Origin of the sequence: Terrabacter aerolatus (assembly GCF_007991735.1) — a bacterium.
Lineage (GTDB): Bacteria > Actinomycetota > Actinomycetes > Actinomycetales > Dermatophilaceae > Terrabacter > Terrabacter aerolatus.
In genome coordinates this window covers 1-54,928 of the sequence record NZ_BJYX01000001.1, presented here as the reverse complement: position 1 = coordinate 54,928, position 54,928 = coordinate 1, and the positions used below count along the sequence as shown (strand labels likewise).

Annotated in this window: 53 protein-coding genes, 2 tRNA genes and 1 other RNA gene; 30 read left to right on the top strand and 26 right to left on the bottom strand. The window is 72.3% G+C overall.

Features of this window, described 5'->3' with window-relative positions:
* Nucleotides 1-24: 24 nt before the first annotated feature.
* The 3 genes from TAE01_RS00285 to TAE01_RS00275 all read right to left on the bottom strand — a co-directional run bounded on the left by TAE01_RS00285 (nucleotide 25) and on the right by TAE01_RS00275 (nucleotide 2,899).
* Nucleotides 25-1,083, bottom strand: a complete 1,059-nt coding sequence (locus TAE01_RS00285; protein WP_147062255.1) for an ABC transporter substrate-binding protein — start codon at nucleotides 1,081-1,083, stop codon at nucleotides 25-27.
* 110 nt (nucleotides 1,084-1,193) lie between these two features.
* A complete protein-coding gene (locus tag TAE01_RS00280) occupies nucleotides 1,194-2,093 on the bottom strand; it encodes an ABC transporter permease (protein WP_147062253.1) in 900 nt (299 codons plus the stop codon).
* Nucleotides 2,090-2,899, bottom strand: coding sequence for an ABC transporter ATP-binding protein (locus tag TAE01_RS00275; protein WP_147062251.1), 810 nt, complete (start codon nucleotides 2,897-2,899; stop codon nucleotides 2,090-2,092). The genes TAE01_RS00280 and TAE01_RS00275 overlap by 4 nt, the downstream gene beginning before the upstream one ends.
* Before the next feature lie 210 nt (nucleotides 2,900-3,109).
* On the opposite strand from TAE01_RS00275, the gene TAE01_RS00270 reads away from it, so the two are divergent.
* On the top strand, nucleotides 3,110-4,717 hold the full coding sequence (locus tag TAE01_RS00270) for an ATP-binding protein (RefSeq protein WP_147062249.1): 1,608 nt from the start codon (nucleotides 3,110-3,112) through the stop codon (nucleotides 4,715-4,717).
* A complete protein-coding gene (locus TAE01_RS00265) occupies nucleotides 4,714-5,391 on the top strand; it encodes a response regulator (protein ID WP_147062247.1) in 678 nt (225 codons plus the stop codon). The genes TAE01_RS00270 and TAE01_RS00265 overlap by 4 nt, the downstream gene beginning before the upstream one ends.
* Before the next feature lie 22 nt (nucleotides 5,392-5,413).
* On the opposite strand, the gene TAE01_RS00260 is transcribed toward TAE01_RS00265, so the two are convergent.
* From TAE01_RS00260 to TAE01_RS00250, 3 genes are read right to left on the bottom strand one after another with little or no spacing between them, the layout of a single operon-like run.
* Nucleotides 5,414-6,451, bottom strand: a complete 1,038-nt coding sequence (locus tag TAE01_RS00260) for a metallophosphoesterase (RefSeq protein WP_147062245.1) — start codon at nucleotides 6,449-6,451, stop codon at nucleotides 5,414-5,416.
* 54 nt (nucleotides 6,452-6,505) lie between these two features.
* Nucleotides 6,506-7,519: an ornithine carbamoyltransferase gene (gene argF / locus TAE01_RS00255; protein WP_147062242.1), complete on the bottom strand. Its 1,014-nt coding sequence runs from the start codon at nucleotides 7,517-7,519 to the stop codon at nucleotides 6,506-6,508.
* 44 nt (nucleotides 7,520-7,563) lie between these two features.
* Entirely contained in the window at nucleotides 7,564-8,541 is a 978-nt protein-coding gene (locus TAE01_RS00250) for an MBL fold metallo-hydrolase (protein ID WP_147062240.1), read from the bottom strand.
* Nucleotides 8,542-8,621: 80 nt separating this feature from the next.
* Between TAE01_RS00250 and TAE01_RS00245 the strand changes: the two genes are divergently transcribed.
* The 3 genes from TAE01_RS00245 to ffs all read left to right on the top strand — a co-directional run bounded on the left by TAE01_RS00245 (nucleotide 8,622) and on the right by ffs (nucleotide 10,280).
* Nucleotides 8,622-8,709: transfer RNA gene (locus TAE01_RS00245), tRNA-Ser, on the top strand.
* A 121-nt stretch (nucleotides 8,710-8,830) separates the two neighbouring features.
* A complete protein-coding gene (locus tag TAE01_RS00240) occupies nucleotides 8,831-10,159 on the top strand; it encodes an MFS transporter (protein WP_147062238.1) in 1,329 nt (442 codons plus the stop codon).
* A gap of 24 nt (nucleotides 10,160-10,183) precedes the next feature.
* Nucleotides 10,184-10,280, top strand: an RNA gene (gene ffs, locus TAE01_RS00235) — signal recognition particle sRNA small type.
* 29 nt (nucleotides 10,281-10,309) lie between these two features.
* On the opposite strand, the gene TAE01_RS21030 is transcribed toward ffs, so the two are convergent.
* Nucleotides 10,310-11,383: a LacI family DNA-binding transcriptional regulator gene (locus TAE01_RS21030; protein ID WP_147062236.1), complete on the bottom strand. Its 1,074-nt coding sequence runs from the start codon at nucleotides 11,381-11,383 to the stop codon at nucleotides 10,310-10,312.
* Between the two features lie 149 nt (nucleotides 11,384-11,532).
* Here TAE01_RS21030 and TAE01_RS00225 point away from each other — a divergent pair, with 149 nt between their 5' ends.
* Nucleotides 11,533-12,738: an MFS transporter gene (locus TAE01_RS00225; RefSeq protein WP_147062234.1), complete on the top strand. Its 1,206-nt coding sequence runs from the start codon at nucleotides 11,533-11,535 to the stop codon at nucleotides 12,736-12,738.
* A gap of 72 nt (nucleotides 12,739-12,810) precedes the next feature.
* Here TAE01_RS00225 and TAE01_RS00220 read toward each other — a convergent pair whose 3' ends face one another.
* From TAE01_RS00220 to egtB, 6 genes are all read right to left on the bottom strand, one after another.
* Nucleotides 12,811-14,073 (bottom strand): GNAT family N-acetyltransferase, encoded by a 1,263-nt coding sequence (locus TAE01_RS00220; RefSeq protein ID WP_147062232.1) that lies wholly within the window; start codon nucleotides 14,071-14,073, stop codon nucleotides 12,811-12,813.
* A gap of 47 nt (nucleotides 14,074-14,120) precedes the next feature.
* Nucleotides 14,121-15,650, bottom strand: coding sequence for a hypothetical protein (locus tag TAE01_RS00215; RefSeq protein WP_246111045.1), 1,530 nt, complete (start codon nucleotides 15,648-15,650; stop codon nucleotides 14,121-14,123).
* Nucleotides 15,651-15,663: 13 nt separating this feature from the next.
* On the bottom strand, nucleotides 15,664-16,320 hold the full coding sequence (locus tag TAE01_RS00210) for an ABC transporter ATP-binding protein (RefSeq protein WP_147062230.1): 657 nt from the start codon (nucleotides 16,318-16,320) through the stop codon (nucleotides 15,664-15,666).
* A gap of 174 nt (nucleotides 16,321-16,494) precedes the next feature.
* Nucleotides 16,495-16,956: a DUF3817 domain-containing protein gene (locus TAE01_RS00205; RefSeq protein ID WP_147062228.1), complete on the bottom strand. Its 462-nt coding sequence runs from the start codon at nucleotides 16,954-16,956 to the stop codon at nucleotides 16,495-16,497.
* 78 nt (nucleotides 16,957-17,034) lie between these two features.
* The gene (egtD, locus tag TAE01_RS00200) at nucleotides 17,035-18,015 is read right to left on the bottom strand and encodes an L-histidine N(alpha)-methyltransferase (protein WP_147062226.1); all 981 of its coding nucleotides are present in this window, start codon (nucleotides 18,013-18,015) and stop codon (nucleotides 17,035-17,037) included.
* A complete protein-coding gene (gene egtB, locus TAE01_RS00195) occupies nucleotides 18,012-19,301 on the bottom strand; it encodes an ergothioneine biosynthesis protein EgtB (RefSeq protein WP_147062224.1) in 1,290 nt (429 codons plus the stop codon). Before egtB ends, egtD begins: the two co-directional genes overlap by 4 nt.
* A gap of 198 nt (nucleotides 19,302-19,499) precedes the next feature.
* Here egtB and TAE01_RS00190 point away from each other — a divergent pair, with 198 nt between their 5' ends.
* From TAE01_RS00190 to TAE01_RS00155, 8 genes are all read left to right on the top strand, one after another.
* A complete protein-coding gene (locus tag TAE01_RS00190) occupies nucleotides 19,500-22,199 on the top strand; it encodes a DNA polymerase III subunit gamma and tau (RefSeq protein ID WP_147062222.1) in 2,700 nt (899 codons plus the stop codon).
* An 80-nt stretch (nucleotides 22,200-22,279) separates the two neighbouring features.
* Complete coding sequence (locus tag TAE01_RS00185; protein WP_147062220.1) at nucleotides 22,280-23,038, top strand: class I SAM-dependent methyltransferase; 759 nt, start codon at nucleotides 22,280-22,282, stop codon at nucleotides 23,036-23,038.
* A 187-nt stretch (nucleotides 23,039-23,225) separates the two neighbouring features.
* Nucleotides 23,226-23,900: a lysophospholipid acyltransferase family protein gene (locus TAE01_RS00180; protein ID WP_147062218.1), complete on the top strand. Its 675-nt coding sequence runs from the start codon at nucleotides 23,226-23,228 to the stop codon at nucleotides 23,898-23,900.
* Nucleotides 23,901-23,965: 65 nt separating this feature from the next.
* Nucleotides 23,966-25,072: a Nickel transporter NicT gene (nicT, locus tag TAE01_RS00175; RefSeq protein ID WP_246111044.1), complete on the top strand. Its 1,107-nt coding sequence runs from the start codon at nucleotides 23,966-23,968 to the stop codon at nucleotides 25,070-25,072.
* Between the two features lie 69 nt (nucleotides 25,073-25,141).
* The gene (gene recR / locus TAE01_RS00170; RefSeq protein ID WP_147062216.1) at nucleotides 25,142-25,741 is read left to right on the top strand and encodes a recombination mediator RecR; all 600 of its coding nucleotides are present in this window, start codon (nucleotides 25,142-25,144) and stop codon (nucleotides 25,739-25,741) included.
* A 113-nt stretch (nucleotides 25,742-25,854) separates the two neighbouring features.
* On the top strand, nucleotides 25,855-26,442 hold the full coding sequence (locus tag TAE01_RS00165) for a DUF5063 domain-containing protein (protein ID WP_246111043.1): 588 nt from the start codon (nucleotides 25,855-25,857) through the stop codon (nucleotides 26,440-26,442).
* A gap of 139 nt (nucleotides 26,443-26,581) precedes the next feature.
* Nucleotides 26,582-27,853, top strand: a complete 1,272-nt coding sequence (locus TAE01_RS00160; RefSeq protein ID WP_147062215.1) for an aspartate kinase — start codon at nucleotides 26,582-26,584, stop codon at nucleotides 27,851-27,853.
* 39 nt (nucleotides 27,854-27,892) lie between these two features.
* Complete coding sequence (locus TAE01_RS00155) at nucleotides 27,893-29,005, top strand: WD40/YVTN/BNR-like repeat-containing protein (RefSeq protein ID WP_147062213.1); 1,113 nt, start codon at nucleotides 27,893-27,895, stop codon at nucleotides 29,003-29,005.
* A gap of 49 nt (nucleotides 29,006-29,054) precedes the next feature.
* Here the strand turns inward: TAE01_RS00155 and TAE01_RS00150 are convergent, their stop codons facing one another.
* On the bottom strand, nucleotides 29,055-30,389 hold the full coding sequence (locus TAE01_RS00150) for an FAD-dependent oxidoreductase (protein WP_147062211.1): 1,335 nt from the start codon (nucleotides 30,387-30,389) through the stop codon (nucleotides 29,055-29,057).
* Nucleotides 30,390-30,574: 185 nt separating this feature from the next.
* Between TAE01_RS00150 and TAE01_RS00145 the strand changes: the two genes are divergently transcribed.
* Nucleotides 30,575-30,790: a hypothetical protein gene (locus TAE01_RS00145; protein WP_147062209.1), complete on the top strand. Its 216-nt coding sequence runs from the start codon at nucleotides 30,575-30,577 to the stop codon at nucleotides 30,788-30,790.
* Between the two features lie 97 nt (nucleotides 30,791-30,887).
* Complete coding sequence (locus TAE01_RS00140; protein WP_186814977.1) at nucleotides 30,888-31,922, top strand: DNA topoisomerase IB; 1,035 nt, start codon at nucleotides 30,888-30,890, stop codon at nucleotides 31,920-31,922.
* 96 nt (nucleotides 31,923-32,018) lie between these two features.
* On the opposite strand, the gene TAE01_RS00135 is transcribed toward TAE01_RS00140, so the two are convergent.
* Nucleotides 32,019-32,507 carry a pyridoxamine 5'-phosphate oxidase family protein gene (locus TAE01_RS00135; RefSeq protein WP_147062207.1) on the bottom strand — a complete coding sequence of 163 codons (489 nt, stop codon included), beginning with the start codon at nucleotides 32,505-32,507 and terminating at the stop codon, nucleotides 32,019-32,021.
* 57 nt (nucleotides 32,508-32,564) lie between these two features.
* Nucleotides 32,565-34,031, bottom strand: a complete 1,467-nt coding sequence (locus tag TAE01_RS00130; RefSeq protein ID WP_222594036.1) for an MDR family MFS transporter — start codon at nucleotides 34,029-34,031, stop codon at nucleotides 32,565-32,567.
* Nucleotides 34,032-34,261: 230 nt separating this feature from the next.
* Between TAE01_RS00130 and TAE01_RS00125 the strand changes: the two genes are divergently transcribed.
* On the top strand, nucleotides 34,262-35,458 hold the full coding sequence (locus TAE01_RS00125) for a carboxylate-amine ligase (RefSeq protein ID WP_147062205.1): 1,197 nt from the start codon (nucleotides 34,262-34,264) through the stop codon (nucleotides 35,456-35,458).
* 31 nt (nucleotides 35,459-35,489) lie between these two features.
* On the opposite strand, the gene TAE01_RS00120 is transcribed toward TAE01_RS00125, so the two are convergent.
* Nucleotides 35,490-36,248, bottom strand: coding sequence for a hypothetical protein (locus tag TAE01_RS00120; protein WP_186814976.1), 759 nt, complete (start codon nucleotides 36,246-36,248; stop codon nucleotides 35,490-35,492).
* A gap of 183 nt (nucleotides 36,249-36,431) precedes the next feature.
* Between TAE01_RS00120 and TAE01_RS00115 the strand changes: the two genes are divergently transcribed.
* Entirely contained in the window at nucleotides 36,432-37,061 is a 630-nt protein-coding gene (locus TAE01_RS00115) for a hypothetical protein (RefSeq protein ID WP_147062203.1), read from the top strand.
* Between the two features lie 52 nt (nucleotides 37,062-37,113).
* On the opposite strand, the gene TAE01_RS00110 is transcribed toward TAE01_RS00115, so the two are convergent.
* Together TAE01_RS00110 and TAE01_RS00105 are read right to left on the bottom strand one after the other, a co-directional pair.
* Nucleotides 37,114-37,190: transfer RNA gene (locus TAE01_RS00110), tRNA-Pro, on the bottom strand.
* A 112-nt stretch (nucleotides 37,191-37,302) separates the two neighbouring features.
* Nucleotides 37,303-38,241, bottom strand: a complete 939-nt coding sequence (locus tag TAE01_RS00105; RefSeq protein ID WP_147062201.1) for a metallophosphoesterase — start codon at nucleotides 38,239-38,241, stop codon at nucleotides 37,303-37,305.
* 90 nt (nucleotides 38,242-38,331) lie between these two features.
* Between TAE01_RS00105 and TAE01_RS00100 the strand changes: the two genes are divergently transcribed.
* Complete coding sequence (locus tag TAE01_RS00100; RefSeq protein ID WP_147062199.1) at nucleotides 38,332-38,787, top strand: GatB/YqeY domain-containing protein; 456 nt, start codon at nucleotides 38,332-38,334, stop codon at nucleotides 38,785-38,787.
* A 129-nt stretch (nucleotides 38,788-38,916) separates the two neighbouring features.
* On the opposite strand, the gene TAE01_RS00095 is transcribed toward TAE01_RS00100, so the two are convergent.
* Nucleotides 38,917-41,337, bottom strand: a complete 2,421-nt coding sequence (locus TAE01_RS00095; RefSeq protein ID WP_147062197.1) for a transglycosylase domain-containing protein — start codon at nucleotides 41,335-41,337, stop codon at nucleotides 38,917-38,919.
* A gap of 296 nt (nucleotides 41,338-41,633) precedes the next feature.
* Here TAE01_RS00095 and TAE01_RS00090 point away from each other — a divergent pair, with 296 nt between their 5' ends.
* Nucleotides 41,634-41,936 carry a WhiB family transcriptional regulator gene (locus TAE01_RS00090; protein ID WP_147062195.1) on the top strand — a complete coding sequence of 101 codons (303 nt, stop codon included), beginning with the start codon at nucleotides 41,634-41,636 and terminating at the stop codon, nucleotides 41,934-41,936.
* A 90-nt stretch (nucleotides 41,937-42,026) separates the two neighbouring features.
* Here TAE01_RS00090 and bagB read toward each other — a convergent pair whose 3' ends face one another.
* From bagB to TAE01_RS00070, 3 genes are all read right to left on the bottom strand, one after another.
* Nucleotides 42,027-43,202 carry an ArsA family ATPase gene (gene bagB / locus TAE01_RS00085; RefSeq protein WP_147062193.1) on the bottom strand — a complete coding sequence of 392 codons (1,176 nt, stop codon included), beginning with the start codon at nucleotides 43,200-43,202 and terminating at the stop codon, nucleotides 42,027-42,029.
* Complete coding sequence (gene bagA, locus TAE01_RS00080; protein WP_246111042.1) at nucleotides 43,199-44,227, bottom strand: ATPase BagA; 1,029 nt, start codon at nucleotides 44,225-44,227, stop codon at nucleotides 43,199-43,201. Before bagA ends, bagB begins: the two co-directional genes overlap by 4 nt.
* Nucleotides 44,228-44,985: 758 nt before the next feature.
* Nucleotides 44,986-45,756, bottom strand: a complete 771-nt coding sequence (locus TAE01_RS00070) for an alpha/beta hydrolase family protein (RefSeq protein ID WP_186814975.1) — start codon at nucleotides 45,754-45,756, stop codon at nucleotides 44,986-44,988.
* 73 nt (nucleotides 45,757-45,829) lie between these two features.
* On the opposite strand from TAE01_RS00070, the gene sp36 reads away from it, so the two are divergent.
* Genes sp36 through TAE01_RS00045 form a run of 5 tightly spaced genes read left to right on the top strand, consistent with a single transcriptional unit; the run spans nucleotide 45,830 to nucleotide 48,858 of the window.
* Nucleotides 45,830-45,985 carry a Sp36 family protein gene (gene sp36, locus TAE01_RS00065; RefSeq protein WP_142179199.1) on the top strand — a complete coding sequence of 52 codons (156 nt, stop codon included), beginning with the start codon at nucleotides 45,830-45,832 and terminating at the stop codon, nucleotides 45,983-45,985.
* 23 nt (nucleotides 45,986-46,008) lie between these two features.
* The gene (locus TAE01_RS00060; protein ID WP_147062185.1) at nucleotides 46,009-46,473 is read left to right on the top strand and encodes a RidA family protein; all 465 of its coding nucleotides are present in this window, start codon (nucleotides 46,009-46,011) and stop codon (nucleotides 46,471-46,473) included.
* 19 nt (nucleotides 46,474-46,492) lie between these two features.
* Nucleotides 46,493-47,332 carry an NUDIX hydrolase gene (locus TAE01_RS00055; protein ID WP_147062184.1) on the top strand — a complete coding sequence of 280 codons (840 nt, stop codon included), beginning with the start codon at nucleotides 46,493-46,495 and terminating at the stop codon, nucleotides 47,330-47,332.
* The gene (locus TAE01_RS00050) at nucleotides 47,304-48,191 is read left to right on the top strand and encodes an MBL fold metallo-hydrolase (RefSeq protein WP_371860818.1); all 888 of its coding nucleotides are present in this window, start codon (nucleotides 47,304-47,306) and stop codon (nucleotides 48,189-48,191) included. Before TAE01_RS00055 ends, TAE01_RS00050 begins: the two co-directional genes overlap by 29 nt.
* A gap of 7 nt (nucleotides 48,192-48,198) precedes the next feature.
* Nucleotides 48,199-48,858: a nucleoside/nucleotide kinase family protein gene (locus TAE01_RS00045; protein ID WP_147062181.1), complete on the top strand. Its 660-nt coding sequence runs from the start codon at nucleotides 48,199-48,201 to the stop codon at nucleotides 48,856-48,858.
* 65 nt (nucleotides 48,859-48,923) lie between these two features.
* Here the strand turns inward: TAE01_RS00045 and TAE01_RS00040 are convergent, their stop codons facing one another.
* The 3 genes from TAE01_RS00040 to gntA all read right to left on the bottom strand — a co-directional run bounded on the left by TAE01_RS00040 (nucleotide 48,924) and on the right by gntA (nucleotide 51,212).
* Nucleotides 48,924-49,601, bottom strand: coding sequence for a Crp/Fnr family transcriptional regulator (locus TAE01_RS00040; RefSeq protein WP_142179195.1), 678 nt, complete (start codon nucleotides 49,599-49,601; stop codon nucleotides 48,924-48,926).
* A 65-nt stretch (nucleotides 49,602-49,666) separates the two neighbouring features.
* The gene (locus TAE01_RS00035) at nucleotides 49,667-50,353 is read right to left on the bottom strand and encodes a DUF1989 domain-containing protein (protein WP_147062179.1); all 687 of its coding nucleotides are present in this window, start codon (nucleotides 50,351-50,353) and stop codon (nucleotides 49,667-49,669) included.
* Nucleotides 50,316-51,212, bottom strand: a complete 897-nt coding sequence (gene gntA / locus TAE01_RS00030) for a guanitoxin biosynthesis heme-dependent pre-guanitoxin N-hydroxylase GntA (protein WP_222594022.1) — start codon at nucleotides 51,210-51,212, stop codon at nucleotides 50,316-50,318. The genes TAE01_RS00035 and gntA overlap by 38 nt, the downstream gene beginning before the upstream one ends.
* A 199-nt stretch (nucleotides 51,213-51,411) precedes the next feature.
* Here gntA and nth point away from each other — a divergent pair, with 199 nt between their 5' ends.
* The 5 genes from nth to TAE01_RS00005 all read left to right on the top strand — a co-directional run bounded on the left by nth (nucleotide 51,412) and on the right by TAE01_RS00005 (nucleotide 54,867).
* On the top strand, nucleotides 51,412-52,071 hold the full coding sequence (nth, locus tag TAE01_RS00025) for an endonuclease III (RefSeq protein WP_246111082.1): 660 nt from the start codon (nucleotides 51,412-51,414) through the stop codon (nucleotides 52,069-52,071).
* Entirely contained in the window at nucleotides 52,068-52,811 is a 744-nt protein-coding gene (locus TAE01_RS00020; protein WP_147062177.1) for an NUDIX hydrolase, read from the top strand. The genes nth and TAE01_RS00020 overlap by 4 nt, the downstream gene beginning before the upstream one ends.
* Complete coding sequence (locus TAE01_RS00015) at nucleotides 52,808-54,010, top strand: MarP family serine protease (protein ID WP_147062175.1); 1,203 nt, start codon at nucleotides 52,808-52,810, stop codon at nucleotides 54,008-54,010. The genes TAE01_RS00020 and TAE01_RS00015 overlap by 4 nt, the downstream gene beginning before the upstream one ends.
* A gap of 78 nt (nucleotides 54,011-54,088) precedes the next feature.
* Complete coding sequence (locus tag TAE01_RS00010) at nucleotides 54,089-54,673, top strand: GNAT family N-acetyltransferase (protein ID WP_147062172.1); 585 nt, start codon at nucleotides 54,089-54,091, stop codon at nucleotides 54,671-54,673.
* Nucleotides 54,670-54,867 carry a GNAT family N-acetyltransferase gene (locus tag TAE01_RS00005; protein WP_147062171.1) on the top strand — a complete coding sequence of 66 codons (198 nt, stop codon included), beginning with the start codon at nucleotides 54,670-54,672 and terminating at the stop codon, nucleotides 54,865-54,867. Before TAE01_RS00010 ends, TAE01_RS00005 begins: the two co-directional genes overlap by 4 nt.
* The last annotated feature ends 61 nt before the right edge of the window (nucleotides 54,868-54,928 follow it).

The window sequence follows — 54,928 nt, the reverse complement described above, 5'->3', positions numbered from 1 at the left end:
GCCGGTCGCCCTCCGGGCGAGGGGTCAGCTGACCGGGGTCGCGGCCTGGACGAACTCGTTGGTGTACGTCTTGGCCAGGTCGATGCTCTTGCCCTGGACCTTGGGGTTGAACTCGCCGAGCACGGCGAGGCACGTCTTGGGCCCGTCCTCGGGCATGAGGCCCGTGGGGTTGAAGATGCCCTTCTCGCTGTCGAGCGCCTTGACGTAGGCGGCCTTGCCGACGCCCTTGTAGTAGGCGGCCGGCATCTTGTCGGCGATGGCGGCGCCGTCGTGCTGCTGGATCCAGGAGAGCGTCGAGACGTAGGCGTTGACGAGCTTCTGGACCGTCGCCTTGTTGTTGTTGACCCAGTCGGTCTGCATGTAGAGCGACGTCGCCGGGTAGGTGCCGCCGAGCGCCGCCTTGGAACCGTCAGCCGTGCGCATGTCCATCAGGATGAAGGCCGTGCCGTCCGAGACGGCCTGCGACACAGTGGGTTCCGTGGTCATGCCGCAGTCGATGGCCTTCTGCTTCATGGCGGCGATGAACGTCTGGCCCGCGCCGACTCCACGCCGCGTCTCCTGTGCGGGGTCGACGCCGTTCTTCTTGCTGAGGTACTGCGTCAGGAAGTCGGTCGAGGAGCCGGTGTCGGTGATGCCGAGCGAACGGCCCTTGAAGTCGGCGGGGCTCTTGACGACGCCCTTGAGGTCGCTGCGGCACAGCTCGACCTCGCCGGGGATCTGGAGCATCGAGACGACCGCCTCGGACGACTTGCCCTGCGCCTGGAGCGCGATGTTGTGGTCGTAGAAGCCGCCGACGCCCTGCACCTGACCGGCGAGCATGTTCTGCGTGGCGTCGCCGCCGGCGGGCTCGTCGACGAGGTTGACGTTGACGCCGATCTTGTCGTAGTAGCCGAGCTGCTTGGCGAGCATGAAGGGCAGGTAGATCTGCTTGCTCATGCCGCCGACCATGATCGTCACGTTCGGGGCGCTCGCGTCGACGGTGCCGGCGCTCGTCGGGGCCCCGGACGCGTTGTTGGCGCAGGCCGCCATGGTGGTCGCGGCGAGGAAGGCGGCGCCGGCGGCACCGATGCGCTTGGTGTTCATGGAACTCTCCTTTGAGTCTGGGTGGTGCACGGGGGTCGTGGTGCTGAGGTCGTGCTGGAGTGGTGCGGATTCGTGCGGGGTGCGTGCGGGGTGCGGGCAGGTGCCTGCGGCTACTCGACGGCGGCACCTCCGTGGGTCTGCGGGGGCCGCCAGCGCAGCAGGCGCCGCTCGAGGAGGGTGATGAGCGCCTCGGCCGTCAGGGCGATGACGGCGACGAGGACCATTCCGGCCAGCACGCCGTTCATGTCGAAGTTGTTCTGCGACGAGCGGATGAGCAGGCCGAGGCCCTGGTTGGCGCCGAGGATCTCGCCGACGAGGGCGCCGATGAGCGCGAATCCGAAGCTGATGTGCAGGCTGGCGAGGATCCACGTGAACGCCGACGGCAGCACGACGTCGCGGGTCACCTGCCAGCGCGACGCCCCGAGCAGCCGCGCGTTGGCGATGAGGTTGCGGTCGACCTCACGGGCGCCCTGGAAGGCGTTGAAGAAGACGCCGAAGAAGACGAGGACGACCGCGAGGATGACCTTGGACTGGATGCCGAAGCCGAACGCGACCGTGAAGATCGAGCCGAGGATGATGCGGGGGATCGAGTTGGCCGCCTTGAGGAACGGGGCGAAGAGCTCGGACAGCAGCCGGACGCGGCCGAGGGCGATGCCGCAGACGACGCCGAGGATCGAGCCGATGATGAAGCCGAGCACGGCCTCCTCGAGCGTCACGAGGATCTGGGCGCCGAGCGAGCCCTGGCTCGTGCCGACGGTGAACCAGTCGACGAGGTCGGCCCACACGCCCTTGGGCTCGCCCCAGAAGAAGGGGTCGACGACCTTGGCATCGACCGACAGCTGCCACGCCACGAGCAGCACGACGACGATGCCGAGGCGGGCGCCGGCGAGCACGGTGCGGCGACGGTTCGCCCTGGTGCGCGCCGAGGGGCCCGTGGTCGTGGCCGCGGGTGGGAACTCGGTGGCGAGGGCGGTGACGGATCCCTCGCTCGTCGTGGGAGTGTCGATCATGACGCCACCTCCGCCACGCGCGTGGTGCGGTCGTAGGCCTCGGCGACCTCGGCGCGCAGGGCCTCCCAGATCTGCTCGTAGAGCCGGGTGAAGCGCGGGTCGAAGCGGATCTCCTGGACGACGCGCGGTCGGGGCAGGTCGATCTCGAACTCGGCCTTGACCGTGCCGGGACCGGCGGTGATGACGACGACCTTGTCGGCGAGGGCGATGGCCTCCTCGAGGTCGTGCGTGACGAAGACGACGGCTGGCTTGGTCTGGTCCCACAGGTGGAGCAGCTCGGTCGACATGATGGCCCGGGTCTGCACGTCGAGCGCGCTGAACGGCTCGTCCATGAGCAGGACGCGGGGCTGGTTGATGAGCGACTGCGCCAGGGCGACGCGCTTGCGCATGCCGCCCGAGAGCTGGTGGGGGTAGCGGTCCTCGAAGCCGCTGAGCCCGACGCGGCGCAGCCAGTCCCGGGCCAGCGCCGCGGCCTCGGAACGGCTCGCGCCGCGGTAGACCGGTCCGGCCGCGACGTTGTCGAGGACGGAGCGCCAGGGAAAGACGGCGTCCTGCTGGAAGACGAAACCGGTGCTCGTGTCGATCCCGCGGACGGGCTCGCCGTGGACGAAGGCCTCTCCGCGAGAAGGGCGCTCGAGCCCGGAGATCAGGGTGAGCGTCGTGGACTTGCCGCAGCCGGTGGGTCCGACGACGGCGCAGAACTGGCCGTCCTCGACCGTCAGCGACAGGTCCTCGATGGCGGTGTAGGTGCCGCCGTCCGCCGTGGCGAACTTCTTGGTGACGTTGCGTAGCTCGATGGCAGGCATGTGGCCCCGCCCTTTCTCCTCGTTGAGTGGCGTCACCGTAGGAGCGGGGCGGGCCGCGCCGGAATGCTTGTGATCGTTGGTTCCGATAGCCGCGTTACCGGTGGTTTTGTGCAATCTGCTCAGCCATGCTGGGAGCGACGCCGACGACGGCGTCACCGGGCCGCCACCCGCCGTCGGGCGGGTGCTGACCATGGAGAGCGGAGGGGCCGTATGCCGTCACTGGGCAGGACGCTCGCCGCGCGGATCCTCCTCGCCGTGCTCGGGATCGTCGTGGTGACCCTCGCCGTGGGCTTCGCCCTCTTCGCCCGGCTGACGTCGCAGACTGCCGACACGCGCGCCATCGAGCAGGCCAGCGGGATCGCGGTGACTCTCGGACGCGTGCCCCAGGTCGCCGAGGAGATCGTCCGGGGCGACCCGTCCCACGTCCTGCCGGCCCTGGGGTCGCAGGTGCGCACCGCGACCGGCGCCTCCTACGTCGTCATCATCGACCGCACGGGGGTGCGCTACTCGCACCCCAATCCCGCTCTCATCGGGCAGCGCATCGAGGAGCCCGTCGTGGCCCTCGACGGCCTCGTGCACACCGGCATCGACGAGGGCAGCCTCGGACGGTCCGCGAACGCGCGGGCCCCGATCGTCGACGCATCGGGCCGCAGCGTCGGCGAGGTGTCGGTCGGCATCCTCGAGTCCGAGGTCGGGGTCCGGCTCAACGCCGAGGTGCTCGACATCGCGCTCTACGCCGGCATCGCCCTCGCCCTCGGCGTCGCCGCCTCGCTGCTGCTCGCGCGGGCCATCAAGCGGGTGACCTTCGGCGTCGAGCCGGCCGAGATCGTCGCCCTCATGCAGGAGCGCGAGGCGATGCTGCACGGCATACGCGAGGGGGTGCTGGCGGTCGACGCCAAGGGCGCCATCAACGTGCTCAACGACGAGGCGAGGCGACTGCTCGGGATTGCGACGACGGGCCTGGGCGGGCGCGTCGAGGACGTCCTCCCGGCCGGGCGCCTGCGACGCATCGTCACGGGCGAGCTCGAGGGCACCGACCTCGTCGCCGTGACGGACGAGCACCTGCTCGTGCTGAACCGGATGCCGGTGCTCGTGGCAGGCCGCAACGCCGGCTGGGTCGTCACGATCCGCGACCGCACCGAGCTCGAGGCGCTCGTGCGCCAGCTCGACTCGATGGAGAGCCTGTCGACCGCGCTGCGGGCCCAGGAGCACGAGTTCTCCAACCGGCTGCACGTGCTGTCGGTCCTGCTCGAGCTCGGGGAGGTCGACGAGGCGACCCGCTACAGCCGGGAGCTGCAGGCCGAGACGGCGCTGGCCAGCGAGGAGATCCGCGCGCACGTCGGGTCGCCCGTCATCGCCGCGCTCCTGCTCGCCAAGATGACGGTGGCCGCCGAGCGCGACGTCGTCGTCCGGCTCGACCCCGCGAGCCGGTTGGCCGCCGGGAGCGACGACGACCTGCCCGTCGTCACGGTGCTGGGCAACCTCATCGACAACGCCGTCGACGCCGTCGCCGACGACCCGGACTCGGCCGGGCGGCACCCCCGGGGTGAGGTGGTCGTGCGGGTCGAGCGCACTGCCGATGCCCTCGAGCTGACGGTCACCGACAGCGGTCCCGGCATCCCGGACGACCGCCTCGACGACGTCTTCCTCGACGGCTACTCGACCAAGGAGCCCCGCGGCGCGATGCGGCGAGGCGTGGGCCTCGCCCTCGTCCACCGGCTCGTGACACGCGCCGGTGGCACGATCGGGGCGAGCTCACCCGGTGGTGCGCGGTTCGAGGTCCGACTGCCGGTCCGGGTCCACGAAGGAGTGTCATGATCCGCGTCCTCGTCGTCGACGACGACTACCACGTCGCGCACGCGCACGCCCTGAGCGTCGCGCGGGTGCCCGGCTTCGAGGTGGTGGGCGAGGCCCACACGGGAGCCGAGGCCCGCTCGCTCGTCACGTCGGTGGCGCCCGACCTGCTCCTGCTCGACATGTACCTGCCCGACTTCAGCGGCCTCGACCTCGTGCGCCAGGTCGCCGCGTCGGGTGAGCGGGTGCCGGACTTCCTGCTCGTCACGGCCGCGCGCGACATCGAGTCGGTACGCACGGCCATGCAGCTCGGGGCGTTCTACTACCTCGTCAAGCCGTTCAGCTTCGCCGCCCTGCGCGAGCAGCTCGAGGGCTACCGCGCCTGGGCCGAGCGCATCGACCGGGCGCCCGAGGCCGACCAGCACGTCGTCGACGCCCTCTACAGCCTGCGCGGGGCGCCCCCGCGCCGCGCGGCCACGACCCGGACCCTGCAACCGACGATGGCCCGCGTGCTCGAGATCGTCGTCGCCGCGCCCGCGCCCATCGGGGCCGCGGAGGTCGCCGAGATCCTCGGAGCCAGCCGCCCGACCGCCCAGCGCTACCTCGCCGGCCTCGTCGAGAAGCAGCTGCTCGAGCTCGACCTCACGTACGGCACGACGGGACGCCCCGAGCACCGCTACCTCCCCCGCCGCGCCTGACCCCGCGCTCGCGCCGGGCCGGTCAGGAGGTGTAGGGGATGCGCTCCCACGAGAGCACGTGCTCGGCACCCGGCCGGTTCACGGTGACCTCGAGGAAGTCCTTGTTGTTGCTCGAGCCGTCGACGGTGACGCGCGTCAGGTTGTCGGCCGACCCCTGCACGCCGTAGAAGTCGAGCCACCTCGACCCCGCCGCGAGCGGCTTGTCGGAGTTGTAGACGTGGCTGTCACCGTTGAAGAGGTAGACCTCGCCGTCGAACGCCTGGGACTGGGCCACGAGCTCGCGCACGAGCGGCTGGAAGGACGAGTCGTCGGCCCACGTCACGGCATACGTCGGGTCGAACATGTCGGCCTGGAGGAAGAGCGCGACGGCCCGGTCGTGACGCTGACGTGCGTCGGCGAAGGCCGAGCGCACCTGTGCCACGGCGTTGTCCATGCGTGCCCGCTCCTCGGCCACCTGCTCGGCGGTCGGCGTGCTGTGCCCGAGCTCGGGCCAGGGGAGCAGCCCGTCGTTGCTGCCGACGACGTGGAGCGTCGCGATGTCGATGCCCTGCCGGCGGAAGGAGACGTTCTCCGGGAAGCCGGCGGACTGCTGCGACGCGACGGTCATGTCGGCGCCGAGGGTGTGGCCCGGACGGGTGAAGAACGTCGACCGGATGGCCGAGAGGCGCTCGAGCGGGTTGTACGTGCCGTTGTTGGTGCGGTGGCAGTCGGTCCACTCGTTGTCGCCCGGCGTGTAGACGAGCGGCATCGTGAACCGGTCGAACTGGGTGCGGATCATCGAGAAGTACTCGTTGGTGCACCTGGACGAGCCGTTCTTGATGTCGCCCACGTGGATCGTGAACGACAGGTTCGGCGTTGCGTTGATCTGGTCGATCCACCTCGGGAAGGCCGCGACCTGGGCGTCGCCGTAGGGCACGTCGCCGATGACGGCGAACTGGTAGTGGCCGTCCTTGGACTGACCGGGGGCGTCGGTGGCCGAGGCGGAGGCGGCCGCTGCGGCGGGGAGGACGACGAGCGCGGCGGCGACGGCCGCGAGGGCAGGGGTGCGAGAGAGGTGCATGACTGCCGTTCTCTCGCACCCGAGGCGAACGGGACCACCTCCGCCGCGTGAACGTCAGGTGTCGAGACGCACCAGGGTGGCCACCATGAGGGCCTTGATCGTGTGCATGCGGTTCTCGGCCTGGTCGAAGACGACGGACGCCTCGGACTCGAAGACGTCGTCGGTGACCTCGAGCTCCTTGAGGCCGAACTGCTCGTGCACGTCCTTGCCGACCTGGGTCTCGAGGTCGTGGAAGGCGGGCAGGCAGTGCATGAACTTGACCCGCGGATTGCCCGTGAGGGCCAGGAGGTCCGCGTTGACCTGGTAGGGCGTGAGCAGCTCGATCCGATCGGCCCAGACCTCCTTGGGCTCGCCCATCGACACCCACACGTCGGTGTGGACGAAGTCGACACCGCGCACTCCCTCGGCCACGTCCTCGGTCAGCGTGACGCGTGCCCCGGTCTCGGCGGCATACCGTCGGGCGACGGCGACGACGTCGTCGGACGGCCACAGCGACTGCGGGGCCACGATGCGCACGTCCATGCCGAGCAGCGCACCCGTGACGAGCAGCGAGTTGCCCATGTTGAAGCGGGCGTCGCCGACGTAGGCGAAGGCGATCTGGTCGTCGGGCTTGCCCGCGTGCTCGCGCATCGTCAGCGCGTCGCAGAGGGACTGCGTCGGGTGCCAGTCGTCGGTGAGGCCGTTCCAGACGGGGACGCCGGCGAAGGCGCCGAGCGTCTCGACGACGTCGTGCCCGGACCCGCGGTACTCGATGCCGTCGTAGAAGCGGCCGAGCACGCGAGCGGTGTCCTTGGCCGACTCCTTGTGGCCCAGCTGCGACCCGCTCGGGTCGAGGTAGGTCGTGCTCGCGCCCTGGTCAGCCGCGGCCACCTCGAACGCGCAGCGGGTGCGGGTCGAGGTCTTCTCGAAGATCAGGGCGATGTTCCTGCCCGTCAGACGTCGCTCCTCGCGGCCCTCGCGCTTGGCGGCCTTGAGCTCGGCGGCGAGGTCTAGAAGCGCCCGGAACTCGTCGGGCGTCAGGTCGATCTCCTTGAGGAGGTTGCGGCGGTGCAGTGCGGCGAGCGACATGGTCGTGATGGTTTCAGGGGTCGACCGCGCGAGGCAATCCGGTCTCAGGTCCCCCGGCTGCGCCGGCGCAGGCCGAGCCGCCAGCGCACCTGTTCGAGCAGGGCGCGGGCCTGGAGCGGGACGAGCACCCGGGGGCCCTCGCCGATGCACACGACGACGTCGTCGAACCGGTGGATGCCGGGTCGGTGTGCCACCGTGCGGAACGCGTCGCGGACGGCACGCAGCTGCGCGACGGTCAGGAAGGGCGAGGGCTCGTCGGGCTGGTAGCGCGAGCAGAGCGGATGGTCGTGACCGGGCCGCAGCGTCATCTCGACGTGGCAGCCGAGCACGTGCCGGACGTCGCGCTCCTCGGCGAACGCGACGAGACGGTCGAGCGTGTCGAGCATGGCGGCCGAGTCCTCGACGTAGAGGCGGCCGGGATAGACCGTGTCGCCGGTGTGGAGCAGGCCGGTCAGGGGGTCGTGGACCGCGATCGAGGTCGCCTGGTGGCCGGGGATGCCGAAGACCTCGACGGTGCGACCGCCCAGGTCGAGCCGGACGACCTCCGCGGGCCAGTCGGTGATGCCGAAGAACGAGCGCACGGCATCGAGGTCGTGGCCCACCACCGTCGTGTGCGGGCGTCCGGCGAACGCCGCGTCGCCGGCCACGTGGTCGCCGTGGCCGTGCGTGTGCGCGACGACGAGGTGGTAGCCGTCGGGTCCCTCGGGTTCCTCGGTGCCGGCGGGGTCGTATGCCGTCCGCGACCTCCTCGTCGACGCCCGGTCGGCGACGAGTCCGTCGACGGTCTCGCGCAGCAGGGTGCCGTCGACGGCTCCGGTGTCGAGGAGCAGGCCGCGGCGCTCGCCGAGGAGCAGGAGGATGAACGGTGCCTCGTAGGTCAGGTCCTTGCTCTGCCGGAGCAGGACGGTGCCCGGGGCCAGGTGGTGCACCTGCAGCGGAGGGTCGGCGAGGTGCCGCGGTGATCGGGAGCCGTGGATCCACCGCACGTCGGTGTCGAGGGGGAGCACGTCGGGAGCGGCCATGCGGCTGATTCTGCCTCGGCGCGAGGGCGCCGGGGACGCCGATTTCTTGTGCGGGGTCCGCCTCCGGTAGCCTGCCCGACGGAGGATTCGCATAGTGGCCTAGTGCGCACGATTGGAAATCGTGTTGGGATAAAACCCTCGGGGGTTCAAATCCCCCATCCTCCGCCACCACGACGAGCCCCCCATCGCGCCCCGCGCGGTGGGGGGCTCGTCGTATCCGCCCGAGCAGCCGTGGCGTCACCCCGAAGAGCGTGCGACGGCTGTCGGTGCGGCACGGCAGACTGCCCCGGTGAGCTCGACCAGCCCTGCCCCCGCCCGTCCGCGGCTGTCCTCGTTCTGGCACGACCTGCCGCGCGAGGGCAAGCTGCTCATCTCGACCGTCGTCTTCCAGTCGATCGGCACCGGCCTCGTGCTGCCGTTCATGGTCGTCTACCTCCACGAGGTGCGCGGGGTCTCGCTCGAGACGGTGGGGCTGCTGCTCGCCCTGCAGGCCGGCGTCGGCATCGTCCTCGTCACGCCCGCGGGCGCGCTCATCGACCGCATCGGGCCGCGCCGGGTCTATGCGAGCAGCCTCGTCGCGCTCATGGTCGCCGACGTCCTGCTGGCGCTCGCGACGACGACCGGCCAGGCCGCCGCGGCGCTCGTGCTCATGGGCTACGGCTTCGGCATCGTGTGGCCGGCCTCGAGCGCGCTCATCGGCAACCTCATCCCGAGCGAGCAGCGCCAGCGCTACTTCGGGATCAACTTCACTCTGCTCAACCTCGGCATCGGCATCGGCGGCATCGTCGGCGGCCGCTTCGTCGACGTCTCACGACCGGGCACCTTCGTGACGATCTACCTGCTCGACGCGCTGAGCTACGTCCCGGGGCTGTTCATCCTGCTCGTCGCGTTGCGCCGGGCCCGCGACCGCGTGTCCCGGCCCGTCGACGCCGGCGCCGCCTCGGTGTCCTACGTCGCACTCCTGCGGGACCCGCGGCTGCGGGCCCTGCTGCTCCTCGCTGCCGTGGCGGCTCTTGTCAGCTACCCGCAGCTCAACGCGGGGATGCCGGCCTACGCCCGGGCGGAGGGGCGGATCTCGACCGAGGGTCTCGGCTACGCGTTCGCGGCCAACACCGTCGTCATCGTGCTGCTGCAGCTCGTCGTCCTCCAGCGCATCGAGGGGCGGCGCCGCACCCGTGTCACCGTCGTCATGGCCATGACCTGGATGGTGGCCTGGGCGCTGCTCGGGGCCACGTCGCTCGTGCCCGGCACCGTCACGGCGACGCTCCTGCTCGCCGCGTGCGCCGGAGTCTTCGGCCTCGGCGAGACGATGCTCCAGCCGACGAGCGCCGCCATGGTCAACGACCTGGCGCCCGACCACCTGCGGGGCCGCTACAACGCGCTCAGCTCGCTCATGTTCTCGGTGGCCTTCGTCGTCGGTCCCGTCGTCTCGAGCGTCCTCATCGGCCGGCACCTCGGTTTGCTCTACGTCGGTTTCCTCGTCGGTGGGTGCGTGGTCCTGGCCGTCATCGCGCTCGACGTGGAGCGGCGACTGCCGCCCCACGTCAACGGCGTGCGCGAGCCCGCGCCGGAGGGCGCGACGGTGCCCGCCGCCCCGGGTGGGGCGATTTCCGGCTGACGTCGGCTGCGGCATACACTGGCCGTCGGCACCCCGCGTGGTGGTACCTCTCCGAACTCCCCCAGGGCAGGAATGCAGCAAGGGTAGGAGAGCTCTTCCAGGTACGCGGGGTGTCCCTTTTCCCCGGGTGGGCGTGCTCGTCGCCGTGGGTCAGCGTGGGGGAGCGGTGGTCGTGCCGACGCGCAGCTCGACCGGCTGGGTGACGTTGCGGGGCCGCGTCCCGTCGAGCCGCTTGCGCACGAGCGTGCCGAGGATCCGGCCCTTCTCGCGGCCGTGCTGGTCCATCGTCGTCAGCCGGTGGGGGAGCCAGGGCAGGTCGACGCCGTCGAAGCCGGTGACGCTGAGGTCCTCCGGCACGCGCAGGCCGAGCTCCTCGGCGGCGAGGATGACCCCCGCCGCGATGACGTCGGACTGGGCGACGACGGCGGTGGGTCGCTCGCGCTCCGGGACGTCGAGCAGCGCCCGGCCCGCGATGGTGCCGCCCTCGAACGACGACCCGTCGCCCGTCTGCACGGCCGGGGCGTCCGGACCGAAGACGTCGCGGAAGCCGAGCAGACGACCGACGCTCGGCACGTGGGTCTCCGACGGGTCGACCTCGTCGCCCGGCACCGGCCCCGCGACGCTGGTCGGGAGCATGGGCATGGCGACGTGAGCCACCCTGCGGTGCCCCAGGTCCTGGACGTGCCGGGCGATCGCGGCGCCGGCGGCGCGCTCGTCGACGCGTACCTGGGTGATGCGCCGGTCGCCGGGGACCCCCGTGCTGAACATCGGGATGCCGCGGGCGGCCAGGTGCGCGACGGCGGGGTTCTCGCCCGGTCCGCAGAGGGAGAAGACGACGGCGTCGAGGGCGAGCGGCGCGAGCTGGTGCACGACGGCGTCGCCGGAGCCGCTGGGCTGTCCGATGAGGAGCATGCCGGTGGGGACGGTCTCGAGCACCTCCGCGAGGCCGTCGAGCACCGCGATGGCGAAGGGGTCGCGGAACGCCATGCGCAGGCGACCCTCGACGATGACGCCGATGGCACCCGAACGGCCTTGTCGCAGTGAGGAGGCCAGCGGGTTGGGGCCGGTGAAGCCGAGCTCGAGCGCCGCGGCCCTCACCCGCTCGCCGGTGGCCTCCGCGACGGGACCCTTGCCGCTGAAGACGAGCGAGGCCGTCGAGACCGAGACTCCTGCGCGCTCGGCGACATCGCGGAGCGTCGGACGGGCTTGACCTCGGGCAACCATGGGAGGCATGCTATCGAAACGTTTCGAGTCGAATCGATTCGAGACGAACCACCATCGACAGACGGTCGACGGCAGCCGAGGTGGCCGGCCGCACGGAGTGCGCGCTGTGGCCCCTGCGCCGTCCCCGTCGTGCCTGAGAGGCTTGTTCCATGTCCGTCGCCAGCGCTCCGCCGGCCAGCACCGTCCGCGCGGCCCGCACCGCCGTCTTCGTGGCCTTCGCCATCAACGGGGCGGCCTTCGCGGCGTTCGCCTCGCGCGTGCCCGACATCAAGCACGCGCTGGGGTTGTCTGCCGGGGCGCTCGGGCTGACCCTGCTCGCGGCCTCCCTCGGCTCGGTCATCGGTCTGCCACTCTCGGGCTGGATCGTGCACCGACTCGGGGCCGCCCGGACGCTGCTCGGCGCGGCGATCGTCCAGAGCGTCGGTCTCGTCGGGGTGGGCATCGGCGTCGACGTCGTCGGCAACCGTGCGGTCGTCATGGCGGGCCTCGTGCTCGTCGGCATCGGGACCGGGGTCTTCGACGTCTCGATGAACCTCGAGGGTGCCGAGGTCGAGCGCTTCCTCGGCCGCGCGATCATGCCGCACTTCCACGCGGCCTTCAGCGGTGGCACCGTCGTCAGCGCCCTCGTCGGCGCAGGGCTGTCGTACCTCCACGTGCCGGTCGCGGCCCACCTGCTCGGAATCGTCGTGCTGCTCCTCCTCGTGACCCCGTGGTTCCTCCGTGTGTTCCTTCCCCGGTCGGTCGAGACGGACGAGACCGGCGCCGAGGTGCGCTCGGAGGCCGGCATCGGCGCCGCCTGGCGCGAGCCACGCACCCTGCTCATCGGCGTCGTCGTCCTCGCGGCCGCCTTCACCGAGGGGACCGCCAACGACTGGGTCGCCGTGGCGCTCTCGGACGGCTACGGCCTCGAGCGCTGGGTCGGGGTCGTCGGGTTCGCGGTCTTCCTCACGGCGATGACCGCCGGCCGGCTCCTGGGCACGCGCCTGCTCGACCGCCGCGGTCGCGTGCCGGTGCTCCGCGTGCTCTTCGTCTCCGCCGTCGTCGGCTGCCTGCTCGTCGTCTTCGGCGGCCCGGTGCTCGCGTTCATCGGTGCGGCGATCTGGGGCGTCGGGGCCAGCCTCGGCTTTCCCGTCGGCATGAGCGCGGCGGCCGACGACCCGAGGCGTGCCGCGGCCCGGATGAGTGTCGTCTCGACGATCGGCTACACGGCGTTCATCGCCGGGCCTCCGCTGCTCGGTTTCCTCGGTGACCACGTCGGGGTGCTGCACTCGCTCCTCGTCGTCGGTGCGATGGCGGTCGTGGCTCTCGTCGCGATCCCCGCCATCCGCGAGCCCGACCGCCCCGCCGCCGACTGACCGCAGCCGCGTCGGGTGGAGGTATGCCATCGCGCCGGGTCGCGACAGATCACCTCGACCCGCGGGGCTGCGTCAGAAGTACTCGGTGATGAAGGGCTGCCCGGCGAAGACCGCGTCGAGCGCCGCGTCGTCGTCCGCCGTGCCGCCGGTGGCGAGACCCGCCTGGCGCAGGCGTGACACGGTCCAGCCGCACCAGAGCGCCGACAGGCCTCGCGCGTCGACGCACAGCACCCCGCCATCAGCGCCCGGCTCCGCGTTCGAGGTGATCGCGCCGCCCTCGTGGGTGCCGGCACCACCTCGACCGGTGGCCGCCTCAGCCTGGGCTGCCGTGCGGGTGGCGGTGCCCCGGCCGCCCGACACCGACAGCGACCAACGGCCGGCGTTGGCCGGCGCCTCGGCATCGACGACGAGCAGGTCCACGGTGGCCGTCGTGTGCGGTGGGAAGCCCCGCTCGCCGAAGGCTGCCGCGAGGTCGATGACGCGCCCCATCCACGGGATCTGCTGCACCGCGACCGCCGGCAGGCCGCCGAGGACGAGCGTCACCGGGTCCCGCGGGTCGAGGAAGGTCTGCACCGTCGGGGCCGCTGACGACCCGGAGCCGACGACGCCCCACAGCGTCGCCGCGGCCTCGGGCGTCGTCGCCACGAGGTCCTCGACGGTCACCGTGCCGTCAGACAGGTCGTAGACGACGAAGCCGCCGTCGACGACGTAGGCGATGAGCTCGTCGCGCCCGAGCACGTCCGCGAGTGCCGGTGCCGATCGCACCATGGGTCCGCTGACCCCGTGCCGGGCGTGCGCCTCGCGGTGGAGGTCGTGCATCCGCCGGGCGTCGTCGGGGCGTGCCGGACGCAGCCCGCCCGAACGGCGCCGCGCGGCAGGGGAGGCGCCGAGGTCGCGCAGGAGGTGGGCGGCATACGTCATCCGCGTCTGCACCCCGCCGACCTCGTAGCCGGACCGTCGGTAGAGCGTGGCCGTGGTCGGGAAGAGGCACGACACGACGTCACCGAGCTCGCCCATCCGGGTGATGAGGGCGCGGGTCAGGGTGGTCGCGACGCCCTGCCCGCGGGCACTCGGCTCGACGTAGACGCCGGCCACGCCGCCCATCCGCAGGTGACGTCCGCCCCAGGCCTGCTCGTAGGGCCTGATGCGACCGGCTCCGACGACGGTGTCCGAGTCGTCGACGACGGCGATCATCCGGCCGCCGAGCGTCTCGGACGAGACGCGTTGCCACCACGTGTCGCCTCCGGCGCCGAGCGGTCCGAACGACCGGTTGCGGATCGCCAGGACGGCGGGGAGGTCGGCATCGACGACGTCGCGGGTGCGCAGCTCGCTCATGGCCCGAACCTAACGACCGCCCGCCGCCCGCCGCGACCGGGTTGTCGTCAGCTCCGGTGCAGGTAGGTCAGGCGTCGCACCTTCGAGACCGACCACGCGAGCACGGCGTAGACGAGCCAGCTCACGGCCGAGAGCCACGTGTAGCTGCCCGCCTTGGTGAGCACGGCGATGACCGAACCGAGCACGACGACGGTGAGGGCGGGCACGGCATACCAGATCGCGACCATCTGGGGACGCAGCACGAACGTCGGCGACCCGCGGAAGGCGGCGAGCACGTTGCCCGCCACGACGAGCACGAGGACGAGCCACAACGACAGCAGCGCGCTCGCCGGGAGCGAGCCGACGGCGGCCGCGACGGCGAGCCAGCCGCCGAGGACCGCCACGGTCAGGACCGTCGGCACCGTCACGTGCGCGACGGCCTCGGTGACCTCGGTGGTGCCGAGCAGGGAGGGGGTGCCGACGTTGTCGGCCTGCAGGCGCAGACCCTCCGACCACGCGCCGAAGCCGAGGTAGAGGGGCAGCAGGCCGATGGTCGCCGCGATGCTCGGGGCTGCCGGCTGGGTGAAGGCCCAGGTGATGACGGCCCCACCGAGCAGGGTCAGGCCGAGGCCGGAGAGGAACGCCCCGGGAGTGCGCTGCAACCCGAGGACGTCGCGGCGCACGAGCACCCCGAAGGGGCGGCCGGCCCTGAGGCGGGCGCTGCGACCGTGGCGGACGGGGCGGGTCAGGGCGAGCCGGGCCGTGCGGAGGTTGCCGGTCAGGGCCGAACCGGCCATCGTCGAGGTGTTGGCCGAGTGGGCCCGCAGCGACTCGGCGTGCAGCTCGCGCAGGGCGTCGGGCACCCGCCACAGGAGGGTGAGGCTGCGGTCGGGGCCGGGCCAGGACCGCACCTGCGACCACAGCCACAGGCGGCTCGCGAGCACGCCCAGCGCGGTGCCCACGAGTGTCGTCACGATGACCGTCACGACGCCGGCGAGGTGGGCGAAGGCGAGCCCCGCGCCGACGGTCAGTCCGCTGAGCGCCCCGACGAAGAGTCCGCCCACGGCGGCATAGCGCCACCAGCGGCGCAGCGCCAGGGCCCGGTCGAGCGGCGCGGGCAGCACGAGGTCGATCCACGGCATGGGCGGCACGACGGGGCCGCGGAAACGCCCGGCGAAGACCACGGCGCCGAGCAGGGCCGCCACCGACGCGACGAGCAGGGCGATCGCGACCGGGGAGCGCAGCTGCTGCCCCAGCGACCCCGCGTCGGAGGTGCGGAAGACCGCCTGGACGATCGGCAGGCCGTAGACGAGGGCGCCGAGGAAGAGGACGTAGCCGGCGTAGAGGCCCTGCTGTCGGGCCTTGCGCGCGGCGTCGCCGCCGATGACCCAGTCGGCCTGACCGAGCAGGTCGTGGTCGTCGTAGTCGACCTCGGTCTGGGTCGTCGGGGTCGAGGGGTGGGGCGGGAGGGGAGGGAGGGCGACGGGAGGCGTCGGGTCGGAGGTCGTCGGGTCGGAGAACGCCGAGTCGGATGCCGGGTGCCCGGCCGGGCTCGTGGACGCGCGCGTGGCGCCGGCGGGCTTCTTGCGCTTGCTCATCGGGTGTCCCGGCTCAGCGCGCCGGCACGACCTCGACGACACGCGTCGCGAGGGCGGCCGTCAGCTCGGGGTCGTGGCAGGCCATGACGACCGTGGCGCCCGACGCGGTGCGCTCATCGATGAGCGTGGCGACGACCTGGCGCTTGGCCGTGTCGAGGCGTTGCTCGGGCTCGTCGAGGAGCACGACGCTCGCGGGGCGCGAGAAGGTCAGCGCGAGGCGGAAGAGCTGCTCCTGGCCGGACGAGAGCTCGTGCGGGAAGCGGTCGTCGAGGTGGGCGATGCCGAGCCGGTCCAGCAGGGCCTGGCTGCGGTCGTCGGAGGTGTTCGGGTCACCGCCCCACGTCGAGTCGATGAGCACGAGGTGGTCGATGAGCGTCAGGTCGCGGTAGGTCGTCGGGGCGCCGAGCAGGGCTGCGACGGCGGCGCGGACGGCACGGTCGCGCTCGTCGGCCTCACGCCCGCCGATGGTCGCGGTGCCGGTGCTCGGCGCCAGGAGGCCGCCGATGATGCGCAGCAGGGTCGTCTTGCCCGAGCCGTTGGGACCCCGCAGGACGATGCACTCGCCGGGGTCGGCGCTGACGTCGGTCGGCAGCAGCAGGGTCGTCTCGTCCATCGTCTTGCCGACGCCCTCCGCCCGGACCTCGCCGGGCAGCACTGCGACCGCACCCATCTGAACCCATCCCTTCGCTGCGCTCCCGGACCCGGTCGATCCGTCGGAGGCCACCGTATGCCGCGCGGCTCCGAACGCGCTGACTGCACCGAGCTGCCCACTCGACAGCAGGGGCCTGCCGCCGCCGGTACCGGTGTCCGCCCGAGGTCGAGTGGGCACCTCGGGACGCGGGTGTCAGCCCTGGGTGCTGACGGGCGGGCCGACGACGAGCGCGACCCCGGTCAGGGCCAGGACCGCGACGACGCCGACGGCGACCGCCATCAGCGGGCGTGCGAGGAGGGTCGCGACGATCCGCTCGGCCGGGCTGGTCGGCTGCTCGCCGTCACGGCCCAGGCGCCAGCCGCCCTCGAGGCGGCCGCGCCGCTCGAGCCGGCGCTCCCACCAGGCGGTGAGGAACGGCGGCACGGCGCTGAGCAGGCCGAGCAGACCCTCGCGGACCGTCCAGCGCTGGTTGACCCAGAGCAGCACGGTGACGAGGCAGAAGGCGATGAAGACGACGCCGTGCGCGAGGCCGAAGACCTTGACGCCGAGCTCCGTCGTGCGCGTGACGTACTTGAGCACCATGCCGAGCAGGAGCAGGGCCCACGTCACCACCTCCGCGAGGGCGATCCGGCGGTAGAGGGTGCGAGGCGTCATGCGAGGGTCTCCTACGTCGTGTCGTACTCAGGTCGACACAGTCTCACCCACCGGGTCCGTGACCGTCGAATCGACCCCTCAGCCCTCGCGCCGGGCGAGCGTCAGGGCGAAGTCACCGTCGGAGTCGGTCCACGTGCGCTCGACGGCGAACCCGGCCGCGCCGAGCTCGTCCCGCAGCCGCTCCGGACGGAACTTCGTCGAGATCTCGACGCGGATCTCCTCGCCGTGGGCCAGCTCGAAGACGAGGTCGGCACCGGGGATCGTCACCCGCTGGGGCATGTCGGCCCGCAGGCGGAGGTCCATGCGCTCCTGGTGCGGGTCCCAGAAGGGGACGTAGGAGAAGGCGGCGACGTCGAAGTCCGCGCCGAGCTCACGGTTGAGCACGCGCAGGCAGTTGGTGACGAACCTCGCCGTGACCCCGCGGCTGTCGTCGTAGGCGGCGATGAGCCGGTCGGTGCTCTTGACGAGGTCGGTGCCGAGCAGGAACCAGTCGCCGGGCTCGAGGCTGTCGTGCAGGGCACCGAGGAAGGCCGCGCGTTCCTCCACGTAGAAGTTGCCGATGGTGCCGCCGAGGAAGGCGACGAGACGACGCCCGCCCCGGGGCAGGTGGCCCAGGTGGAGCGTGAAGTCGCCGACGAGGGCCTCGACCCGGAGTGACGGGTAGCGCTCGGAGAGCATCGCCGCGGCGTCGCGCAGGGTCTGCTCGGACACGTCGACCGGGACGAACCGCTCGAGGCTCCCGGAGGTGGTGAAGGCGTCGAGCAGCGTGCGGGTCTTGTCGCTCGTGCCGCTGCCGAGCTCGACGACGGTCGTCGCGTCGCAGGCGGCCACGATGTCGACGGCGTGGTCGCGCAGGATCTCCCGCTCCCGCTCGGTCGGGTAGTACTCCGGCAGCCGGGTGATCTCGTCGAAGAGGTCGGAGCCGGCGTCGTCGTAGAGCCACTTGGGCGGGAGCGTGCGCGGCTGCGACCCCAGGCCCCGGCGGACGTCGTCGACGAGGGCACCCGAGGCCCAGTCCGGGTCGAGCGCGACGGTGACGACGGGTTCTCGAGCGGTCACGGGCGGACACCTCCATCAGCGAGACGGACCCCGGACAGCGCCCAGCGCGAGCCCGGTGGGAAGAAGTTGCGGTACGTGGCCCGGGCGTGCCCGGGAGGGGTCAGGGCGCAGCCGCCGCGCAGCACCATCTGGCCCGACATGAACTTGCCGTTGTACTCGCCGATGGCGCCGGCCGGCGGGTGGTAGCCGGGGTAGGCGAGGTAGGCCGAGCTCGTCCACTCCCAGCAGTCGCCGTAGACCTGGCGCAGGTGCCCCGTCGGCGGGCCTGCGGCACGCGGGTGGAAGGTCTCGGTGTCGGCGAGGTTGCCGCCGACGGACGCCGCCTCGGCCTGCCCGTCCGCGACGACCGCGTGCTCCCACTCGCCCTCCGTGGGCAGGCGCTTGCCGGCCCAGGTGGCGTAGGCGTCGGCCTCGTAGTGGCTGACGTGGCTCACCGGGAGCCCCGGGTCGACGGGCCGGGTGCCGCTCAGCGTGTGCTCGAACCACACGCCGTCGACCTCGGTCCAGTAGAAGGGCGCCCGCCAGCCCTCGGCGCGGACCCTGCCCCAGCCGTCGGAGAGCCACAGCTCGTGTCGCTCGTAGCCGCGGTCGGCCATGAACTCGAGCCACTCGCCGTTGGTGACGAGGCGGTCGGCGAGGCGGTAGGGCTCGAGCCACTGCTGGTGGAGCGGCAGCTCGTTGTCGAAGCTGAAGCCCCCGCCGCGGTGCCCGACCTCGACGAGACCGCCCTCGACGTCGACCCAGCCCAACGGGTCGGGATCGGACGGCGTGAGGGGGCTCCCGGCATACGCGGGCTGGAGGGGATTGACCGACAGGACGTGCTTGATGTCCATGAGGAGCAGCTCCTGGTGCTGCTGCTCGTGGTGGAAGCCGAGCTCGATGGTCGCGCCGAGCTTCTCGAGCGAGCCGGAGTCGAGCGTCGTGACGAGCTCGCGCATGCGGGCGTCGACGTCGGCGCGGTAGAGCCCGACGTCGTGGGCGCCCGGGCGCGTGATGAAGCCGCGCTCGGCGCGGGCGTAGCGCGGCCCGACACCCTCGTAGTAGCTGTTGAAGAGGAACCAGTACTGGTCCTGGTAGGGCTTGAACGACGGCTCGTGGTCGGCGAGGACGAAGGTCTCGAAGAACCACGTGACGTGGGCGCGGTGCCACTTCGTGGGCGAGACGTCGGGCATGGACTGGACCGTCTGGTCCTCGGGCGAGAGCGGGGCGGCGAGCGTCTCGGTGTGGGCGCGCACCTCGTCGTAGCGGGCGACGAGCGTGTCGGCGTCCCAGAGCGGGTCGGGCATGGGTGACCTCCTGCATGCGGTCGTGGCACACCGTGCGCCCTCGACCGGTGGGATCGAGCCTAGGCACACCCGCCGACAGCCGCCCCCCGGAACCGTCCGCCGTAAGGAGCTGTTCACCCTTTCGACGCGGACGGGGCCGCGCTCGGGCCCGTGTTCCCGCCGTTCCCGGCGTCGGTCCCGACGGTTAGGGTTTCGGGCATGGCCACCGCCCTGTACCGCCGCTACCGGCCCGAGAGCTTCGCCGACGTCATCGGCCAGGAGCACGTGACGGAGCCGCTCATGCAGGCGCTGCGCACGGGCCGGGTCAACCACGCCTACCTCTTCAGCGGCCCCCGCGGCTGCGGCAAGACGACGAGCGCGCGCATCCTCGCCCGCTGCCTCAACTGCGAGCAGGGCCCGACGCCGACCCCGTGCGGCACGTGCGACTCGTGCGTGGCGCTCGCGCGCGGCGGCTCCGGCTCGGTCGACGTCATCGAGATCGACGCGGCGAGCCACGGTGGTGTCGACGACGCCCGCGACCTGCGCGAGCGGGCGAGCTACGGACCGGCCCAGAGCCGCTTCAAGATCTACATCATCGACGAGGCGCACATGGTGACGCCGCAGGGCTTCAACGCGCTGCTCAAGATCGTCGAGGAGCCGCCGGAGCACGTGAAGTTCGTCTTCGCGACGACCGAGCCCGAGAAGGTCATCGGCACGATCCGCTCGCGCACGCACCACTACCCCTTCCGACTCGTGCCGCCGGCCAAGCTGACGACGTACATGGAGCGCCTGCTCGAGGCCGAGCACGTCGCGACGCAGCCCGGCGTGCTCAGCTTCGTCACGCGTGCGGGCGGCGGCTCGGTGCGTGACTCCCTGTCGGTGCTCGACCAGCTCATCGCCGGCTCGGGTCCCGAGGGCCTGACCTACGACAGCGCCGTGTCGCTGCTCGGCTTCACCGACGGCGAGCTGCTCGACAGCACCGTCGACGCGCTGGCGGCGGGCGACGGGGCCGCGACCTTCCGCCAGGTCGACCGGGTCATCGAGTCGGGCCACGACCCGCGCCGTTTCGTCGAGGACCTGCTCGAGCGGCTGCGCGACCTCATCATCGTGGCCGCGATCCCGGAGGGTGCCGGCCAGGTGCTGCGCGGCGTCCCCGAGGACCAGCTCGAGCGCATGCGGGTGCAGCAGGCGGCCTTCGGCCCCGGCGCCCTCTCGCGCGCGGCCGACATCGTCAACACCGGGCTCACGGAGATGACGGGCGCCACCGCACCGCGCCTGCAGCTCGAGCTCATCTGCGCGCGCATCCTCCTGCCGGCCGCCTCCGGCGAGCAGGGGTATGCCGCGCGCCTCGACCGTCTCGAGCGTCGCCTCGAGGTCGGGGGAGTTCCCACCGCCGCCCGCACCGACGCGCCGCTCGTGGGGGCGCCGATGAGCGCGCCTCCTGTCCCGCCTGCCGCCCCGGCCACCGCACCGTCCGGGCCGTCGGCGTCCGCGGCGGTCTCTGCTCCGCCGCGCACGGTCTCGGACTACACGCCGCCGTCCAGCGGTGGGGGGTCCGGCACCTCGCACGCCGCCGGCGGCATGGGCGGTGGCGGTCGCAGCTCGGGCATCGAGGCCACCGGGAGCGGGGCTCCCGGCTCGTCAGGGGGGTCCCACGGGGCACCGTCAGGCCCCGGAGACGCCGGGCGCGTGGACGCCGCCCGCGCCGAGGTCGGGGCGCCGCCCGTCATGGCGCCTGCCGAGTCGGTCGGTGGCCCGTCCGCCGCCGGTCGGTCGACCGGCGGCGACCAGCACCTCTCCGGCGCGTCCGAGCAGGTCCGGTCGGCCGAGTCCCGCGAACCCGCGTCGGCCGGCTCGGGCGGCTCGGCCGGCTCGGGCGGCTCGGGCGGCGCACCGCAGCCCGGCTCCGGCGCGGCGCCGGGTGGTGCCGCCGATGGTGGGTCGGCGCAGGGTGGCTCGACAGGTGGCATGGACACCGACGCCATCCGTCGCGCGTGGCCCAACGTGCTCGGCCGCATCTTCACGATGCGCCGGATCACGTGGACCTTCGTCTCCCAGAACGCCCAGGTCATGGGCTTCGACGGCAGCAAGCTGACGCTCGGCATCGCCACGGCAGGCCTGACCCAGACCTTCCGGGCGGGCAACCACTCCGACATCGTGCGCCAGGCGCTCATCGACGAGCTCGGCGTCGACGCCGTCGTCGACGGCGTGCACATGGACGCCGTCTCGCAGCAGGCCCCCGTGGCGCCCCCACCGGGATCGGTCCCGGTGGGGCTGCCCGACCCGCCGAGCAAGGGTGAGCCCGTCGCGCCTGCGGGTGACGGTCCGGGTGGTCCGGGCGGTCAGGGAGGTCAGGCGGACCCAGGCGCAGGACGCTCGTCATGGGGTGATGCCGGCGCGGGGCATGAGTCCGCCGGCCCCGCTGGCACCGCCCCCGGGTCCGGCGCCACGAGCGGGGGAGCAGCCGGGAGTGGGCAGGCCTCCGGGTCGCGAGGGGCCACGGCGCTCGCCGACGCCGGCCTCAGTCCGGCCGCCGGCCGGTCCATGCAGGACAACGCCGGATGGGGCTCGGCGACGGGTCCGGCTCCCGACTGGGCCACCGGTCCGTCGCCGTCCGCACCAGCAACCGCCCCGGGTGCGGCGCAGGCCGGTGCAGCGCCGGCCGTGGCTCCGGGCGCCGCCGAGGCGCCGACCGACTCCGCGGTGCGCGGTGCCAGTGCCGTTCGCCAGTCGTTCGCGCAGGCCCGTTCGCGGGCCGGGGGCGCCCGGTCGACCGACGACGACCAGCCGCGCCAGCCCGTCACCGACGACTCGGCCGTGAGCGACGACGACGAGGACATCGAGCAGTCGGGTGACGTCGGCCGCACCGTCATCGAGAAGGTCCTCGGCGGCCGCGTCGTCCAGGAGCTCGAGAACTGATCCGACGCCCGCGCCCCACCCGGGGGATGTCGATCGTCAGTTCGCCTGCGGCACAGGGGCTTCGGGAGTAGCGTCGCACCGTGACCTTCGAGGTTGCGGCGGAGGCCTACGACCGGTTCATGGGGCGGTACTCGGGGCTGCTGGCCGAACGTTTCGCCGACTGGTCCGGTGTCTCGGGACCGGGCCGGGCGCTCGACGTCGGCTGCGGCACCGGCGCCCTGACGCGCGTGCTCGTCGATCGGCTGGGCGTCGACGGGATCTCGGCGGTCGACCCCTCGCAGACGCTGCTGGCGGCGCTGCGCCGGTCGTTCCCGACGCTCGACGTGCAGACCGCGACGGCCGAGCAGCTGCCCTACCCCGACGACCTCTTCGACCACGTGCTCGCGCAGCTCGTCGTCAGCTTCCTCGCGGACCCGGCAGGCGGCCTGCGCGAGATGGCACGCGTCGCCCGCCCGGGTGGCACCGTGTCGGCCTGCGTGTGGGACCTCGCCGGTGGCGGCGCGCCGCTCACGCTCTTCTGGAGGGCCGCCCGGGACCTCGACCCGGACGTCGACGACGAGTCGGCGATGCCCGGGACCCGAGCGGGTGACCTCGCGCGACTCTGCGACGAGGCCGGGCTCACCCACATCGAGGACACCGCCCTGACGGTCTCCGTGCGCCACCCCACCTTCGAGGACTGGTGGGAGCCCTACACGTTCGGCGTCGGACCGGCCGGAGCGCACGTCCGCAGCCTCGACGAGACGGCCCGGGTCCGGCTTCGCGAGCACTGCCGGGAGCTGCTGCCCGAGCCGCCCTTCGACATCAGCGCGACCGCGTGGGCGGTCCGCGCCCGCGCCTGACCTCGCGGTGACCTTGCCCTGGACCGAACGCAGGACCGAACGCAGGACCGACCACAGGAAGGACCGCAGGACACGACCCGGCCCCACGCCCCCGAGCCGGGCACACGGCATACCAAGGGGTGGTCACCGGGCGGCTGCGACGGACGCCCACCCCGACCGGCCGGCGCCCGGCCCTAGGCTGTGCCCCATGTTCTACAGCCTCGGGCGCAACCTCCTGTACCCGCTGTCCCATGCGCTGTACCGGCCCACGATCGAGGGCAAGGAGAACATCCCGCGCGAGGGCGGCGTCATCGTCGCGAGCAACCACCGCTCGTTCATCGACTCGTTCGCCATCCCGCTCGCGTCACCGCGCCAGGTGCGCTTCCTCGCCAAGGAGGAGTACTGGACCGGCGCGGGCGTCGGCGGCCTCCTGCGCAAGGGCTTCTTCAGCGCCGTCGGGATGGTGCCCGTCAACCGGCACTCGGCGACGGCGGCCCAGGAGAGCCTCGACACCGCACTCGAGGTGCTGCGGGCCGGCGACGCGTTCGGGATCTACCCGGAGGGCACGCGCTCACGCGACGGGCGGCTCTACCGCGGCCGCACCGGCGTGGCGTGGCTCGCGCTGACCGCGCAGGTGCCGATCGTGCCGGTCGGGCTCATCGGCACCGAGGACATCCAACCCGTCGGCGCGCGCTTCCCCCGGCTCGCCAAGGTGACGGTGCGCTTCGGCACGCCGATCGGCGTCGAGGACTACGCCGGCATGCCGGCCGGCAAGGCCCGGCGCCAGCTGACCGACCGGGTCATGGAGGCGATCGCCGAGCTGAGCGGCCAGGAGCGGGTCGACACCTACAACGAGGTGCCGGGCGGCGAGCCCGCCGTCTGAGCGGCCCCGGGCCGGTCGCACGCTCCGCGTTGCAGATGCGACGAGGTCGCATCTAGCGTGGCCCCGTGACCCTGACGTCCTCGCGCCCGCCCTCGAAGCCGCCCCTGCTCGAGCGCCTGTCCCGCGACGACCGACGCAGCCTGCTCGGCATGGCCGGGTTCGTGCTGCTGCTGCACGTCGTCGGGTGGGGGCTGCTCGTCGGTGTCGTCGCGCCGCACGAGTACCGCGTCGCGGGACAGCTCTTCGGGGTGGGCCTCGGAGTCACGGCCTACACCCTCGGCATGCGCCACGCCTTCGACGCCGACCACATCGCGGCCATCGACAACACGACCCGCAAGCTCCTCGCCGACGGCCGGCGCTCGATGAGTGTGGGCTTCTGGTTCAGCCTCGGCCACTCGTCGGTCGTCTTCGTCATGGTCATGCTGCTCGCCCTCGGGGTCCGGGCGCTCGCGGGCGCCCTGGCGGACGGCGGCTCTCAGCTGCAGCAGGTCACCGGGGTCTGGGGCACGACCGTCTCGGGCGTCTTCCTCGTGCTCATCGGGCTCGTCAACCTCGCGGCGCTCGTCGGCATCCTCAAGGTGTTCCGCCGGATGCGGTCGGGCCACTTCGACGAGGCCGAGCTCGAGCGACAGCTCGACAAGCGCGGCTTCCTCAACCGCGTCCTCGGCCGTGTCACCCGCGCCGTCCGCAAGCCGTGGCACATGTATCCCGTGGGTCTGCTCTTCGGCCTCGGCTTCGACACCGTGACCGAGGTCGGGCTGCTCGTCATCGCCGGGGGAGCGGCTGCCGCCGACCTGCCCTGGTATGCCGTCCTCACCCTCCCCGTGCTCTTCGCCGCGGGCATGTCGCTCCTCGACAGCATCGACGGGTCGTTCATGAACATCGCCTACGGCTGGGCGCTCGACCGGCCGGTGCGCAAGATCTACTACAACATCACCGTCACGTCGCTGTCGGTCGCCGTCGCCCTCCTCATCGGTCTCATCGAGCTCGTCGGGCTGCTTGGCGAGAAGCTCGGCGTCCGGACCGGGCCGGTCGCCTGGGCCGGGCGGATCGACCTCGGGGACGTCGGCTTCTGGATCGTCGGGCTCTTCGTCGTCACATGGGCCGTGTCGCTGGCCGTGTGGCGGTTCGGCCGCATCGAGGAGCGCTGGTCGGCGGGGCTCGTCGACTGACCCGGATCCGTCGTCCGGGGCAGGGCTCGGCGTGCGGGTCACCGAGCCCGCGGGGCTTAGGGTTGCGGTGTGTACGAAGGCGCGGTCCAGGACCTGATCGACGAGCTCGGCCGACTCCCCGGAGTCGGCCCCAAGAGCGCGCAGCGCATCGCCTTCCACCTGCTCCAGGCGGACTCCGACGACGTGACGCGCCTCGTCACGGCGCTGACCGAGGTCAAGGCCCGTGTCCGCTTCTGCGAGGAGTGCGGCAACGTCGCCGAGGCCGAGAGGTGCCGCATCTGCGCCGACCCGCGCCGCGACCAGACGGCGATCTGCGTCGTCGAGGAGCCCAAGGACGTCGTCGCCATCGAGCGCACGCGCGAGTTCCGCGGCAAGTACCATGTGCTCGGCGGCGCGATCAGCCCCATCGACGGCATCGGCCCGGACGACCTCCGGGTGCGTGAGCTGATGACCCGGCTTGCGTCCGGCGAGGTGCAGGAGGTCATCATCGCGACCGACCCCAACCTCGAGGGCGAGGCGACGGCCACCTACCTCAGCCGCCTGCTGCGCGACGTCGGCCTCACGGTGACGCGACTCGCGTCGGGCCTGCCCGTCGGCGGAGACCTCGAGTACGCCGACGAGGTCACCCTCGGGCGCGCCTTCGAGGGTCGTCGCCGCGTCGACGCCTGACCGGCACCCACCAGGGACGGATGCCGTCCGGGCTCCGTGGACGCCCGCCCTGCCGGCGCGACCGGCGCGACCGGCGCGACCGGCGCGACACGGCATACGGCATGCTGGGACCCATGACGGAGCACCCGGTGACCGAGGGACAGGCGAGCACGGTCGACGACCTGTCGGGTCTCGCCGACCTGACCGCTGCGGAGGCGAGCGCCTTCCTCACGTCCGTCACGGAGGTGGCCTCGGGAAGCTCGCCGGACACGGCGCTGCCGCTGCTGACCCTGGCGCTCTCGCAGGTGCTCGTCGCCGGCGCACGCCTCGGCGCGGTCGAGGACGTCGTGCCCGAGGAGCGCTTCGAGCCCGACGCGACCGACGACGACGCCGACCCGCTGCGCACGGGCCTCGCGAACGTCTTCGCCGGCATCGACGACTACGTCTACGTCATCGACCCCATCACCTCGTCGGAGCGGGCCGACGGCTCGATCACCAACGACGTCGTGGACGTCGCCGTCGCCCTGAGCCACGGGCTCAAGCACTACGCCACCGGACGCAAGCTCGAGGCGCTGTGGTGGTGGCAGTTCAGCTACCTGTCCGACTGGGGCGACCGCGCGCTGACGTCGCTGCGGGCCCTCCAGTCGATCCTCGCCCACCTGCGGCTCGACGCCGACGACGAGACCGTCGGCGAGGCGGAGTTCGACGCGCTGCACCCGTGATCCGCGCGAGAACGTGCGGCGCACGGGACGGATCGGCGCACATCTCACCATCGTGACGTCCGGGTGGACGCGCGCGGTGCGAGCCTAGACTCGGTCGCACCGCAGCAGTGTCCGTCCGCCGACCAGATCGGGAGCCAGTGTGAGCATCGTCGTCCAGAAGTACGGCGGTTCGTCCGTGTCCGACGCCGAGGCCATCAAGCGCGTGGCTCGGCGCATCGTCGAGACGCAGCGGGCGGGCCACTCGGTGTGCGTCGTCGTGTCGGCGATGGGTGACACGACGGACGAGCTGATGGACCTCGCCGAGCAGGTCAACGCGGTCCCGCCGGCCCGTGAGCTCGACATGCTCCTGACCTCCGGCGAGCGGATCTCGATGGCCCTCGTCGCGATGGCCATCGCCCAGCTCGGCGCCGAGGCGCGCTCGTTCACCGGAAGCCAGGCCGGTGTCATCACCGACGACGCCCACGGCGCCGCCCGCATCATCGACGTGACGCCCGGCCGCATCCAGAGCGCGCTCGATGCCGGCCACATCGCGATCGTCGCCGGCTTCCAGGGCGTCAGCCAGACGACGAAGGACATCACGACCCTCGGCCGTGGCGGGTCCGACACGACTGCCGTCGCGCTCGCGGCGGCCCTGAAGGCCGACGTCTGCGAGATCTACACCGACGTCGACGGCGTCTTCACGGCCGACCCGCGCATCCTGCCGAGCGCCCGCAAGCTCGACGTGCTCTCGATGGAGGAGATGCTCGACCTCGCGGCCAACGGCAGCAAGATCCTGCACCTGCGCTGCGTCGAGTACGCCCGCCGCTACGGCATCCCCATCCACGTGCGCTCGTCGTGGTCACAGAAGGCCGGCACGTGGATCAAGGACAACCCCTACGAAGGAGAAGGCGCTGTGGAAGCTCCGATCATCGCCGGCATCGCCCACGACCGCGGCGAGGCCAAGATCACCATCGTCGGGGTGCCCGACCGGGTCGGCGTCGCAGCGAAGATCTTCGGGGCCATCGCCGAGTCCGGCATCAACATCGACATGATCGTGCAGAACGTGTCGGCCGCCGAGACCGCCAAGACCGACATCTCCTTCACGCTGCCGCAGGCCGACGGCGCGCGGGGCATGCAGGTGCTGCAGTCGATCAAGCAGGACGTCGACTACCAGGACCTCCGGCTCGACGACAAGATCGGGAAGATCGCCCTCGTCGGCGCCGGCATGAAGAGCCACCCCGGTGTCTCGGCGAAGTTCTTCGGTGCCCTCGCCGAGGCCGGCATCAACATCGAGATGATCTCGACGTCCGAGATCCGCGTCTCGGCGGTCACGCGGGCCGAGCAGCTCGACGACGCGGTCCGCGCCGTGCACACGGCGTTCGGGCTCGACTCGGCCGACGAGGCGATCGTCTACGGCGGCACCGGCCGCTGAGCGCGCGGGTCCGCCCCGACGGGGCTACTTTCGGGAGTCATGAGACTCCTGACGCGATCCGTCCTGCTCGCCGCCACGGCCACCGCGCTGGCCACGGCGGTCGTCGCCACCACGAGTGCGTATGCCGTGTCGCCCGCCCCCGTGGGTCGTGACGCTCCCGCTCGACCGGGGGCCACGGCCTACGACTGGCGGGTGACGCCGACGGGCACGACCGAGCGCTTCCGGGGGCTCGCCCCCGTCTCGCGGGAGGTCGCGTGGGTGAGCGGCACCAACGGCACGGTGCTGCGCACCACCGACGGCGGACGCACGTGGCGCAACGTCAGCCCGAGGGGTCTCGGCACCGAGATGCTGCAGTTCCGCGACGTCGAGGCGTTCGACGCGCGCCACGCCGTCGTGCTCTCGATCGGTGAGGGCCCGGACTCGCGCATCCTCGTCACCGACGACGGCGGCGCGAGCTGGACCGAGACGTTCCGCAACGCCGAGCCGGCGGCCTTCTACGACTGCATGGCGTTCAGCTCTCCCCGTCGAGGACTGGCGATGAGCGACCCGGTCGACGGGCGCTTCCGGCTCGTGCAGACCACCGACGGCGGGCGGTCGTGGTCGCTCGTCGACCCGTCCGGCATGCCGGCCGCGAAGGCCGGCGAGTTCGGGTTCGCGGCGTCGGGCACGTGCCTGTCGGCGGGGGTCGGCGGACGCACCTACCTCGTGAGCGGCGGCGTCGACCCGGCTCGCGTCTTCACCTCGACCGACCACGGTCGCACGTGGACCGTCGCCGACAGCCCGGTCGCGGGTGGCGAGTCGGCCGGCATCTTCTCGGTGAGCTTCCGGGACGCCCGGCGCGGCGTCGTCGTCGGCGGCGACTTCGCGGCACCGACGGGAGCCGTCGACAACGCGGCGTGGACCGCTGACGGCGGGCGCACGTGGACGGCGTCGACGACGAACCCGTCCGGCTACCGCTCGGGCTCCGCGTGGGTGGCGCACACGGCGCGCACGGTGCTGGCCGTGGGCCCGTCGGGTTCCGACGTGTCGACGGACGGCGGTCGCACGTGGTCGACGTTCGACACGGGCAGCTTCGACTCGGTCGAGTGCACGGCTGACGGTGCCTGCTGGGCATCGGGTGAGCAGGGCCGCGTCGGCGTGCTGAACCGCTGAACCCCCGTCGTGGAGGGGCGCGTCGGGGCCCTCGGGGTGGGGCGCGCGTCTACGCGGAGGCGACGGCCTCGGCGACGACGTCGGCGAGCTCGTCGTGGGTCGGGCCCGGGTCGGTCTGCGGGCGCCAGCCCGAGCGGTAGACGGCCCGGGCGCGCTCCTCGACGGAGTCCAGCACCCCGGGCAGGGCCTGCATCGACAGGTACGGCCCGGCAACCTCGCCGATCGACGGGTCACGCGCGGCTGCGGCCAGGATGAGGTCGGAGGGCAGGCGCCCGACGAGGTCGATGTCGTCGCCGGCCCAGCGCCTGGCCTGGGCGTGGTCCATGGCGATGTGGTCCTCGACCCACGGACGCATGCGCGCCTCGTCCCACGCGTCGAGGGCCTCGCCGACCGACTGCACGTCGCACCCGTGCTCGTCGACGAGGCGCAGCAGCTCGGCCACCTGCGTCAACGAGGTCGCCAGGCCTCGGCCGAAGATCGGTGTCGTCGTGCACACCGAGTCTCCGACGAAGACGAGGCCGGGCAGCGCCAGGTCGCCGGAGGGGCCGCGCTGCCCACGGTAGACGTTGAGCAGCGGACCGCCGGGCAGGACGTCGCCCAGCGCCTCGGCGACGTCGTCGGAGGTCCACGCCGCGAGGCCCGGGATGGCTGAGCTCGCGGCCTCGAAGGCGCGAGCGTGCTTGAGCCCCAAGAGGTCCCGGTTGGCGGTCGACCGGATGATGAGGGCCGAGAAGATGCCGGCCTCGTGAAGGAAGACGAGGACCATGAAGCCCGAGTAGTTGCCCTGCCACGCGACGGCGTTGGTCATCGGCGGCATCGAGGCGACGGGACGCAGCCGGTAGGCGCGGTCGACGTAGGCGATCCCGCACTCGCCGCCGATCCCGGCGCTCCGGAGGTGCCGGTTGACCCGGCCCGACCGTCCGGAGGCGTCGACGACGAGGTCGGCCTCGAGGTCCGAGCCGTCGACGCGGATGCCCTGCGCCCGACCGCCCCTCACCGTGACGCCGTCGACGTGGCCGGTGCGCAGCTCGAGGCCCGGCTGCCCGACGGCCGCCGATCGCACGGCGCGCTCGAAGGTCTCCCGGCGGGAGCGCACCCCCGCCGTGACGGTGCGGCCGTCGGGCAGCGGCATCTCGATGGGCTCGCCCCCGAGATCGAGCCAGGCATCCCACGCCGTCGGCGCCTCGGCGCGGAGCACGTCGCCGACCTGCGCCCGGAACGCGTGGGCGTGATGGAACTGCATGACCCCACGGCGCGGCCACGGGCTGCCGTCGACGGGTGGTCCGGGGTCGCGGTCGACCGCGACGACGTCGTGCCCGCGGCGCGCGAAGCCCATCCCCGTGACGAGACCCGTGGGGCCTGCTCCGATGACCGCGACCTTCACGACCACCACCTCCCTCGTCCACAGTGGAAGCGGAGGTGCTGGGCGTCAAGCGCTTTCGTGCGATCGCAGGCGTGAGTGCCGATCTACGGCATATGCACCGGCTCTCACAGGTTCATCGGTCCGGACCACGGGTATGGTCGAAAGCAGAAGCAGCAGCCACCTACTCGGGGCGATAGGTGAACGACGTGACCCCTCACGAATCACATCTGCAGAGCGACGGATCGGTCTTCCCGCCCGTCACACCGGACCCGCCGCCGTCTCCCGGCCAGGTGGAGATCACGGTGCCCGACATCGTGCCGGTGTCGACACCCGACGGTCCGGACCGCGCGAGCGACACCCGCGAGACGCGGACCGCGACGAGCGAGACGGCGGGCGTGCGGGAGCAGCCGCCGGCGGGCTGACGCCTCTCCCCCCGAGGGCCGTCCGCGAGTCGGGCGGCGCGAGGGCGCCGACGACGTGCATGTTCGCGTGCGGCGACGAAGCGGGTATCTCTCCGCTGTGAGACTGCGTCGGAGCGTCATCGACAAGCCCGGGATCCGCCGTCGGAGACGGGGCAAGGGCTTCGCCTACGTCGACGCCGACGGTCGTCCCGTCGACGTCGCGACGAGGGAGCGCGTCAAGGCACTCGTCATCCCCCCGGCCTGGCAGGACGTGTGGATCAGCCCGCACCCCAACGGTCACATCCAGGCCGTCGGCACCGACGACGCCGGACGGCGCCAGTACCTCTACCACGACTCGTGGCACGAGGAGCGGGGCCGCGAGAAGCACGACCGCGTCATGGTGCTCGCGCGCAAGCTGCCGGCAGCACGCAAGCAGATCGCGGCCGACCTGCGCACCAACGGGCTGACGAAGAAGCGGGTCACGGCGGCCGGCCTGCGGATGCTCGATGCCGGGCTCTTCCGCAGTGGGGGCGAGGAGTACGAGGCCGAGCACGGCTCCCACGGAGTCGCGACGCTCCTGCGCTCCCACGTCACGGTGAGCGGCGAGGACGTCACCTTCGAGTTCCCGGCCAAGTCGGGGGTCACCCGTGAGGCCGTCATGACCGACCAGCTGCTGGCGCGGATCGTGCTGTCGCTCAAGCGAAGTGGCTACCCGGGAGAGAGGCTGCTCGCCTACCGGGACACCAACGGCTGGCACGAGCTGCACTCCAGCGACCTCAACATCGCCTTCAAGGAGCTCGTCGGCGAGGACCACACCGTCAAGGACCTGCGCACCTGGGCGGCGACCGTCACGGCTGCCGTCGCGCTCGCCCGCACCGGTCCCGTCGAGTCCGAGCGCGAGCTCAAGCGCGCCGAGAAGGACGCGATGAAGGTCGTCTCCGAGCACCTCGGCAACACGCCCGCCGTCGCGCGCCGCTCCTACGTCGACCCCCGGGTGCTCGACGAGTACGCCGTGGGGCGCACCATCGCGCACAGCCTCAACCGGCTGACCAAGGCGGACCGCAGCCGTCTCGAGCTCGGCGACCTCGTGCAGGTCCGGGACCGGGACGCCCTCGAGCGGGCCGTCATGCGCCTCGTCAAGGGCGCTGCCTGAGCTGCCGTCCGAGCTCTCGGCTCCGGACGCAGGTATGCCGTCGGGTCCACCTCTGTCCCGAGGGAACCCGACGGCATACGCCGGCTGTTCAGACGATCAGAGGTCGACGACCTCGTTGTCGCCCTCCATGCGCTCACCCGTGACCTTGGCCTTGATGAAGTTCGCGATCTGCGTGACCTTGGCGCCGGGGGAGTCCCAGTACTCGGCCGAGTCGGCGCTCACCTTGATGATGATGTTGTTGGGGTTCTCCGGGCCGCCCTCGAGCCAGGCGCCGGTGAAGGAGTTCCACAGCTCGGCCAGCTTGGCCGTGTCGTCGACGATGGTCGCGGTGCCCGACAGCGACACCCACGAGCTGTTCGAGCTGTAGGCGACGTTGACACGCGCGGGGGACTGCGCGGCGATGTCGCGGGCCTTGTGGCTGTCGCGCTCGGCCACGAAGAGGACGTCGCCGTCGAACTGGACCTCCTGCGTCGCCATCGGGTGGCTGACGAGGGCGCCGTTGGAGTCGGCGTGCGTCAGCATCGCGATGCGGATGTCCTTGATCAGGTCGGCCACCTTCTGGGTGCCGTCGTCGTGCTCGCTCATGGCGTTCTCCTCGTCGTCGGGTCGGTGACGCTGTCCCCTGCGACCTACCCGATGGGCTCAGCCGGTCGTCGGCGTTGTCGAGGGTTGCGGCACCCGGTCGGCGTCGGCGGAGTCAGCCGTGTCGGCGGCGGGGGAGTCGAAGTCGGACGAGTCGGCGTCACGGTCGCCCTGCACGCCCTCGACGTCCTCGGCCCGCGTGTGCGGCATGAGCAGGCCCACGACGATGCTGGCGGCCGCTGCGACGAGCACGGCGAGGAAGACGGCCGTCGAGCCGGCCTGGACGGCCTCGCTCGAGGCGTCCCCGCCGCGCGCGGCGATGACGGCGTTGGCGATGGCGCCGAAGATGGCGACGCCGACCGCGCTGCCGACCGAGCGCATGAACATGTTGGTGCCGGTGACGACGGCGCGCTCGTTCCACGGCACCGAGGCCTGGGCCGCGATGAGGGTGGGCGTCGCGACGAGGCCGAGACCGAGACCGACGACGAGGCACGAGCCGGCGGTGGCCCAGACGTTCGGCGTCGACGAGGTGAGCCAGAGCAACAGGGCGCCGACGGTGGCGATCACGAGGCCGATGAGGGCCGTCGGGCGGAACCCGATGCGCATGTAGAGGCGGCCGGACTGCGAGGCCGAGATCGGCCAGCCGATGGTCAGGGCGGCCACGGCCAGCCCGGCGACGATCGGGGTGGCGCTGGTCGAGCGCTCGAGGAAGGTCGGCACGTAGGAGGTCAGGCCCACGAGCACGGCCCCGATCCCGATCCCGATGAGGCAGGTCGCGACGATGAGGCGTCGGGTCAGCACCTCGAGCGGCAGCACCGGCTCGGGTACACGCCGCTCGATGACGCCGAAGATGCCGAGCAGGACGGCGCCGACGGCGAACGAGCCGATGCTCTGCCACGAGCTCCAGGCCCAGGCCTGTCCGCCCTCGAGGACGGCGAGGATGAGCAGGGTCAGGGCGACCGTGAGCACGGCCGCGCCGGCGTAGTCGATGCGGTGGCGGCGGCGCTCTACCGACTCGTCGTAGTTGCGCCACAGCATCGCGGCGGCGAGCAGGCAGAAGGGGATGTTGACGAAGAAGATCCAGCGCCACGAGGCGAACTGCGAGAAGACGCCGCCCAGGGTCGGGCCGACGACCGACGAGACCGCCCACACGCTCGCGATGTAGCCCTGCGTCTTCGCGCGCTCGGCCACGGTGTAGATGTCGGCGGCGATCGTCGTCGTCATCGGCAGCACCGCCCCGGCGCCCAGGCCCTGGAGGGCGCGCATGACGATGAGCGAGCTCATGTCCCACGCGAAGCCGCAGAGGATGCTCCCCACGAGGAAGAGCGCGATCCCGACGAGGATCACGGGCTTGCGGCCGACGGTGTCGGCGAGCTTGGCGTAGACGGGGACCGACACGGCCTGTGCGAGCAGGTAGACGGAGAAGAGCCACGGGAACTGGGTCAGGCCGCCGAGGTCCTGGACGATGGACGGGACGGCGGTGGCGAGGATGGTCGAGTCGAGCGCGATGAGGGACGTCGACAGCATGAGCGCGATGAGGATCGGCCCGCGATCCGAGCGGAATCCGAGGTTGGACGAGGTGGACACGATCCTCCTGCGGGTTGGGGCGACGACAGGGGACAACGCACACCGCCGCCGTTCATTCCCGGCAGGTTCGACAGGTGGGGCCCTTCGCCCCTGCCGCGTGCCGCGTCGGGCGGGGACACTGGAGAGGCTGACCACTGTCGTATGCCGTCATGTCGGGCAGGAGCACCATCATGCGGACCCTGGGTGTCGAGGAGGAGATGCTGCTCGTCGACGCACGCAGTGGACGCCCTCTGCCGCTGGCCGAGCAGGTGCTGGGGCGCGCAGCGGAGCGGGCGTGCGAGCGTGGGTCACGGTCGCACGAAGGGTCAGCGGCATCGGCGGCACCAGCAGCCAAGGCGGCACAGGCGGGGCTCGTGGATGCGGCGGGGGGTTGCGCGCACGGAGCGCTCGAGAGCGAGTTCCAGCAGCAGCAGATCGAGACGCACACGGCTCCGGCGGCCGACCTGGGGGCGCTGCGCTCCGAGCTGTCGTGGTGGCGCGGCGAGGCGGCGGCTTCCGCGGTCGACTGCGGTGCCGGCCTCGCCGCGCTCGCCACCTCGCCGCTCACGGCACACCCGACGGTGTCGAGGTCGCCGCGCTACCTCTGGCTGGAGGACCGCTACGGGCTCACGGCCCGGGAGCACCTGGTCTGCGGGTGTCACGTCCACGTCTCCGTCGAGAGCGACGAGGAGGGCGTCGCCGTGCTCGACCGCATCCGCGTGTGGCTGCCGGTCCTGCTCGCGCTCAGCGCCAACTCGCCCTTCTGGGACGGTCAGGACACCGGTTTCGCCAGCTACCGGGCACAGGTGCTCGCGCGTCTGCCGTCGTGGGGACCCAACGACCGGTTCGGCTCGGCGGCGGCCTACCACCGGCTCGTCCGCGACCTGGTGCGCAGCACGGTGATCCTCGACGAGGGGATGGCCTACTTCGACGCGCGCCTGGCACGGCGCTACCCGACGGTCGAGGTGCGTGCCGCGGACGTCTGCTCGACGGTCGAGGAGGCCGTCGTCCTGGCTGCCCTGTGCCGCGCGCTCGTCGAGACGGCCGGCCGGGAGTGGGCAGCCGGCCTGCCGGCCCCGGAGGTGTCGACGAGGCTGCTGCGCCTCGCGACGTGGCAGGCCGGGCACGACGGGCTCGAGGGGCACCTGCTGGACTGGCGCACCGGACGTCCGCGGCCCTGCTGGTCGGTGCTCGACACCCTCCTGGAGCACGTGGGCCCGGCGCTCGAGGCGGCGGGCGACCTCGCGGCGGTCCGACAGGGCCTGGACGGTGTCCGTGAGGAGGGCAACGGCGCCGTGCGGCAGCGCGCCGTGCTGGCCCGCTCGGGCCGGCTCGCCGACGTCGTCGCCGACTCCGTGCGCACGACCGCTGCGTGCCGGCACGGGTAGGGAGGGGTGACGGCCGCCGGTGGTGCCACCCTCAGCCGGTGGGTTCGGGTGACCTGGGAGGTTCGGTGGACGCGGGCGATCCGGTCGGCCCGGGGGACGGGAAGCGGACGTCGATTCGCTGCGGACCGAAGACCCGGCGTCCGACCGCGAGGTGGCCCACGGCATACGACAGCGCGGCGACGACGCCCGAGGTCACGACCACGACGGTCCCTCCACCCGCCGCGTCGGCCACGAGCGCGCCGAGCGTGCCGGCGACGATGGCGTTGACGACCATGAGGAACATCGAGGTGCTGCCCGCCACGTGCAGGACGGTGTTGCGGCGTCGGCCGAGGGCGTACGTCTGCATGGTGCCGGCGCCGTCGTCGTGGATCGAGGCGGTCAGGTACGGCTCGAGCTCGGGAGCCAGCTCGACGTAGGCGTGGCGCAGCCGGTTCATGGCGCGGATGAGGTCGACGTCCTCGCGGCTCGCGGTGTTGACCCGGATCGCGGTGAGGACCCCCATGAGCAGCGCCGCCGACGCGAAGCCGATCGCCATGACGCGGAACGGGGTGCCGAAGCCGGTCGCCTGAGCCGTCAGGGCCAGCACGACGAGGAAGGCCGAGACGACGGTGAGGTGGATCGTGATCCGGCTCATCACCTCTGACCACGTCAGGGACCGGGTGCCGAGCAGGCTCCAGTGCTCCGTCGATAGGAAGACGGGCAGCCCCGGCGCCGCCGCGTCGCGCAGGCTCGGCGAGGCTCGCTCGTGGTCCGACCGGCTCGTGGGGTCGTCGGAGCCCTCGACGTCCATGGGTGCCTCCGGATCCGTCGCGTCGCGCCCATGACGCGACCCGGGGGTGCGTCCCTCTCAGTGTCGCGCGGCCGGGACCTCCCGGCACCGGGTTTGGCGGTCCGCGCGGCCGCAGGCCCTTCGGCCCTTCCGGGGGCGCCGCTGACGGCGCGAGGATCGAGGTGAGGCTAGGAGGTGGGAACCATGAGGACCGTCTCCGTGGTCCTGCGTCGCACGGCCCTCGTCCTGACGGCGGTGTTCGCCTGCGGTGGCCTGCTCTTCGCGCTCGGCTACGCGTTCGAGGACCCGGGTGGTGGTAGGGCGGTGCTGCTGGCGGCAGTGGTCGTCGTGCCCCTCGCCGCGCTCACGGCGCTCGCCGCCCTGCGTCGTCGGCCCGCGCTGCGGGTGCTCGCGGTCGCCGTCGGGCTGTATGCCGTGTGGGGCGTCGTCGCGCTCTTCGTCGACCTCGTCGACGCGCCGGACCTCCCCATGATCGCGCTCGTGCTGGCGCTGCCCCTCGCCGTCGTCGGCCTGACGTACGCGTTGCGCGCAGGGGTGCTGCTCGTCGTCGTCGCTGCGGTGCCGCTGCTGTCGGTCGTGTCGATCCTCATGCGGGAGTCGGATGGCGAGGGACCCGGCCTGGGCGACCTGCTCGGCGGCTCGACCGGTGTCGTCGTGGTGCCGCTGCTCGTGCTGGCCGGCCTCTTCCTGCTGGCGGGGGCGCTGGACCGCGGGCCGGTGCCCGACCGCGGGCTCCCGGCAGACCAGCCGCTGACGAAGGTGTGGGCCTCCACGACGGTGATCGGACGGCCGGCCGACAGGTCCCGCCCATGACGAAGGGCCCGGTGGAAGGCGACTCTCGTCGCTCTCCACCGGGCCCTTCGGGTGGTCGGGGTGACAGGATTTGAACCTGCGACCTCTTCGTCCCGAACGAAGCGCGCTACCAAGCTGCGCCACACCCCGGTGCTGCACCTACCCCTGGTCCGAGGACCGGAGGCAGCAAGCAGAGATGCTAGCGCAGCCCCCCGTCCAACTCCGAATCGGGTAATCGTCGTGACCCCGAGGTGGGTGGCGATCAGCCCTGCGAGCGTGGGACGAGCGTCAGCAGGGTGGCCTCGGGACGGCACGCCAGGCGTACGGGCGCGGTGGGAGCGGTGCCGAGGCCGGCGGACACCTCGAGCCACGCGGCATCGTTCGGCGCCTGCGAGGAGGGCGTCGAGCCGGCGCCGGGCCACCAGCGCGACAGGCCCTTGACGCGGCCCGTGTCGAGGTCGCAGTTCGTCACGAGGGCGCCGTAGCCGGGGACGCAGACCTGGCCGCCGTGCGTGTGCCCGGCCACGATGAGGTCGGCGCCGTCGGCGGCATACGCGTCGAGCACGCGTTGGTAGGGGGCGTGCGTCACGGCGAGACGCAGGTCGGCATCGGGAGAGGCGGGCCCACGGACGAGGTCGAGGCGGTCGTAGCCGAGGTGCGGGTCGTCGACGCCGCGGACGTCGATCCGCAGGCCGCGCACGGTGAGCGCGTCACGACGGTTCGTCAGGTCGACCCAGCCGCGGGAGCCGAGGCCGCGCACGAGGTCGGCCGTGGGGAGGCGCTGGGTCGTGCCGAGGCCCCTGGCGAAGTTGCGGGTCAGGTAGCCGAGGGGGTTCTTCAGCTTCGGGGCGAAGTAGTCGTTGGACCCGAGCACGAAGACGCCCGGGACACCGAGGAGGAGGTCGTACGCGTCGAGCAGCGCCGGAACCGCGTCGGGCGCCGCGATGTTGTCGCCCGTCGTGATGACGAGGTCCGGGTCGAGCGACGCGAGGCTGTGCACCCACGCGCGCTTGGCCCGCTGCCGGGGGAGCAGGTGCAGGTCCGACAGGTGCAGCACGCGCAGTGGGTCGGCCCCCTCGGGCAGCACCGGCACGTCGAAGCGGCGCAGCACGAAGGCGTTCCGCTCGACGAGCGACGCCCAGCCGAGCACCCCCGCGCCGGTCAGCCCGAGTCCCAGCACGGTCTTGGTCACGGCACGCATGGGCCCCATCCTCGCACCCGACCGGTTCGTCGGACGCGAGGCCCGACTAACCGGTCGGGGCTCGCGTGGACGACCTGACAGACTGCTCCCATGAGCACCCTGAAGCAGCAGCTGCAGTCCGACCTCACGACCGCCATGCGCGAGCGCGACCAGGTCCGCGCCGGCTCGCTGCGGATGGCGCTGACGGCCGTCACCAACGAGGAGGTCGCCGGCAAGGAGCACCGTGAGCTCACCGACGACGACGTGCTCAAGGTCCTGACCAAGGAGGCCAAGAAGCGCCGCGAGGCGGCCGAGGCCTACACCGGCGCCGGTCGTCCGGAGCTCGCGGGCAAGGAGGAGGCGGAGCTCGCCGTCCTCGAGGCCTACCTGCCCCGGCAGCTCGGCGACGACGAGCTCGAGGCGATCGTCCGTGAGGCCGTCACGGCCTCCGGAGCCAGCGGTATGCCGCAGATGGGCCTCGCGATGAAGGCGGCCAACGCTGCCGTCGCGGGACGGGCGGAGGGTGGCCGCGTCGCCGCCATCGTGCGCCGCGTCCTCGCCGGCTGACCACCGGGCTGGCCCCCGGCTCTTGCCGGGGCGACGCCTTCCGGCGGGTGGGTCGGCCGCCCACGACGAAGGCCCGACGCGGATCGCGTCGGGCCTTCGTCATGGGCTCGCCTCAGGGCTCGCCGGGCGTCAACCGCGCCCTGGTGGCTTGGTGGGCTTGCCGTTGCCGCCTCCGTTGCCGTTCCCGCCCCCGGCGGGTGGGACCACGGTCGTCGGCGTCTGCTGGGGCAGCGGTTGTCGGTCAGCGCCTCGTGAGGTGTAGATCGTGATGAAGGTGCCGCTCGGCGCGTTGCCGTACGGCGAGGTGCCGGCCACGAGCCCGCTCGGCACCCCCGAGCTCATCGTGCCGCCGACGCCGGCGGGGTAGCCGGCGGACTGCAGCGCCGCGATGGCCTGGTTCACCGACATGCCCGTGACGCTGGGGATGGACCCCGGCGTGTTCGGGGACGCCCCGGTCGTGAACTTCGCCGACGGGTCGGCGAAGGGGACGATCGGCTGGTCCTGGAGGGCGCCGTTCATGATGCCCTTCCAGATCGGTGCGGCGATCGCGGCACCGTGCATGACGGGGTAGAACGTGCCGCCGACGGTGACGTTCTTCATGACGCGGCTGATCGGGTCGTAGGGCGTACCGACCCAGACGGCGGTCGCGAGCTGACGGGTGTAGCCGACGAACCACGACTCGTTGTTGTTGTTGGCCGTTCCCGTCTTGCCGGCCGACGGGCGGGCGCCGCCGTCGAGCTGGTTGCGGATGCCGGACCCGTTCGTCATGTTGTACTGCAGGAACTTGTCGGTCGCGTGGACGACGTCCGGGTCGACGACCTGGGTGCACGACGACTTCGGCTCGGCGATGACCTTGTTGCCCTGGGTCACCTTGGTGACCGCCAGCATCGAGCACTTCTTGCCGTCGGCCGCCAGCACGCCGTAGGCCTGGGCGACGCCCTGCGGGGACACGTCCGAGGCTCCGAGGATGTACTGGGGCGCGTACTTGCCGACCGGCTGGCCGTCGGACTGGTGCAGGCCGAGGCGGAGCATCGTGTCACGCACCTTGCAGCCGCCGAGCTGCTGGGCGAGGGCGACGAACGCCGTGTTGGTCGACAGGGCGGTCGCCTTCATCAGGCTGATGCTGCCGCCCGGCCAGTACGTGTCGTTGTCGACGTCCCACGTGCTGCCCGGTCCACAGCCGCCGGGGAAGTCCTTGGGCTCGTAGGCCGCCATGTGGCCGTTGCCGGCCTGCTTGGCGTTGACGCTCGCGTCGAGCTTCATCCCCGACTCCATGGCCGTGACGAGCGCGAAGGCCTTGGCCGTCGAGCCGAACTGGAAGCCGCCCGACCCACCCCAGCGCTGGTCCAGGGCCCAGTTGATGCCGGTCTTGCCCGACGACTCCTTGTCGACGGTGTACGTGGTGTTCTGCGCGAACGCGAGCACCTTGCCGGTGTTGGGGTCGGTGACGTAGGCCGCGGCGCCGACGCGCGAGGGGTCGCCGATCGGCACCTTCTTGGTCAGCTCGAGCTGCGCGATGTTCTGGATGCGCGGGTCGAGGGTCGTCTGGATGGTCACGCCGCCGCGGTAGAGCACCCGCTTGCGCTCCTCGAGCGTCTTGCCGAGCTGGGGCATCGTCAGGGCGTAGCCGACGATGAAGTCGCACCAGTACGGGTAGGGCGAGGAGAGGCACGTGCTCTTGGGCTGCGAGACCCGCATGTCCTGCTTGAGGGTGCGCTTCTTGGCGTCCTGCCACTGCTTGTCGGTGATCCGGCCGAGCTCGTGCATGCGGTCGAGCACGACGTCACGCCGGGCCAGGGCCCGCTTGGGGAAGTTGACCGGGTCGGTCGTGCCCGGGTTCTGCGTCAGGCCGGCGAGCAGCGCGGCCTGCGACAGGCTGAGCTTGCTGGCCGGGATGCTGAAGTAGTGCTGCGAAGCCGCCTCGACGCCGTAGGCGCGGTCGCCGTAGTAGACGAGGTTGAGGTAGCCCTCGAGGATCTGGTCCTTGCTCAGCTTCTTCTCGAGCGTGATGGCGTACTTCAGCTCCTTGAGCTTGCGCATGTAGTCCTTCTTGACCGCTGCGGCCGCCGCCTCCTTGTTGCCGGAGCTGAGCGCGGAGTACTGCAGCGAGATCTTCACGTACTGCTGCGTAAGCGACGAGGCTCCCGAGGTGGTCGCGCCGCTGCGGAGGTTGGAGATAGCTGCACGCATCACGCCCTGCAGGTCGACGCCGCCGTGGTCGTAGAAGCGGTGGTCCTCGATCGCCACCTGCGCCTCGCGCATGATCGGTGCGATCTTGTTCAGCGGCACGACGGTGCGGTTCTGCTCCTGGGGCGTCGCGATGACGGAGCCGTCGGCGGCCAGGATGCGCGAGGTCTGGGCCAGCGGGTCGGTCGTGAACTCGCTGGGCAGGTCGTTGAAGACGTCGACACCGCTGCGTGCGAGGGCGCCCGTGGCGCCCACTGCGGGCATCACCAGGCCGGCGGCGAGCAGGCCGAGCACGAGCGCGGACGCGAGGAATGCGCCGAGCAGGCTGATGACCCCGCCGATCGAGGTAGTGCGTGAAGACATGGGCCTTAGGGTAACCGCTCACTCTATGGCCACCGGGTTTGCGCGGCCACCGAGACTCGCGCCGCTCGTCCCCGATGTATCGCGGGAGTGTCTCGACTCACTGATGGCCAGGGCACCACGCAGGAAGTGACTAGTCACCTCCTCAACTAAATGGTCCATAGAGGCTATGTCGGAACCGGGCTCAGCGCTCGTAATGTCTCGTTTGGGCCTTAGGGGGGTCCACTTGATCGGGACCGGTGGGACGGTCCGGGTCTGCTCGGTGTCATGGGAGGTGCCGAGCGGGGAGGGGAATGAAAATGAGTGCTGTCGTGGTGGACACGTGGGTGGACGAGTGGGCCAGTCAGGCCAGCTGTTCCGGCACGGATCCCGATGCGCTGTTCGTCCGGGGCAAGGCCCAGCACGACGCGAAGGCCGTCTGCAAGACGTGCCCCGTGCTCGCGCAGTGTCTCGCCGAGGCCCTCGACAACCGAACCGAGTTCGGTGTCTGGGGCGGCATGACCGAGCGTGAGCGCCGCGCCCTGCTGCGCAAGCGGCCGGACATCACGTCGTGGAAGTCGGCCCTCCGGGCAGGCATGGCCTCTCAGGTCAAGCACGACTGAACCGACGTCACTGCGGCCGGCTCCCGGTCGCACCGCGTCCTTCGAAGAACCGTCACACGTCCACGGGGCCGTGACCACCCACCGGGTGCGTCACGACCCCGCGAGCGCGTGCCCGATCTCGCGGAGCCCGTCGAGGTCGTGGACGTCACGTCCGAGCGCCGGCACCTGCACCACGGGTATGCCGGGGTGTGACCGTGAGAAGCGGTCGGCCAGCTCGCGCTGTCGCTCGGCCGTGCGCACGAGCGATGCATGGAGCCGGAGCAGGCCGGCGGCGTTGGACGCCGACCGGGGTCCGCCCCCGTCCTCGAGCGACTCTGCGGCGGCCAGTGCTCGCGCCGGGGTGACCCCGGTGGCCGAGACGCGCCCGATGCGGTTGACGACGAGCCCGGCCAACGGCATACCGTCGGCTTCCAGGCGGTCGACGAAGTACGACGCCTCGCGCAACGCGTCCCGCTCCGGTGCCGCGACGACGAGGAAGGCCGTGCCGTCCTCGGAGAGCAGCCGGTAGGTCTCGTCGGCGCGTTCGCGGAAGCCGCCGAACATCGTGTCGAGCGCGTTGACGAACGTCTGGACGTCGGTGAGCATCTGGCCCCCGAGGATCTTCGTCATCGTCGACGTCACGAGCTGCACCCCGACACCGAAGACCTTGAGCCCCGCGCGCCCGCCCGCCTTGGCCGGCGCCGTCATGAGCCGGATGAAACGGCCGTCGAGGAAGCTGCCGAGCCGGTTCGGGGCGTCGAGGAAGTCGAGCGCCGACCGTGACGGCGGGGTGTCGACGATGATGAGGTCCCACGGGGCGTCGGCGGTGCCGGCGCTCGCCTTGAGCTGGCCGAGCTTCTCCATCGCCATGTACTCCTGCGTGCCGGCGAAGGAGCTGCTGACGGCCTGGTAGAAGGGGTTCGCGAGGATCTGGTCGGCCTTGTCGGGCTCGGAGTGGGCGATGACGACCTCGTCGAAGGTCCGCTTCATGTCGAGCATCATCGCGTGGAGGCTGCCGCCGGCCGACGCGTCGATGTCGGTCACCGGGCGCGGGGTGTTGTCGAGCTCGGTGAGGCCGAGCGACTGGGCGAGGCGGCGGGCCGGGTCGATGGTGAGGACGACGACGTTGCGACCGGACTCCGCGGCGCGCAGGGCGAGGGCTGCGGCCGTCGTCGTCTTGCCGACGCCGCCGGAGCCGCAGCAGACGACGATCTGGGTGCGGGGGTCGTCGATGAGGGCGTCGACCTCGAGCCGGGGCGCCGCGCTCGCGACGGCGCGCGGACTCATGCCCGGACCCGGTCGTCGGTGTCCTCGTGGCCCACGAAGAGCGGCACGAGGAGGTCGGCGAGCTCGCGCACCGACCCGGAGTCGACGCCCGTCGCCAGTGCGGGCAGCTGCACGATGGGCAGCCCCGTGGCCTCGAGGAGCGCGAGCTGCTCGCGCTCCAGGTCGATGCGCTCGGCGTGGTCGCGGGCCTCCTCGAGCAACCCGTCGACGAGCTCGGGCGTCGCGCTGACCCCGGCCTCGGTCAGCTGGGTGCGGATCGACGCCTTGTGCAGGCGGCCCTCGCGGGCCTGGTCGAGGGCGACGTCGTCGAGGAGCGGCTCGCGCACCATGTTGACGATGACGGCGCCCGGGTGCAGCCCCTTGTCGCGCAGCTCGTCGATCGACTCGAGGGTCTCCTGCACGGGCATCTCCTCGAGGAGCGTCACGACGTGCACCACGGTCTGGTCCGACTGGAGCAGCCGGGTGATCGAGCCGGCCTGCGAGGCGATCGGGCCGACACGCGCGAGGTCGGCCACCTCGGAGTTCACGGAGAGGAAGCGCCCGATCCGTCCCGTCGGCGGGGCATCGAGGACGATCCCGTCGTAGACCGGGGCGGCGTCGCCCTTGTGCTTGCCGTCGCGGCGGCGCCGGTTGGCCTCGTAGATCTTGCCGATGAGGAGCACGTCGCGAACGCCCGGCGCGATGGTCGTCGCGAAGTCGATGGCACCGAACTTCTCGAGCAGGCGTCCGGCGCGGCCGAGCTTGTAGAACATCTGGAGGTACTCGAGCAGGGCCGCCTTGGGGTCGATCGACAGGCCGACCACCTCCCCGCCGCCGGAGAGGCGGACGATGCGGGTCTCCTCGGTGCCGAGCGGGGGCACGTCGAAGGTCTGGCTGATGCCCTGGCGGCCCTCGACCTCCGTCAGGAGCACGTGGGCGGGGCTGGACGCGAGCGCCAGCGCGATGGCGGAGGCGACGGTCGTCTTGCCGGTGCCGCCCTTGCCCGTGACGACGTGCAGCCGCGCCCGCGCCCAGTCCGTCGTCACGCCTCCCACCCTAGGACCTGCCGCCCCGAGTCCTCGTTCGAGGTGAACGCGCCGCGGCTTCCGTCAGTGGATCACCTCAGACCACCGCGCAGCCGAAGCGCCTGCGCGACCTGGTCCATGAAGTCGTCCTCGTGCAGCCGGAGGCCCACGTTGGGGATGCGCAGGACCGTGTCGCTCGACAGCGTCACGCGGTTCTGGCGCAGCGCGTCGAGGACGGGCGTGAGTCCCCAGGCTCCGGGCGGTCTGCAGCAGGTCAGCCGCCCGCACGAGCCCCTGCTGGGTGGGCAGGACGAGCAGCAGCGCGGCCTGCCGGTCGGAGTCGGCCCAGTGGGCGGCCCGGATCGCTGCGGCGAGCAGGGCGGTGACGCCGTCCAACGCTGCGACGTCGGTGCCGGTCTCCCAGAGGGCGCGCCACAGCTGCTCGTCCGGGCCCAGGGGCCTGGTGTGCAGGGCGACCGTCTGCAGACCGTGCGTGGTCCACCTCCCGGCCTGCACCTCGGCCCGCACGTCGGCGGCGCTGATCCCGTTGGCCCGTAGTGCGGCGCGCGAGACCACGCCGAGTCCCCGTGGGTCGAGGGCGCGGACCCTCTCGCGGCGATGGCTGGATCTCATGCACCGACCCTGCAGCGGCCGCGGTCGACGTTGCTCGCCACCCGCGCGACATGTGGAGATCCCGGAGGTTGCCTGAGGGGCTGTGGATCGCGGAGCGGTTGAGGTGGACGCGCGGTGGTTCTTGCGGCGGGTTTACCTCAACCGGGTCAGAGGAGGGAGTGGACGGCGGTGAGGACGTGGGCGAAGGCGGGGGTGGTCGGGTCGATGACGGCGAAGTGGTCGGCGCCCGCGACGAGGTCCTCGGTCACGTCGCCGCCGGCGGCCCTGGCCCGCGCCACGTAGGCGTCGGCGACCTCGTGCGGCACCGTGTCGTCGTCGGCGCCGTTGACGAGCCGCACCGGGACCTTCGGGGGCAGGGTCGACATCGGGTCGGCGGACGTCCAGGCCGCGGTGCCGGGGCCCGACCCGACGAAGTCGCGCGTCGCGTCCGAGCCGAGGTGCAGGCGGTCCGCGGCGCCGAGGTCGACGACCCCCGCCAGCGAGACCACCCCGACGATGCCGCGCTCGCGCGCCCACGGCTGCCCGGCGGCCCAGGCGACGAGCTGGCCGCCGGCGGAGTGGCCGACGAGGACGATGGGCTTGGGCAGGTCCGGCTGCGAGGAGACCGACGCGAGGAGGTCGCGCACGTCCTCGAGGGTCCCGGGGACGCCGCCACCCGGCATACCGACTCGGCGGTACTCCGCCAGGACGACGTGGTAACCCGCTCCGGCGAACGCCGCCGCCTCGGGCCGGGCGTGCTCCCGGTCGTACTGCGCGCGCCAGAAGCCGCCGTGCACGACGACGACCGTCCCCGTCACGGCAGGGGCGCCGGCGGCGGGCGGGAGGACGTCGTAGACCTGCGCCGGATCGCTGCCGTAGGAACGGGTGGACGCCGCCGAGGTGCTCGCGGAGGGGGTCGCCGAAGCGCTGCTCGTCATGGGCGCCATCGTGCCACCGGCCTCACCGGCGCACCCCGCCAGAGCCGTGCCCGCACTGAGTAGGGTGAGGGCCATGACCCAGTGGGAATACCTCACCGCACCACTTCTGATCCACAACACCAAGCAGATCCTCGACAACTTCGGGGCGGACGGATGGGAGCTCGTCCAGATCGTCAACGGTCCTGACGGCACGAGCCTCGTTGCCTACTTCAAGCGCCCCAAGTCCTGAGAGCCCCGAGGAGCCACCGCACCATGTCTGCTGTCGAAGACCGACTGTCCGAGCTCGGCCTCACCGTACCCGAGGTCGTGCCGCCCGTCGCCGCCTACGTCCCTGTCGTCCGCGAGGGCGACCTCGTGTTCACCTCGGGCCAGCTGCCGATGGTCGACGGCTCCCTCGCCGCGACCGGCAAGGTCGGTGCCGAGGTCGATGCCGAGACGGCAAAGTCCCTCGCCGAGACGTGCGCCCTCAACGCGATCGCGGCCATCAAGTCCGAGATCGGCGACCTCGACGCGGTGAGCCGTGTCGTCAAGGTCGTCGGCTTCGTCGCCTCCGACCCTGGCTTCACCGGCCAGCCCGGGGTCATCAACGGCGCGAGCGAGCTGCTCGTGAAGGCGTTTGGTGACAAGGGGATCCACGCCCGCTCGGCCGTCGGTGTCGCTGCGCTCCCGCTGGACGCACCCGTCGAGGTCGAGGTCATCGTCTCCGTCGCCACGTGAGCCCCGAAGTGAGCCGCGGGTGAGCGGCACGAACCGGCGCTTCCCCCTGACCACGACGCCGGGCATCTCCGACGCGGCGTCGCGCTGGCTCGCGGGGGAGCGCTGGGACGAGGCGACCCCGCGACGGGCGAGCACCGTGATGCTCGTGCGCGACGGCGCCACCGGGCCCGAGGTCTTCATGCTGCGGCGCGTCTCCGGGATGGAGTTCGCGCCGAGCATGATGGTCTTCCCCGGCGGCGGTGTCGACGAGCGCGACGGCGAGCTCGGCCTGCCGTGGGCCGGTCCCTCGCCGGCGGAGTGGGCCGAGCGCCTCGGGTGCTCTCCCGCCGAGGCGCAGATGTACGTCGCCGCGGCGATCCGCGAGGTCTTCGAGGAGTGCGGGGTGCTGCTGGCCAGCCCGTCCGCGAGCGGGCCGCTCGCCATGGTCGACGGTCCGGAGTGGCGCGAGACCCGCCTCGCCCTCGTCGACCGACGACTCTCCCTCGCCGACGTCCTCCACGAGCGCGGCCTCGTCCTGCGCTCGGACCTCGTCGTCGCAAAGGCGCACTGGCTGACCCCGGTCTTCGAGCCACGTCGCTACGACACGTGGTTCTTCGCCGCGCTCATGCCGCCCTTCCAGGTCGCCGACGGCGAGACCACCGAGGCCGACCACGCCGAATGGTTCGTACCGTCGGAGCTGCTGGAGGCGTATGCCGTGGGCTCGGCCCTCATGCTGCCGCCGACCGTCATGTGCGTGGAGGAGATCCGCGACGCCCCTTCTGCCGCAGCGGTGGTCGTGCACAGCGACGCCCTGCCGCTCATCATGCCGGAGGTCGTCGACGGCCCCGGCGGTGGCGCGATGGAGATCGTCGAGCGGTGACGGCGACGGGGGTGTCGAGGATGACGACGGCGGCGAGGACGTCGACGGCGGCGGGGCTGCGGTGAGGGGCTCGGCGGCGGACCCCGCCTGGCACGGCGGCCTGACGAGCGAGCGCGCCGAGTGCGTGCTGTGCCCCAACCCGTCGCCGATGACCCTCGACGGCACCAACACGTGGCTGCTCGCCGAGCCCGGCTCCGACGAGGTCGTCGTCGTCGACCCGGGCCCGCTCGACGAGGCTCACCTGCAGCACGTGCTGCGGCGGGTCGCCGACTCCGGGCGCCGGGTCGCGCTGACCCTGCTGACCCACGGTCACGCCGACCACGCCGAGGGCGCCGACCGCTTCCACGAGCTGACCGGTGCGCCGGTGCGAGCCTTCGGCCGCGGGCACGACGACCTGCGCGCCGGCGAGGCCATCACCGTCGGCGGGCTCGAGATCCTCGCCGTCGAGACGCCCGGTCACACGAGCGACTCCTTCTCGTTCGTGCTCCCCGCCGACAACACGCTGCTGACCGGCGACACGATCCTCGGCCGCGGCACCACGGTGGTGGCCTGGCCCGACGGCAGTCTCGAGGCCTACCTCGCCTCGCTCGCCCGCATCGAGGGGCTGACCCGGGCCGGCACGGTCACGAGCCTGAGCCCCGGGCACGGGCCGTTCGTCGCCGACGCGGCAGCGACCGTGACCTTCTACCTGAGGCACCGTGCGGAACGGCTCGACCAGGTGCGCGACGCGGTCGCCCGGGGTGCGCACACGGCATACGCCGTCGTCGAGCAGGTCTACGCCGACGTGCCGCGCAGCGTGTGGCCGGCCGCGGAGCTGTCGGTACAGGCGCAGCTGGAGTACCTCCGCGAGCACGGGTGACCCGGCCATGAGCTCGGGCCTCGATGCCATCGCGGCCGTGGCGGTGGCGCTCGTCGGGGACCGGCGTCGGGTCGTGCTCGGGATCGCCGGGGCGCCGGGGGCGGGCAAGTCCACGCTCGCCGCGGCGCTCGTCGCGTCGGTCGCGGCGCGCGAGGGTGCGGACTGGGTCGCGCACGTGCCGATGGACGGCTTCCACCTCGCCGACGCCCAGCTCGACCGGCTCGGCGCGCGCGGTCGCAAGGGCGCGCCCGACACCTTCGACGCCGACGGCTACGCGCACCTGCTGGGCCGGGTCGTGGACGACCCCGACTCGTGGGTCTACGCGCCCGGCTTCGACCGGGTGCTCGAGCAGCCGGTGGCCGCAGCGATGGTCGTCCCGCCGTCGGCGCGGCTCGTCGTCACGGAGGGCAACTACCTGCTGCTGCCCGAGGCGCGCTGGGAACGGGCACGCGCCCACCTCGCGGAGGTCTGGTTCGTCACCGGGGACGACGACGTGCGCCGCAGGCGGCTCGTCGACCGGCACGTGGAGTTCGGCAAGGAGCCGACGGCTGCGGTGGCGTGGGTCGAGCGGACCGACGAGATCAACGCCGCCCTGGTCGCGGCTGCGGCCGGGCGTGCCGACCGGGTCGTCGTCAACGGTCCGGACGGCTGGGTGCTCACGGGTTGAGGGGGACGCGCCGCGGGATCGTGGGCGCGTTCACCTCGACCGGGGTGAGGGCGTTCGGCGGCCGATCAGCGCGCGCGGCGCTTGAGGCGCTCGACGTCCTGGAGCAGGACCGCCCGGGCCTCGAGGCGCAGCCAGCCGCGGGTCGCGAAGTCGGCGAGGGCCTTGTTGACCGTCTCGCGGGAGGCGCCGACGAGCTGCGCCAGCTCCTCCTGGGTGAGGTCGTGCGAGACCATGATGCCGCCCTCGACCGGACGGCCGAAGCGCTCGGACAGGTCGAGCAGGGCCTTGGCGACCCGACCGGGCACGTCGGTGAAGACGAGGTCGGCCAGGTGGGCGTTGGTGCGGCGCAGGCGCTGGGCCAGCGCGGCGAGAAGGGTCTTGGACACCTCGGGGCGGCCCGTGAGGATCGCCGTGAGGGAGTCGTTGCCGAGGCCGAGCAGCTGCGTCTCGGCGACGGCGGTGGCCGTCATGGTGCGCGGGCCCGGGTCGAAGAGGCTGAGCTCGCCGAACATCTCGCCGGGGCCGAGGATCGCGACGAGGTTCTCGCGCCCGTCGGGGCTCGTGCGGCCGAGCTTGATCTTGCCCTCGGCGATGACGTAGAGCGTGTCACCGCGGTCGCCCTCGTGGAAGAGCACGTCGCCGCGCTCCATGTGCGACCGGCTCATCTCGGACTGCAGGGCGGAGGCCGCCTCGTCGTCCAGAGCCTTGAACAGGGGCGCACGCCTCACCACGTCGAGATCCACGGGGTCAGTGTGCCACGTCGCCCGCACCGTCGCCCTGCCACTGCAGGGGTTTCGGGACGCGGGTCTCAGTCGTCGATGCGGTAGTCGATCGGCTTGCACACGCCGTTGTTGGACTTCTCCGCCGAGCAGGCGGTGAGACCGACGACGAGGTCGGCCTCGGCCCGCAGCACGAAGCGGTCGCCGGCCCGGGACGTCGGCGGGTCGATGTGCAGCTCGCCGTTCCGCTCGGCCCACACGTTCATGAAGATGTTGAGCGTCGTCGAGATCCGGTCCGGGGCGACGTCGAAGGCGGACATCGTCGTGGCGAGGTTCTCGAAGCAGCTCGGGTGGTAGGCGCCCTCGAACTCGGGATAGAGCAGGTCGAAGGTCTGCTGCGAGCACGGCGTGAGCAGGATGTCGTGGTGGCCGCACGTGTCCTCGACGACGGTCGCCATCGGGCGGCTGCGGTTGCTGTAGAGCACGCTGCCGGTCGTGACGGCGGTCGAGTTGGCGTAGTCGATGGTGCGGCCCGAGCTGAACCACTCGTCGCGGTCGTCGTCCATGACGGCGAAGAAGTCGCTGACCTGCTCTCCGGTCGGGTCGACGACGGTGAGGCGCTGTCCCGCGCGCAGGACGAAGGCCGTGCCGGTCTGGGGGGCGAGCCGCGTCAGGGTCATCCCGTCACGGTAGCCGCCGGGCGGCTGGACGACGGGGCCTCCGGGGCCGAAGTGGCGGTCAGTCGTGCTGGGCCGTGCGTCCTGCGAGATCGTCATGCGGGTTCCCCTGGTGAGTGTCGGTACGGGTGTCGGTGTTCGTCTTGACGCGGTCGTCGGTGTGCAGGTCGAGGACCTCGCTCCCGGCGGCCGGCTTCACGTCGAGCGGCGGCTCCCAGCCCGCGGCGTGGCGGCGCCCGGAGTACTGCAGGGCCTCGGTGCTGTCGCCGTGGTCGGCGACCATGGGGTTGACGAAGCCCTGGAGGTCCTCGTCGCGCCGGCGGATCGTGGTGCGCATCCCGTCGAAGCGGCCCTCGGCGCGCAGCTCCTCGAACTGCCCGTGGGGGTTGAAGACGAGGGTCGGCAGCGGCGCTCGCCGGGCCACCCGGGAGGCTGCCGGGTGAAGCCCGACGATGAAGTACGCGCTGCCGCCGGCGCTGAAGGCGAAGTGCGGGTCGTTGGGGTCGGACCCGACGCCGTCGGCCCAGGACCGGTCGTCCGCGTCGTGCAGGCGCTGCAGCAGTCCGAAGAGGGAGGCCTCGAAGTCGGCCTCGGTCGTGGGCAGCGGGCCGCGGAAGGTCGCGATGAAGGAGTGGAAGCCGCTCTCGCCGTCGATGTCGGCTGCGAAGGCCTGCAGCCGCTCGAGCAGCCGCGCGGGCACGTCGGGGTCGTCCATGTCGTCGAGCACGACGTGGGCGACGCTGCCGCGCCGGAAGACCGACTTGGCGCCGAGGCAGGGGAACTCCGCGTGGGTGACCATGAGCTCCATGGCCCGGAGCACGTCGGCCTCCGAGGCGTGGGCGAGGTCCATGCGCGCGAGCAGGTCGAGGGTCGTCTCGAGGCCGTGGTGCTCGTCCGGGGAGCGGAGCCCAGCGGTCCCTGCGGGCGTCGGTGCTGCAGTGCGCGTGTCCGTGGTCATGTCGGACTCCTCTCGTGCAGGCAGGACGTACCCAGCAGGTGGATTCGCCTCACCCGAGACGTTCGACACCCTGGACAGCCTCGACACGGGACGCGGAAAGCGGGTGACAGCCCCGCGGCATACAGTGTCGTCCGTGTCCCCCCGAGCCCTCGTGGTCGACGACGAGACCCCGGTCTCCCGCACGCGCCGCGCCCGCAAGATGTACCGCGCCCTCCACGAGCGCTACCCGTACGCGCACTGCGAGCTCGACTTCTCGACCCCGCTCGAGCTGCTCGTCGCGACGATCCTGTCGGCGCAGACGACGGACGTCGGGGTCAACAAGGTGACGCCGGTCGTCTTCGCGAAGTACCCGACGGCCGCCGACTACGCGAACGCCGACCGCACCGAGCTCGAGACGATCATCCAGCCGACGGGCTTCTACCGGGCCAAGACCGACTCGCTCATCAAGCTCGGCATCGCCCTCGTCGAGCGCTTCGACGGGGAGGTGCCGCCGCGCCTCAAGGACCTCGTGACGCTGCCCGGGGTCGGCCGCAAGACGGCGAACGTCGTGCTCGGCAACGCCTTCGGGGTGCCCGGCATCACCGTCGACACGCACTTCGGCCGCCTCTCGCGCCGCTTCGGCTGGACCGAGGAGGAGGACCCCGTCAAGGTCGAGCACGAGGTCGGTGCGCTCTTCATGCGCAAGGACTGGACGATGCTCAGCCACGTCGTGATCTTCCACGGCCGCCGCACCTGCCACGCCAAGAAGCCCGCGTGCGGTGCGTGCCCGGTCGCGCGCTGGTGCCCGAGCTACGGCGCCGGCGAGACCGACCCCGACAAGGCGGCGAAGCTCCTGAAGTACGAGCTGGCCCCGAGGTGACCGACGTCGTCAGCCGGATCGCGTATGCCGGCAGGTCGGGTTCCATCGACCCCTCCCCGACGCTCGGGGCGGGGACGGCCGCGCGCCCGGGGTGGATGGACGAGCTCACGGTGCGGCTCGAGAGCGTGGCGCCCGAGTGGTTCTCGCGGTTCCTGCCGCCCGAGGAGGGAGGCCGCGAGTCGGCGGTCCTCATCCTCTTCGGTCCGCCTCCGGCCGGGTCCGAGGACGACGGCGAGCACGTGGTGCTCATCGAGCGGTCCCACACGATGCGCACGCAGCCGGCCCAGATCGCCTTCCCCGGCGGCTCCCGCGACCCGGAGGACGACGACCTCGTCGCCACGGCGCTGCGCGAGGCCGAGGAGGAGACGGGCGTCGACCCCTCGGGCGTCGAGGTGGTGGCCCAGCTGCCCTCGCTCTTCCTCGCTCCGGCGCAGTTCGTCGTGGCCCCGGTGCTCGGCTGGTGGGCCCGCCCCTCGTCGATCGGGGTCCGTGACCCCGCCGAGGTGCACGACGTGCTCTCCGTGCCGGTGTCGCACCTCGTCGACCCGTCGACCCGCTTCTCGGTGACGCACCCGTCGGGCTACGTCGGGCCCGGCTTCGACCTCGACCACCTGCTCCTGTGGGGCTTCACGGCCGGCCTCGTGAGCAGCGTGCTCGAGCTCGCCGGGCTCGCGCGCCCGTGGGACGCCGACGTCATGAGGCCGCTGCCCGACCGCTACCTCGCCGGGAGGCGCTCATGACCGGCAGCGTCCTGCTCGACATCGCCCTCGTGGTGCTCCTGCTCGCCTACGCGTTCTCGGGCTACCGGCAGGGGCTCATCCAGAGCGTCTCCTCGCTCGTGGGCTTCTTCGCCTTCGCGATGCTGGCGGTGTGGCAGCTGCCCGGCCTGCTGGCCCGGTGGCAGGCGGTGGCCGCCGACGACCGCACGCGGGTGCTCGTCCTGCTGCTCGGGGTCGTCGTCTTCGGCTGGCTCGGGCAGTACCTCGGCAGCCTCCTCGGCGCGCGCATCCGCCGGCGGGTCGGCCAGACCTCGCTGCGTCGGGTCGACTCGGCGCTCGGCGCGGTCGTCGTCATGCTCGCGGCGAGCCTCATCATCTGGTTCATCGGCGGGGCGCTGCGCACGGCGGGCAACCCGGCCCTGTCCAAGGCGATGTCGGAGTCCAAGGTGCTCCAGGTGGTCAACTCGGTCGTGCCGGAGCAGACCGGGCAGGTCTTCGCCGGCTTCCGGGGCTTCCTGTCGAGCCAGGGCTTCCCGCAGGTGTTCGGTGGCCTCGCACCCGAGCCGATCACGCCGGTGCAGACTCCCGACCCGGCCGTCGCGCAGTCGCAGGCGATCCGCGCGGCGGGCCGCTCGGTCGTCAAGGTGACGACGCAGTCGCAGTCGTGCCAGCGGGGCCAGGAGGGCACCGGCTGGGTGCTCTCGCCGGGCCGCATCGTCACCAACGCCCACGTCGTCGCCGGCGCCGACGAGGTGCGGGTGCAGGGCGGCGACCAGACGTTGCGAGCCCGCGTCGTCGTGTTCGACCCGCGCCGCGACCTCGCCGTGCTGAGCGTGCCCGGTCTCCTGCTGCCCCCGCTGCCGCTCGGCGGTGAGCTGAAGCGCGGTGACTCGGCGGCCGTCCCGGGCTATCCGCTCGACGGTCCCTACCAGGTGGTCCCCGCCCGGGTCCGGGCCCAGCTCGACGCGCGCGGCCTCGACATCTACGGCCGGGAGCGCGTCGTCCGCGAGATCTACTCATTGGCGGCGAAGGTGCGGCCGGGCAACTCCGGCGGCCCGCTGCTCGACACGAACGGCCAGGTCGTCGGCGTCATCTTCGCCAAGTCGCTCGAGGACGACGCCACGGGCTACGCGCTGACGCTCGCCGAGGCCAAGCCGGTGCTCGACGAGGCCGCCTCGGCCGGCGCCGAGGTCGGCACCGGCGCCTGCGTCGCCGGCTGACCCCGCCCCCTTTCACCGTCGAAAGGCCACGATCGGCCGGGCAGCCCGTGGCCTTTCGACGTTTGGGAGGATCGGGACGTGCGCATCGACAGCCCCGGCCTGACGACCGACCTCGACCTGCTGCGCCTCCAGGGAGCCACGGTCACCGACCACGGTGACCACCTCGTCGTGCGTACCGAGACCAACCCGACCTTCTGGTGGGGCAACTTCGTGCTCGTGCCGACCGAGGCCCGAGCCGCGGAGGTCGACCGCTGGGTCGCCCGGTTCGAGGAGGAGCTCCCCGACGCCGGCCACCGCGCGGTGGGCTTCGCGCTGCCGGGCGGCGACACCGACGCGTGGGCGGCTCGGGGCTGGGACGTCGAGGTGGACGTCGACCTCGCGACGACCTCGGTGCCGGCCCCCGCGGACGCACCGGACGGCATACTCCTGCGCGCGCTCGTGAGCGACGACGACTGGGACCAGTCGGCGCAGGTCGGCGGCAGCGACACCCCGGAGGACCGGCGGGACGGTCGCCTCGTCTTCGAGCGTCGGAGGGCGGCCGCCCAGCGCGCGCTCGTCGAGTCGGGGCGGGCGCGGTGGTTCGGGGCGTTCGACGGCGACCGGCTCGTGGCCGACCTCGGCGTCGTGCGGCTCGGTGACCTCGCCCGCTACCAGGAGTCGTGACGCTCGAGAGCCACCGGCGACGGGGCCTGGCCGGCGCGCTCGTGCGGGCCGCGGGGGAGTGGGCGCTCGAGGACCCGGCTGTGGGCCGACTCGTCATCGTCGCCGAGGACGGCGGCCCGGCGATCGGTCTCTACCAGCGGGCCGGGTTCACGGAGGTCGCCCGCCACGTCGGCGTCTCCCGGCCCCCGTCCTGACCCGACCCGAACGTCGACTGGGCACGTCGGTGCGTGCCGAAGTGCCCACTCGACGGGTGGG

Excerpts from the sequence above, each read along its gene's own strand:
- TAE01_RS00285 (WP_147062255.1), bottom strand. The coding sequence starts at position 1,083 with ATGAACACCAAGCGCATCGGTGCCGCCGGCGCCGCCTTCCTCGCCGCG.
- TAE01_RS00280 (WP_147062253.1), bottom strand. The coding sequence starts at position 2,093 with ATGATCGACACTCCCACGACGAGCGAGGGATCCGTCACCGCCCTCGCC.
- TAE01_RS00275 (WP_147062251.1), bottom strand. The coding sequence starts at position 2,899 with ATGCCTGCCATCGAGCTACGCAACGTCACCAAGAAGTTCGCCACGGCG.
- TAE01_RS00270 (WP_147062249.1), top strand. The coding sequence starts at position 3,110 with ATGCCGTCACTGGGCAGGACGCTCGCCGCGCGGATCCTCCTCGCCGTG.
- TAE01_RS00265 (WP_147062247.1), top strand. The coding sequence starts at position 4,714 with ATGATCCGCGTCCTCGTCGTCGACGACGACTACCACGTCGCGCACGCG.
- TAE01_RS00260 (WP_147062245.1), bottom strand. The coding sequence starts at position 6,451 with ATGCACCTCTCTCGCACCCCTGCCCTCGCGGCCGTCGCCGCCGCGCTC.
- argF (WP_147062242.1), bottom strand. The coding sequence starts at position 7,519 with ATGTCGCTCGCCGCACTGCACCGCCGCAACCTCCTCAAGGAGATCGAC.
- TAE01_RS00250 (WP_147062240.1), bottom strand. The coding sequence starts at position 8,541 with ATGGCCGCTCCCGACGTGCTCCCCCTCGACACCGACGTGCGGTGGATC.
- TAE01_RS21030 (WP_147062236.1), bottom strand. The coding sequence starts at position 11,383 with ATGGTTGCCCGAGGTCAAGCCCGTCCGACGCTCCGCGATGTCGCCGAG.
- TAE01_RS00225 (WP_147062234.1), top strand. The coding sequence starts at position 11,533 with ATGTCCGTCGCCAGCGCTCCGCCGGCCAGCACCGTCCGCGCGGCCCGC.
- TAE01_RS00220 (WP_147062232.1), bottom strand. The coding sequence starts at position 14,073 with ATGAGCGAGCTGCGCACCCGCGACGTCGTCGATGCCGACCTCCCCGCC.
- TAE01_RS00215 (WP_246111045.1), bottom strand. The coding sequence starts at position 15,650 with ATGAGCAAGCGCAAGAAGCCCGCCGGCGCCACGCGCGCGTCCACGAGC.
- TAE01_RS00210 (WP_147062230.1), bottom strand. The coding sequence starts at position 16,320 with ATGGGTGCGGTCGCAGTGCTGCCCGGCGAGGTCCGGGCGGAGGGCGTC.
- TAE01_RS00205 (WP_147062228.1), bottom strand. The coding sequence starts at position 16,956 with ATGACGCCTCGCACCCTCTACCGCCGGATCGCCCTCGCGGAGGTGGTG.
- egtB (WP_147062224.1), bottom strand. The coding sequence starts at position 19,301 with ATGCCCGACCCGCTCTGGGACGCCGACACGCTCGTCGCCCGCTACGAC.
- TAE01_RS00190 (WP_147062222.1), top strand. The coding sequence starts at position 19,500 with ATGGCCACCGCCCTGTACCGCCGCTACCGGCCCGAGAGCTTCGCCGAC.
- TAE01_RS00180 (WP_147062218.1), top strand. The coding sequence starts at position 23,226 with ATGTTCTACAGCCTCGGGCGCAACCTCCTGTACCCGCTGTCCCATGCG.
- TAE01_RS00165 (WP_246111043.1), top strand. The coding sequence starts at position 25,855 with ATGACGGAGCACCCGGTGACCGAGGGACAGGCGAGCACGGTCGACGAC.
- TAE01_RS00155 (WP_147062213.1), top strand. The coding sequence starts at position 27,893 with ATGAGACTCCTGACGCGATCCGTCCTGCTCGCCGCCACGGCCACCGCG.
- TAE01_RS00135 (WP_147062207.1), bottom strand. The coding sequence starts at position 32,507 with ATGAGCGAGCACGACGACGGCACCCAGAAGGTGGCCGACCTGATCAAG.
- TAE01_RS00130 (WP_222594036.1), bottom strand. The coding sequence starts at position 34,031 with ATGCTGTCGACGTCCCTCATCGCGCTCGACTCGACCATCCTCGCCACC.
- TAE01_RS00125 (WP_147062205.1), top strand. The coding sequence starts at position 34,262 with ATGCGGACCCTGGGTGTCGAGGAGGAGATGCTGCTCGTCGACGCACGC.
- TAE01_RS00120 (WP_186814976.1), bottom strand. The coding sequence starts at position 36,248 with ATGGACGTCGAGGGCTCCGACGACCCCACGAGCCGGTCGGACCACGAG.
- TAE01_RS00115 (WP_147062203.1), top strand. The coding sequence starts at position 36,432 with ATGAGGACCGTCTCCGTGGTCCTGCGTCGCACGGCCCTCGTCCTGACG.
- TAE01_RS00105 (WP_147062201.1), bottom strand. The coding sequence starts at position 38,241 with ATGCGTGCCGTGACCAAGACCGTGCTGGGACTCGGGCTGACCGGCGCG.
- TAE01_RS00100 (WP_147062199.1), top strand. The coding sequence starts at position 38,332 with ATGAGCACCCTGAAGCAGCAGCTGCAGTCCGACCTCACGACCGCCATG.
- TAE01_RS00095 (WP_147062197.1), bottom strand. The coding sequence starts at position 41,337 with ATGTCTTCACGCACTACCTCGATCGGCGGGGTCATCAGCCTGCTCGGC.
- TAE01_RS00090 (WP_147062195.1), top strand. The coding sequence starts at position 41,634 with ATGAGTGCTGTCGTGGTGGACACGTGGGTGGACGAGTGGGCCAGTCAG.
- bagB (WP_147062193.1), bottom strand. The coding sequence starts at position 43,202 with ATGAGTCCGCGCGCCGTCGCGAGCGCGGCGCCCCGGCTCGAGGTCGAC.
- TAE01_RS00070 (WP_186814975.1), bottom strand. The coding sequence starts at position 45,756 with ATGACGAGCAGCGCTTCGGCGACCCCCTCCGCGAGCACCTCGGCGGCG.
- sp36 (WP_142179199.1), top strand. The coding sequence starts at position 45,830 with ATGACCCAGTGGGAATACCTCACCGCACCACTTCTGATCCACAACACC.
- TAE01_RS00060 (WP_147062185.1), top strand. The coding sequence starts at position 46,009 with ATGTCTGCTGTCGAAGACCGACTGTCCGAGCTCGGCCTCACCGTACCC.
- TAE01_RS00045 (WP_147062181.1), top strand. The coding sequence starts at position 48,199 with ATGAGCTCGGGCCTCGATGCCATCGCGGCCGTGGCGGTGGCGCTCGTC.
- TAE01_RS00035 (WP_147062179.1), bottom strand. The coding sequence starts at position 50,353 with ATGACGATCTCGCAGGACGCACGGCCCAGCACGACTGACCGCCACTTC.
- gntA (WP_222594022.1), bottom strand. The coding sequence starts at position 51,212 with ATGACCACGGACACGCGCACTGCAGCACCGACGCCCGCAGGGACCGCT.
- nth (WP_246111082.1), top strand. The coding sequence starts at position 51,412 with ATGTACCGCGCCCTCCACGAGCGCTACCCGTACGCGCACTGCGAGCTC.
- TAE01_RS00015 (WP_147062175.1), top strand. The coding sequence starts at position 52,808 with ATGACCGGCAGCGTCCTGCTCGACATCGCCCTCGTGGTGCTCCTGCTC.